Genomic DNA, 55510 nt, shown 5'->3' with positions numbered 1-55510 from the left:
CTACACCGTGATCCCGTTCGTCGCGATCGTGCTGGTGGCCGTCTGGGCGTTCAACCGCGAATCGGGCGAAGTCGATGCGCGCCAGTATGCGGCGCTGGTGGCGGCCTATCCGTCGTTCACGCCGAAGCTGAAGCACGAGGTGGCCGACGCGATGCGCGGCAGCGGCAGGCTCGGCAAGGCCGACTACGACGCGATCATGCGCGACGCGCTCGACGCCGGTTACGTGATGGACTGGCCGGCCGCGACGGACGACGTCGGCGGCGAGCGCGGCCGGCTGCTCGGCCTCGTGAACAGCGACCGGCCGGCGTCGCCGTAGCGCTCGGTCACGCCCGGCATCGCTCGGCCGCCGCCGATTGGCTCCAGCTCACTGACCGATGCCGGTGAGGCCGATCAGCGCGCCGGCCGCGAGCAGCCACAGCGGGTGGATGCGCGTGCGCCACGCGAGCACCGCGCATGCGGCGGTGATGCCCCACTGGATCGCGGTGCGGTTCGACGCCTCCGAGATCAGCACCGCGCTGGCCGCGACGAGCCCGGCCGTGACCGGCATCAGCCCCTGCTGCACGTAGCGGCGCCACGGCCGGTCGCGAAAGCGCTCCCACGCATGCAGCGCGAGCACCGTGACGATCGAGGACGGCCCGAACTTCGCGATCGACGCGACCAGCAGCCCGGCCCAGCCGGCCACGTGCCAGCCGACCAGCGACACGATCATCATGTTCGGCCCCGGAGCGGCCTGCGCGAGCGCGAACAGCGCGGTGAACTCGTGCGCGCTCATCCAGTGATGGACGTCGACCACCTGCCGCTGCATCTCCGGCAGGATCGTGTTGCCGCCGCCGAACGCGAGCAGCGACAGCTGGCTGAAGATCGTCGCGATCGCGATCAGCGTGTCGTTCACGACCGGCCTCCGTCGCGGGCGGCGGTGCGTTGCGATGCCGGCGTATCGCGCCGCCGCGACGCGAGCCAGATGCTGACGGGCGTCAGCACCAGCATCGTGGTGAGCAGCGGAAGGCGCAGCACCGCGATCGCGACGAACGCGAGCGCCGCGATGCCTGCCGCCGTGCGCGGCGCGTGCCGCAGCGGCTTCGCGACCTTCACGGCCATCGCAACGAGCAGGCCCGCGGCCGCGGCGGCGAGACCGCCGAACAGGTGCTGCACGCGCGGATCGCCCTGCGTCTTCGCATACAGCACGCCGAGCGCGACGACGACCAGCGTCGGGCCCGCGATCAGCCCGAGAATGCCGGCGAACGCGCCCGCGACACCGCGAAAGCGCATGCCGACGGCGACCGACAGGTTGATCACGTTGCCGCCCGGCAGGAACTGGCACAGGCCGAGCAGATCGGTGAATTCGTCGGCGGACAGCCACTTGCGCTCGTCGACGATCGTGCGCCGCGCGAACGGCAGCGCGCCGCCGAACGACATCAGGCCGAGCGACAGGAAGCCGGTGAACAGCTCGGCGAGGCCGACCCGGCGCGAGGGCGCGGCGGGCGGCGGGGAAACGGATTGCATGGGGCTCCTCATCAAACGGTGCCCCGAGATTACCGCCGTTCGGAATGCCGGCAAAACGATTTTATCGACACCCCCTTGTGATCTAGAATCACAAGCATGCCACGCGATCTCCCGCCCTTTTCCGCGCTTCGGGCCTTTGAAGCAGCGGCACGACACGAAAGCTTCAGCGCCGCGGGCGACGAGCTGCATGTGACTCACGGTGCCATCAGCCGGCAGATCGCCGGGTTCGAGGCGTGGCTCGGCAAGCCGGTGTTCCATCGCTACGGCAAGCGCGTGAGGCTCACCGACGAAGGCCGCCGCTATCTGGACACCGTGCGCGCCGCGTTCGACAGCATCGCGCTCGCCACCGAGCAGTTGCGCAACACCGGCGCCGCGCGCGTGCTGCGCATCAATGCGCTGCCGACCTTCGCGATGAAATGGCTGCTGCCGCGCCTGTCGCGATTCCAGCGCGACGTGCCGAACGTCGAGCTGAAGCTGTCCACGTCGAACGCACCGCTCGACGCGCTCGACGGCTTCGACGTCGCGATCCGCCGCGGCCCCGGCCACTGGCCGAACTGCACGAGCGGCCACTTCCTCGACGAAAGCGTGATTCCGGTCTGCAGCCCCGCGCTGCTCAAGCGCGCGCCGATCACCCGCGCGGACGATCTCGCACGGCACGTGCTGCTGCATTCGGATACGCGGCCGGAAGGCTGGCGCGACTGGTTCGCGGCGGCCGGCGTGACGCCGAAGGGGCGCAAGCGGCAGTCGTTCGACCACTTCTACCTCGCGCTGCAGGCGGCCGTCGACGGGCTGGGCGTCGCGCTCGGCCCGCTGCCGCTGATCGACGACGAACTCGCGAGCGGGCGCCTGGTGATGCCGCTCGACGGGCCGCGCATCGCGACGCGCAGCTACTGGTGGATCGCGCCGCGCGCGCCGGCCGACGATCCGCTCGTCGCGCAGTTCTGCGCGTGGCTGCAGGCGCAGTCGAACACCGGCGCGTAAGGCGCGGCGGCGGGCGGCATTGCACCGCCCGCGCCCGGCTCAGACCACCGGCCCCGGTTCCTTTTCCTTGCGCAGGATCGCGTACAGGATGATCGCGCCGAACGTCGCCGTGCCGATCCCGCCGAGCCCGAAGCCGCCGATCTTCAGCGAGAAGTCGCCGGCGCCGAGCACCAGCGTGACGGCCGCAACGATCAGGTTGCGGTTGTCGGAGAAGTCGACCTTGTTGACGACCCAGATCCGCGCACCCGTCACCGCGATCAGCCCGAACACGACGATCGATACGCCGCCGAGCACCGGGCCCGGAATCGTCTGGATCACCGCGCCGAACTTCGGCGAGAAACCCAGCCCGATCGCGATCAGCGCGGCGACCGCGAACACCAGCGTCGAATAGATCCGCGTGACGGCCATCACGCCGATGTTCTCCGCGTAGGTGGTCACGCCCGTGCCGCCGACACTGCCCGACACGATCGTCGCGAGCCCGTCGCCGATGAACGCGCGGCCGACGTAGCGGTCGAGGTTGTGGCCCGTCATCGCGCTGACGGCCTTGATGTGGCCGAGGTTCTCGGCGACGAGAATCACCGCGATCGGCGCGAGCATCAGCATCGCGTGCGGATCGAACACGGGCGCACGGAAAGCCGGCACGCCGAACCACGCGGCATGCGCGACGATCGAGAAATCGATCGGCTTGCCGAGGCCCATCGCGTTGGTCGCGATCGCGTACAGCGCGTATGCGATCGCGAGCCCGACCAGGATCAGCAGGCGCTGCATCATCCCGCGCGCGAACACCGCGACGCCGCCCACGCACAGCACCGTGACGAGCGCCATCACCGAGTCGAAGGTCGAAGCCGACACGCCCTTGACCGCGATCGGCGCGAGGTTCAGCCCGATCACCGCGACCACCGCGCCGGTGACGACGGGCGGCATCAGCGTCTCGATCCAGCGCGTGCCGATCGCCTGCACCAGCGCGCCGAGCGCGACGTATACGACGCCGCACGCGACGATCCCGCCGAGCGCGACCGCGATGTTCGGGTTCGGGCCGCTGCCGCCGTAGCCCGTCACCGCGATCACGAGGCCGATGAACGCGAAGCTCGAGCCGAGGTAGCTCGGCACGCGGCCGCCGACCAGCACGAAGAACAGCAGCGTGCCGATGCCCGACATGAAGATGCACAGGTTCGGGTCGAAGCCCATCAGCAGCGGCGCGAGCACGGTCGAGCCGAACATCGCGACGACGTGCTGCACGCCCATCGCGACCATCTGCGGCCATGCGAGGCGTTCGTCGGGGCCGACCACGCGCGACGCGCCGGTCGATTGCACGCGCCAGCGCGGGAAGTAGGAATCGGACATGGGGAAAAGGGGCTCCTGTCGAACGCCGGCTGCGGACGGTGCGCCGGTCTGGAATCTGGCGCGAGTTTACGGAGCGGAAATGGGGCTGGCAAGCGGGACTGGCAAGCGGGGCTGGCAAGCGCGAACCGCCGGTGCGACGGCCACGCCGGCAGAGGGCGGGCGCCGGAGCGGCGCGATCGCACGTTCAGTGCCCGGCGCGGCCGTGCCCGCGCAATGGCGCTCGGCCGGCGCCCGCCACGATGTAAGCGTGCGCTCACATCGCAGCAGACGCCGCGGACATCACGGATTGATGTACTGGAACAGCGACAGGTTCTGCAGTTGCACGTAGGCCTTCTGCGCGCCGGTCAGCGCGTTCTGCACCTGCAGGTACTGGCTGATCGTCGTCGTCATGTTGGTGCTGGTCAGGTCCGTCAGGTTGCTGGTGGTTTGCAGCGACGCGGTCTGGTTGACGGTCTGCATCGCCTTGACCTCCTGCTCGCGGCCGCCGACCGACGCCTGGATCGTCGTCACGTTGCGCATCGTGTTGCCGAGCTTGATCGAGCCCGTCATCATCGCGTTCGACAGCGCCGCGGCGGCGACGGGGTTGCCGGTCACGGGCGTCTTCAGCGCCGCGATCATCGAGTCGAGCGTCGAGAACACGTCCGCGCCGCCGCTCGCCTGCGGGCCGGGCGTCACGGCGAACGTGTCGCCGGCGGCCGGCGTACCCGACACCGCCACCGTCATCCCGCCGCCGAGCGCGATCGGCGCGCCCGCCGTGTACGCCTGCGCGGCCGTGGTGGTCGGCGGCGTGGCCGAGTTGTCGGTCACCGTGTAGGTCGGCGCGGCGGGCGTGCCGCCGAACGCGATCGCGAAGTGATGGCCGTTGGTCGCGGCCGACGGGCTCGTGACCGTCACCGCGGTGATCGTGCCGGTGCCCGTGTTGGCGCCGCCGGCCGACGGCACCGGTGCGCTGCCGAGCGACGCCACCGACATGAACACCGCCGAACCGGTGTCGCCCTGCGCCACGCTGCTCGAATCGCCGATCTGCACCTGGCGCGTGCCCGAGTCGCCGACGTAGCTGACGCTGCCGTTCGGGCTGCTGGTAAACGGCGCCGACGAATTGTTCAGGCCGGCGAACAGGTAGTTGCCGGCCCCGTCGTTCGAGTTCGCGAGCGTCATCAGCTGGTCGCGATAGCCTTGCAGCTGCGTCGCGAGCGCCGAGCGGTCGCCGTCGGCCAGCGAGCCGTCGCCGGCACGCACGACGAGCGTCTGCACGCCGGTCAGTACGCCGCTCACGCTCTGCAGCGCCTGGTCCTCGGCCTGCAGCGACGCGAGCGCCGCGGTTTGGTTGGTCGCGTACTGCGACAGCGTCGCCGACGTCATCGACAGCTGCACGGCCTGCGCCGCGCCGACCGGGTTGTCGGCCGGCGTCTGCAGGCTTACGCCGCTCGCGATCTGCTGGTACAGCTGCGCGAGCTGCGCCTGCTGATCGTTCATCTGGGAAACGTTCAGCTGAAAGAACTGGGCGCTGGAAATTCGCATCGCTTCTATTCCTCGAATCCGGTCAGTTGAACAGGCCGAGCACGGTCTGGAACAGCGTCGCCGCCGTCTGGATCACCTTCGCGTTCGCCTGGTAAAGCTGCTGGTACTGCATCAGGTTCGCCGCTTCCTCGTTCTGGTTCACGCCCGACACCGACTGCTGCGCGGTCGTGATCTGGCCGACCAGCGAGGTCTGCGCGGCGCTCGACGATTTCAGCTGGCTCGCCGTGTTGCCGATGGCGTTCACATAGTTCGCATATGCGCCGGTCAGCGTCGTTGTGCCGCCGCCGAGCGACTTCGCGGTGACGAGCTGCGACAGCGCGAGCGCGTTGGAGCCGTCGCTCGTGCCGCCCGCGTACGGTCCGATCGTGAACGCGTCGCCATCCGACGGCGCGCCGGACAGCGTGACGGTCACGCCGTTCATCACGCCCGCCGGCGCCGGCTGCGTGGTGCTCATGATCGTCAGCTTCGCGCCGGCCGTCGCGTTGTACGGCACGCTGTCGGTCGGGCTCGTGATCGTCACCGAGGTGGGCGGCGTGCCCGCGATCGTCACCGTGGTGCCGGCCTGGAAGCCCGACAGCGACTTCGACGCCGCGTCGTAGGTGAGCTTGGTCGGCGTCGTCGGGACCTGGTAGCCGGCGCTCACCGCGCCCTGCGTGATCTTGCCCGTGCCGAGGTTGGTGCTCGACGCCGCCGCGACCACCGGCGACGCGGCCGCGATCGCCGAACCGCTCGTCGTCGCGAGGCCGAAGCCGTTCAGCGCGCCGCGCGTCGGCAGTACGGTGAACTGGTCGCCGGCATTCATCGAGCCGGACGCGAATGAGAAGTTCAGCCCGCCGACCGACGCCGGCATCGACGTCGACTGGCCGACCACCGACCCGCTCGCGCGGTCGGTCAGCGTGTAGTTGGTGCCGTCGTACGACAGCGTGTAGTCGCTCGTCGTCGGCTGCGATGGGTTGGCGAACGAGACGGACAGCGACGCGTTGCCGGTATTGCCCTGGTTCGAATAGACGGCCGGGTTCGCGACCGTGAACAGGTTGCCGCCCGGCTTGCCCGACAGGTCGATGCCGAGCGCGTTCTGCCCGTTGACCTGCGCGGCGAAGCTGGTCGCGAGCGCGCCGAGCTGCGCCTGCGCGGGGTCGAGCGTCTGGCTGCGGAACGCGAGCAGGCCGCCGAGCGTGCCGCCCGACAGCGACGTATCCGGCAGCGCCTGGTTCGGGCCCGGCGGGTTCGCGCCGGCGATCCCCTGCGACACGACGGTCAGTTCGCTCGGATCGGACGGCGACGTGACCGTCGCGAGCTGGTAGCTCTTGTCGGCGACGACGAGCGGCTGGCCGCCCGCGAGGAACACGCTGTAGCCGCTGTCGTTGCGCACGACCTGCACGCCGGCGAGGCTCGACAGGTTCGACACCGCGAGGTCGCGCTGGTCCATCAGCTGGTTGGGCGGCTGCCCCTGGCTGCTCGCCGCCGTGATCTGCTGGTTCAGTTGCGCGATCTGCGCGGTGTACGTGTTGATCTGCGACACGGTGCTGGTGAGCTGCGTGTTGACGCTCTGGCGCAGCGCGTCGTACTGCTGGCCGGCCGCCTTGAGTTGATCGGCGAGCACCTGCGCGTTGCTGATGGCGGTCTGCCGCACCGACGGATCGGACGCATTGTTCGCGACGTTCTGCAGCCCGGTGAAATAGCCGGTGATCGCAGTCGAGATGCCGGCCGTCGGGCTGCCGACGTAGTTGTTCAGCTGCGCGACGAGCGAATACCACGTCGAGAGCGCGCCGCCCTGCGACTGCGCGCTGTTCAGCTGGTCGCTCAGGTACTGGCTGTACTGCCGCTGCACGGTGACGGTGTTCACGCCCTGCGGCATGTAGCCGCTCGACGTGTACTGGCCGCTCGCCTCGGCATAAACGGGGCGCTCGACCGAATAGCCGGGCGTCGCGGCGTTGCTGATGTTCTGACCGGTCGTCGTGAGGCCCCAGAGCGCGGCATTGAGGCCGCTGACGCCGAGGTTCATGAGTGTGTTGGACATGCGCGATCCTGATGAGCCGGCCGCGCTGCGGCCGCCGGGTTGCGTGACTCCCGGTATAACGGCCGCGGATCGGAAAAATTGAGGAAAAAATGCACGCGCGACGCACGCTCGCGCGTCGCCGGTCGAGGGCCGCGGCGGACGCTGCCGGCGCCGCTGCGAAGGCGGCCCCGAGCGGGGCCGCGAGGGGCTGCGAGGGGGTGCGTCAGGCCCGCGCGAGCGAGCGGCGCTTCATCTCGAGCTGGGTGATGAGGCGCTGCAGCGTGTTCTCCGCGCTGCCCGGCAGCGACATGAAGCGAAAGCCGAGCTGATAGCGCCGCGAACCGTTCGGCATCTGCGTCGAGCGCTGCGACACGAGGCGAAGTTCCAGCGACAGCTTGCCATGGCCGGTCAGCTCGAGCTCGACGTCCGGCAGCAGCGTGCCGACCTCGAGCGCCTCGACGCGCTCGTCGGCCGTGCGCAACCCGACGCCGCCGAGCGACAGGTTATGCACCTCGAACACGAAGCTCTCGCCGTCCGGCAGCTTGCCGCGGCAGAGGAACGGATCGACGATCGGCGCATCGACGCGGAAGTACTCGCGGCGCTGGATGCACATCAGCACGTCGGGGAAATCGGCGACGAACGCGGGCAGCCCCTCGTAGCGCGTCTCGCGCGGCGTGCTCGTGGTGAATTCGACCCGTACGCCCTCCGGCGCGGCCGAGAACGTACAGTGCGACGCGGCGAGGATGCCGGCGTTCTGCTCGGACAGCGCGCCCCAGTCGAACGTGAACGTGCGCGCGCCGACGTCGACCTCGAGCAGGCGCGTGACCAGCTGGCCGCCCGGGTACTGGACGGTCAGGAAGTCGCCGCGGTTCACGAGATTGCGCAGCTGCACGCCGATCTCCAGCGGATTGCGGCGGGCGTAGTCAGGCCCGGAATGGCCCGCATCCAGGCTCGGAGCGGTCGACGTTTCGATATTCATGGCTAGCCGGTTTTCTTGTCAGGGCGCCCGGACGACGGTGCGCAGTAAAACCGGGCCAGAACAGGGCCCGGTTGCAGGTCTCACACACTTAGCGGCAGTGCTCACCGAAAGTTTAGATCGAAATGCCGATATTTTTCGCGCAAACGTTGAAACCGCGCGCGGCGGGGTGCCGGGCGCGGTCCGAAAGGCGGCGGAATGGGGCTTGCCCGTCAGCCGATCTGCTGCATGATCGAGATCAGCTTCTTCGCGTAATTCGGGTCGGTCGCGTAACCGGCCTTCTGCATCCCGTGCGCGAAACCCTCGACGCTGCGGCTCGCGCTCAGCACGCCCGCGTAGCGCGGGTTGTTCTTCAGCAGGTTCGCATAGTCGGTCATCGCATGCTCGTACGAATCGTACGCGCGGAACTTCGCGACGACGCGCCGCGGCGTGCCGTTCACGTACTCGGTCGTCAGCGCCGACACCGTGCGGCCCGTCCAGCCCTTGTTCGCCTTGATGCCGAACACGTTGTAGCTCGTCGAGCCGTCGCTCGCGCGGATCTCGCGCTTGCCCCAGCCCGATTCGAGCGCGGCCTGGCCGACGATGAAGCGCGCCGGAATGCCGGTGCTCGCGCTGGCCGCCTGCGCCGGCGCGGCGAGCCGGTCGACGAACGCGTCGGCGTCCTGCACGCCGCTCGCGCCCTTCACGGGCGGCGTGAGCGCGCTGCCGGCCGAGTAGCCGCGCGCGCCGGCGAGCCCGCCGTTGTTCGCCGCGTTCGCATACGCGCGCGCCATCGCATTCATCGCGGCGAGGCTGCCTTCGTTGCCCGACGTGCCGGCGCCGGCTGCGCCCAGGCCCGCCGCGCCGAGCCCGGCCGCGCCGGCGTCGGCCGCCGTGCCGCCGCCCTGCCCCGCGTTGCGCATCAGCTGCTTCATCAGCGCGTCGGCGACGCCGATCCCGCGCTTCGACATCTGCTGCGCGAGCTGCTGGTCGAGCATCGACGTGTACATCTTCGACGTGTGCGAATCGAGCAGGCCGCCGTCGGGCGAGGCGTCGCGCATGCTCTTGAGCATCATCTGCGTGAACATCGCGTCGAACTGGCCGGCCACCGCCTTCGCGCCGGCCTGCGGCGACTGCTTCGCCTGCGCGCGCAGCGCGTCGAAACCCTGCACGTCGAGCGCGAAGCGCTGCGTGAGGTCGTTTGCGTTGGGGAGCGTGGCTGCCATTTAGATCACCTCCAGGTCGGCGCGCAGCGCGCCGGCCGCCTTCATCGCCTGCAGGATCGACATCAGGTCCGCCGGCGTCGCGCCGAGCGTGTTCAGCGCCTTCACGACGTCGGCGAGGTTCGCGCCGGCCGTCACCATCTTGAGCGCCCCGTTGTCCTGCTTCAACTGGATCTGCGACTGCTGCGCGACCACCGTCTGCCCGTTCGAGAACGGCCCGGGCTGCGACACCACCGGCTGCGTGTTGACGACCACCGACAGGTTGCCGTGCGCGACCGCGCAGCTTTGCAGCGTCACCATCTGGTTCATCACGATCGAGCCGGTGCGCGCGTTCAGGATGACCTTCGCGGCGGCCTTGTCCGGGCTCACGTCGAGGTTCTGCAGGCGCGCCATGAACGCGACCTGCTGCGCGGAATCCGCCGGCGCGGCGAGCTGGATCGTGCGGCCGTCGAGCGCCGTCGCGGTGCCCGGGCCGAAGCTCGAATTGACCGCGGACACGATCCGCTGCGCGGTGCCGTAGTCCATGTCGTTCAGTTGCAGCTGCAGCACGCCGTTCATCTGCGCGATCGCGTTCGGCACCGCGCGCTCGACGATCGCGCCGCCGACGATCCGGCCGGCCGCGAGCTGGTTCACCTGCACGCGGCTGCCGTTCGCGCTCGCGCCCGCGCCGCCGACCGCCATGTTGCCCTGCGCGAGCGCATACACCTGCCCGTCCGCGCCCTTCAGCGGCGTGAGCAGCAGCGTGCCGCCGCGCAGGCTCTTCGCGTTGCCGAGCGACGACACGGTCACGTCGAGCGCTTCGCCCGGCCGCGCGAACGGCGGCAGCGTGGCCGTCACCATCACGGCCGCGACGTTCTTCAGCTGCATGTTGCTCAGCGACGACGGGCCGCCGTTGGCCGACCCGTTGTTGATCGAGATGCCGAGGTTCGCGAGCATGTTCGCGAGCGTCTGCGTCGTGAACGGCGTCTGCATCGTCTGGTCGCCCGTGCCGTCGAGCCCGACGACGAGGCCATAGCCGATCAGCGGGTTGTCGCGCACGCCCTGGATCTGCGCGAGATCCTTCAGGCGTTCGGCATGTGCGGGCACGGTGCCGAGCACGCATGCGGTGGCCAAGGCCGCGAGCGCGGCGGCGATCCGCGCGACGGCATGCGCGCGGGACGACAGTCGATGGAAAAGAGGCTGCGGCATCGTCATCACCACGGTGCGAGGTTGAGGAAGAAGCGCTGCAGCCAGCCCATCGTCTCGGCTTCGTTGATGTAGCCCTTCGACGAGTATTCGATCTTCGCGTCGGCGACCTGCGTCGAATAGACGGAGTTCGCGCCCGAGATCGTGTTCGGGTTGACGACCCCCGAAAAACGCACGAATTCGTTGCCCTGGTTGATCAGCATCTGCTTCTCGCCGCTGACCACGAGGTTGCCGTTCGGCAGCACGCTGGTGACGGTCACGGTGATCGTGCCATTGAACGTGTTCGCCGCGCTCGCGCCGCCGGTGGCCGCGAACTTGTTGGCGCCGGCCGCCGACAGGTTCGCCTTCGCGAACAGCCCGCCGAGGAACGCGGCCGTCGGCACACTGAAGTCGGTGTTGCCCTGCCGGTTGGTGTTCGCGCCCGACGACTTGGTCGCGTTGATGTTCTCCGCGATCATGATCGTCAGGATGTCGCCGATATTGCGCGGCCGCTGATCCTCGAACAGCGGCCGGCCCGCGTAGCCCGGGTTGTAGATCGAGCCGGGCGCCTGCATCGACATCGGCATCGGCGGCTGCGCCGTCATCGGCTGCTGGATGATCGGATCGCGCGGAATCTGCGCGCAGCCGGCGAGCGCGGCCACCGCGAGCGCGCACACGGCGCGCACGGGGGCTGACGGGAGGAGGCGAACCTGCTTCATGGCGACGACTGGACTTTCCGGTTAGCTCTTCATCTGCGTGACGGTCTGCAGCATCTGGTCGGACGTCGTCACGGCCTTGCTGTTGATCTCGTACGCGCGCTGCGTCTGAATCATGTTGACGAGCTCCTGCACGACGTTCACGTTCGATGCCTCGACGTAACCCTGGTTGAGCACGCCCGCGCCGTTCAGGCCCGGTTGCGCCACGTTCGGCGCGCCCGACGAGGTGGTTTCGGCGAACAGGTTCTCGCCCTTCGCCTCGAGGCCGGCCGGGTTGATGAAGGTGGCGATCTGCAGCGAGCCGATCTGCACCGCGTTGCTCGAGCCCGGCTGCGTGACCGACACGACGCCGTCCTTGCCGATCGTCAGCGACTGCGCGTTCTGCGGCACCGTGATCGCCGGCAGGATCTGATAGCCGCTCGACGTGACGAGCTGGCCCTGCGCGTTGGTCTGGAATGAGCCGTCGCGCGTGTACGCATTCGTGCCGTCCGGCATCAGCACCTGGAAGAAGCCCGCGCCGTTGATCGCGACGTCCTTCGAGTTGCCCGTCTGCGTGAGGCCGCCCTGCGTGTACAGGCGCTCGGTCGCGACCTGCTGCACGCCGGTGCCGAGCTGCAGGCCCGACGGCAGTTCGGTCTGCTGCGTCGAGTTCGCGCCCGGCTGGCGGATGGTCTGGTACAGCAGATCCTCGAACACCGCGCGCGACGCCTTGAAGCCGTTGGTGCTGGTGTTCGCGAGGTTGTTCGAGATCACGTCCATCTGCGCCTGCTGCGCATTCATGCCGGTGGCGGCAATGTAGAGCGATCGGTTCATGTTGAATCTTCTCCTGGTAGCGAGGGCCGTGCCGCTCAGCTGAAGTTGAGCAGCTGGTTGGCCGACTGCTCGTTCTGGTCGGCCGTCTGGATCAGCTTCGACTGCAGCTGGAACGCCCGTGCGTTGTCGATCATCGCAACCATCGCGGTCACCGGATTCACGTTGCTGCCTTCGAGCGAATTCGGCGTGACGACCACGCTCGGGTCGCTGTCGGCCGGATTGCCGTCGGCGGTGCGGAACAGCCCGTCGTTGCCGCGCGCGAGCGTGGCCGGATCGGGGTTCACGAGCTTCATCTGGTCGACGATCGCGACCGCCGTCGGCGGATCGCCCGGCATCAGCGCGGACACCGTGCCGTCCTTGCCGATCGTCACTTCCGCGTTCGGCGGCACCGAGATCGGGCCGCCGTTGCCGATCACCGGCAGGTTGCTCGCGTTGACGAGCTGGCCGTTTTCATCGACGTGCAGGTTGCCGGCGCGCGTGTACGCCTCGCTGCCGTCGGCCGTTTGCACCGCCAGCCAGCCGGCGCCCTGCACGGCGACGTCGAGCGGGTTGCCGGTGCGCGTGATCGGACCCGGCGCGTAGTCCGCGCCGGGCGTCGACGCGAGCACGTAGGTGCGCGTCGTCGTCGGGTCGCTCGTGCTGCCGTCGCCGAAATTCATCGGCACCGCGCGATAGGTCGCGAGCTGCGCGCGAAAACCCGTCGTCGACGCGTTCGCGAGGTTGTTCGCGACCACCGCCTGCTGGTCGAGCGACTGCGACGCGCCCGTCATCGCCGTATAGATCAGTCGGTCCATGGCTGCCGGTTATCCGCGCGTTACAGGTTGATGAGCGTCTGGTCGACGGTCTGCTGCGTCTTGATCGTCTGCGCGTTCGCCTGGTAGTTGCGCTGCGCGGTGATCAGGTTGACGAGCTGCGACGTCAGGTCGACGTTCGAGTTCTCGAGCGCGCTGCCCTGCAGCGTGCCGTGGTTGGTGCTGCCCGGCGCCGAAATCTGCGGCACGCCCGACGCGGCCGTTTCCGCGTACTGGTTGCCGCCGAGGTTGACGAGGCCGTTCGGGTTGTTGAAGTTCGCGATCGCGATCTGGCCGAGCACCGCCGTCTGGCCGTTCGAGTAGTTGCCGGTCAGCTTGCCGTCCGAGCCGATCGAGAAGGTCGTCAGCGTGCCGCTCGCGTAGCCGTCCTGTGCGAGGTTGTTCACGCCGTCCTTGCCGCCGTACTGCGTGGTGCCGGTCAGGTCGAGCGTGAGCGGCTGCGGCGTCGTCGAGCCGTCGGTGGTCGGCACGGTGAACTGGAACTGGCCGACCGACGCGGTCGGCACGGCCGGCGTGCCCGTCGTCGTGGTCTTGATCGCGCCCGACGAATCGAACGTGACCGTGCCGAGGTCGGTCGTGGCGCCGCCCTGCACGCCCGCATACGCCTCCCACGTGCCCGCCGCCGATTTCACGAAGTACATGTTGACCGCCTGCGAGCCGCCGAGCGAGTCGTACACCTGCACCGACGTCGAATAGTTGTACGTCGAGGTGTCGGTCGCGTCGAACGGTGCCTTGGTCGGCACCTTGTCCTGCGAGTTCAGGTTGAACTGGCCGGTGATCTTGGTCGTCGCGGTCGGCGAGATGTTGGTCGTCGGCGCCTGCAGCGGCACGGTCTGCGCGGTGTTCACCACGCCGTTCTTGTCGGACAGATAGCCCATCAGGTTCAGGCCCTGCGCGTTGACGATGTAGCCGTTCTTGTCGCGCTGGAACGTGCCGTCGCGCGAGTACGTCGTCACGCCGTTGTTCGACATCTGGAAGAAGCCGTTGCCGTTGATCGCGACGTCGAGCGACGAGTTCGTCGTGTTGATCGTGCCCTGGCCGAACTGCTGCTGTACCGACGCGAGCGCCGTCCCGATCCCGATCTGCGTGTTGACCGACGTCGCGATCGAGTTCGCGTACATGTCGGAGAACTGCGCGGTGCTCGACTTGAAGCCGACCGTGTTCGCGTTCGCGATGTTGTTGCCGATCACGTCGAGCGCGTTCGATGCGCCGGCGAGGCCGCTCAAACCCTGTTGATAACCCATTTCGGTCTCCGTTTTCGAGAAAGCTGGATCAGTTGGTGGTGGTGGCGTCGGAGGACGACGACGATGCGGTGTTCGGGAAGATCGACGCGACCTGGGTGAGCCCCACCGTCGTGCCGTTCGACAGCACGAGCCCCGCCGTGCCGTCCGCCTGCTTGATCACGCTCTGTACCTGCGCGGCCGCGAGCACGGTCGGCGCATACGTCTTGCCGTCGCTGCCCGTGTACTGCGCGCTCACGGTGTACTTGCCGTCCGGCAGCGCGTTGCCCGCCGCATCGGTCGGCGTCCAGTTGAACGGCACCGTGCCGGCCGACTGCTTGCCCGCGTTGATCGTGTTGACGACGGCGCCCGAGCTGTTCTTCACGGTGATCGTCAGGTTCGACACGTCGTTCGCGAGCGATACGCCGAACGGCGACGCCGCGCCGCTCTTCACCGCGACGCCGTTGCCCGGCGCGAGCACGTTCGTGCCGATCAGCAGCGCGGCCTGCGTCTGCTGGCCCGCCGCAAGCTGCGTCGACAGCGACGTGAGCGACGTGTTCAGCTGCGCGATGCCGCTCACCGTGTTGATCTGCGCGAGCTGCGACGTCATCTGCGAACTGTCGACGGGGCTCGTCGGATCCTGGTTCTGCAGCTGCGTGACGAGCAGCTTCAGGAACGTCGCCTGCAGGTCGCTCGCCGACGTGCCGGTCGTCGACACTTTGTTGGTGTTCATCGTGTCGGTCGGCAGGGTCGACACGTTGGTGCCGTTGCTGCCGATCGTCGTGCTGGTGGATGTCATCCTGAATGGCCTTGTGTCGGAACTGTCGGGTCTGGGGTCTCGGTGTCGAAGCTCGCCCGGCGCGGCTTACGAGCCGATCGTCAGCGTCTTGAGCATCAGCGTCTTCGCGGTGTTCAGCGTCTCGACGTTGGCCTGGTACGAGCGCGACGCCGAGATCATGTTCACCATCTCCTGCACCGGATCGACGTTCGGCATCTGCACGTAGCCGTTCGCGTCGGCGGACGGGTTCGCCGGGTCGTAGGTCGACTTCATCGGCGACGGATCGTCCATCACCTTCGTCACGCGCACGCCGCCCACGCCCTGGCCGGACGCGGTGCGCGCGCCGCCCATCGGGTCGGTCGCGAACACGACCTGCTTGGCCTTGTACGGCTTGCCGTCGGGGCCGGTCGCGCTGTCGGCGTTCGCGAGGTTCGACGCGGTGACGTTCAGGCGCTGCGATTGCGCGGACAGCGCCGAACCGGCGACGCCGAAGATGTTCATCAACGAGGGCATGAGGGCTCCTTGTTCGGGTACGGAAGCGCCGCGCGCTTACGAGTTCGTCGAGATCGCGGCGATCATCGCCTTGATCTGCTGGGTCATCACGGTCATCCCGGTTTCGTAGTGCAGCGCGTTGTTCGCGAACTGCACGCGCTCGACGTCGAGATCGACCGTGTTGCCGTCGAGCGACGGCTGCAGCGGCATCCGGTACTGCGAACGACCGTAGTCGTCGGCCGGGCCGCCCGTCGGAATCAGCTTCGCCGCGCCGGCCATGTGGCCCGGCGCCGTCGACACCATCGTCATCCCGCTCGCCACGCCGGCTGGCTGCGCCATCGGCAGTTGCGCGGCGTTGCTCGGCGCGAGGCCGCCGTGGGTCTGCTTCAGCGAGCGCGCGAGGGTCGACGCGAAATCGACGTCGCGGGCCTGGTAGCCCGGCGTGTCGGCGTTCGCGATGTTCGACGACAGCAGTTCCTGCCGATAGGCGCGCACGTCGAGCGCCTGGCGGCCGAACGCGAATTCGGCATCGAGTTTGTCCAGCATGTGTGCGTCTCTCCGTATGAAGCGCTGCACGCCCGTTGCGCCGGATGGCGACCCAAGGGGCTTTTTTCCATGACAGCGATGGTAGGCGTCGCGCGCAACCGGCAATCGGGCGAATAACGCGGCAAAGGCCCCCTCTATTCATCGTTTGCGCGACGGCCCCGCTCCCTAGAATGCGAATCGGATCAACGGTTTCGAGGACACGGCGATGACAGGCAGCGCACTTCGCGGAAACGACGGACGCCGGACGCGCGTGCCGCGTGCGTTCGCGCTCGCCGCGGCGCTGTGGCTCGCGGTGCCGGTTGCGCACGCGGACGACGGGATGATCGTGATCCCCGGACGCGGCGAGACGGCCGAGACCGCGCTCGCGCATGCGAATGCGGCGAGCGGTGGGCAGTTGGGCGGGAATGCGGGAACGGCGTCGGGAGCGGGCATGGCGTCGGGAGCTGGCATGACGTCGGGCGCGGGCATGGCGTCGGTCGCGGGAACGGCGTCGGGCGCGGGGACGGCGCCGGGCACGGGCATGGCGTCGGGAGCTGGCATGACGTCGGGCGCGGGCATGGCGTCGGTCGCGGGAACAGCGTCGGTCGCGGGAACGGCGTCGGGCACGGGCATAGCGTCGGTCGCGGGAACGGCGTCGGGCACAAGCACGAGCATGGCGATGGCGGGCGGTGCCGGCGGCACTGCCGCGGCCGGCTACGCGGCGCAGCCGGCGGGCTCGATGGTCGTGACGAGCGTCCCGCCGCCGGCCGCCGTGCCGGCGCCCGCACCGCGCCCCGTCTACGCGGCCGCACGCATGAACACCATGAGCACCGGTTACGGCGCCCCGCGCGCCGCCGATCCGGGCGCCGTCGCGACCGTCGTCGCCGGTACGGCCGACCCCGCGTCGAATCCCGCGCGTGCGGCTGCCGCCCCGCGCGTCGCGGCAGCCCGCCCGCTGCCGGCCGCGCCGGCCCCGCGCGCGCCGACGGCAGCCACCGCGGCCCAGGCAGCCGCCGCGCCCCAGCCGGCGACGCCTCCGGGCCAGCAGGACCCCGACGCGATCCGGCGCACGGCCCTCGCTTTCCTGCAGCAGCAGGTCGCCGGCCTGCCGGGCAAGACCACCGCGACCGTCGCGGCCGCGTTTCCGCGCGGGCTCGCCGCGTGCACGACGCTCGAGCCGTTCCTGCCGACCGGTGCGCGCCTGTGGGGCCGCACGACGGTCGGCGTGCGCTGCGCGGGCGAACGGCCGTGGACGGTCTACCTGCAGGCGAAGGTTGCCGTGCAGGCCACCTATTACGTCGCCGCGCGGCAGATCGCGCCCGGCGAGCCGCTCACCGCGGCCGACCTCGTCGCGCGCGACGGCGACCTGACGGTGCTGCCGCTCGCGGTGATCACCGATCCCGCGCAGGCGGTCGGCGCGACCGCGCTGGCCCGGATCTCGGCGGGGCTGCCGCTGCGCCAGGACATGCTCAAGAGCGCCGCGTCGGTGTCGGCCGGCCAGACGGTGCGGGTCGTCGCGGCCGGGCCCGGCTTCACGATCTCGGCCGAGGGCAGCGCGCTCGCGAATGCGGCGCCGGGCCAGTCGATACGGGTCAGGATGGCCGCGGGGCAGATCGTCACGGCGATCGTCAAGGACGCCGGGACCGTGGAAATTCCGCTGTAGGGGCGGATCCCGCCGCAAGATTGCAAAGAATTGTTTATTCGGAGAATTTCAGGTTCACGATGCTAAAGTTCGGGCCGACCCGGCCGTTATCTGGGTCATACCGTACAGGAAACCCATCGTGAAGATCGATTCCACTCCGAAACCGAGCCCCCTCGCGTCGACCGGCAACGGCGCGACCCGCGCGCAATCCGGCGCGGCTTCGTCGTCGTCCGCGCAGGCTGCCGACGCAGGATCGACCGGCGGCGACACGACCGTGAACCTGTCGGGTCTGTCGGGCCAGCTGCGTTCGCCGTCGGCCTCGGGCAGCGCCGACATCGACACGGCCCTCGTCCAGTCGATCAAGGACGCGCTGAACGACGGCACGCTGACGATCGACGTGAACAAGATCGCCGACGGCGTATTGAATACCGCCCGCGACCTGCTGCAACAGCAGCGCTCGCAGGGCAACTGAGCCGGCCCGGGGCCCGTCACGCCCTGACCGGTCCCCTGGTTTGCCGGCATGCGCCACCGCGTGCCGGCGCGACGAGCATGACGCGATGAGAGAAGAGCTGCTGGCCACGGTCAACGACGAACACGCGACGGTCGAAGCGTTCGCGTCTCTGCTCGCCTACGAGGAAAAGGCGCTCACGACACCGGAGCCGCTCGACATGCTGCCCGGCATCGTCGAGAAGAAGAGCGTGCTGATCGACCGGCTCGCGCAGCTCGAGCGCACGCGCGACACGCAGTTGTCCGCGCTCGGCTTTCCGGCCGGCAAGAAAGGCATGGATCAGGCCGCCGAGCGCGATGCACGCCTCGCCGGCCGCTGGCAACTGCTGCTGCAGGCCGCCGAACGCGCGCGCCAGGCCAATGCGACCAACGGGATGCTGATCCGGATCCGGATGGACTACAACGAGCGCGCGCTCGCGGTGCTGCGCTCGGCCCCCGCGCCGGCCGGCGTCTACGGGCCCGACGGGCGCGTGTCGGCGCTGATGCGCTGAAGCGCCGACGTACCGATCACGCCGACGTACCGGTCACTGCGGCGCACCGACGTACCGACGTACCGATCACGCCGACGCTCCGACGTACCGATCCCGCCACCGCTCCGACGTACCGATCACGCCCGCGCTCCGACACACCGGCCGCGCGCGCCCTTCCCGCCTTACAGCAGCGGACACGCGGTGACCTGCGTGCCGCGTTCCACGCAAAGCCGTTCGTAGTCGCGCAGGTACGCGCGCTCGTCGTCGTCCAGCAGCTCGACGTCGATCAGGTCCCAGTCATAGCCGACGGTGACGATGTTCTCGAACGCGACGGTGTCCGATGCGTCGTCGTCCGCGCGCACGATCACGATATTCTCGATCCGCACGCCGCCCTTGCCCGGCACGTAGATGCCCGGCTCGACCGAAATCACCGCATTCGGCACCAGCCCGTACTTCGCGCCCGGCGCGAACCGCACGCCGCCCTCGTGGACGTGGATCCCCACGCCATGCCCGGTGCCGTGACCGAAATCGTAGCCGTGGTCGCGGCACACCTGCCGTACCGCCGCATCGACGTCGCCGCCCGTCGCCGTCTTCGGAAAGCGCGTGACGAGCCCCTTGATGCAGGCCTTCAGCGCGACCGTATAGATCTCGCGCTGCCACGGCTGCGCGACCGTTTCCGGCCGCGTGCGACGCAGCACGACCCGTGTGCAGTCCGTCGCGAAACCGGCGTCGTAATACGCGCCGCTGTCGAGCAGCACGAGTTCGCCCTCCGTCAGCTCGACCTCGGCGCTCGCCGCCGTGTAGTGCGCGAACGCGCTGTTCGCGCCGTTCGCCGCGATCGACGGGAACGTCAGCGCGACCGCCGAGCGGGCGCCGTACGCGTCGTTGATCGTGCGGGCCAGGTCGTATTCGGTATGGCGCCGCCCCGGCTCGCCGGCCTTCGCCCAGCGCATCGTTTCGGCGATCGCCGCCGAACTGCGCGCGAACGCGTCGCGGAACTGCTCGAGCACGGCCGGCGTCTTGCTGGCGCGCATCGCCTCGACCGGGTTGAAATCGGCGTGGCGCGCCTGCGGCCACACGCGGCGCACCGATTCGACCAGCGCACAGTTGACCGATTCGAAGCCGTAGCACACGTGGTCGACCGCGCATGATGCGAGGAAGCGCTCGAGTTCGGCGAAGTCGCGCCGGATCACGCGCAGCGCCGGATACGACGTCAGCTCGACCGGGCACCGGTCGCAGCCTTCCGGCAGGAACAGCGCGACCTGCGCGCCGACCGCGAACAGGAAGCCCAGGTGCGACGACACGTTCGGGATGTGATAGCCGCGGCTGTTCAGCAGGTACGCGAGATCGTCCGACGCACACGTGAAGAACGCGGTCTTGCCGGGCGCGGCGCCGGTGTGCGCGGCGAGCCGGCGGTTCAGCGCGTCGACGTTCTGCGCGACGCTCGCGCCGGTCATCGTGTCGGGCAGCTCGAAGATCGGCCGCTCGACCACCCAGCCCGGCAGCGCGATCGCGCGGTCGATCTCGCGCTCGACGAGACTCGTCCAGTCGAACGACGCGGGCTGCGTCTGCTCGATCAGCCGGTCGCGCTGCGCGACGCTGATCCGCAGCGCGTCGTAGCCGACCCGCGCGAGCCGGCTCGCGTGCGCGACCAGCCAGTCGGCCAGCGCCTGCCAGATGGTGACGTTCATGCCGAGCTTCTCGATCCGCACGTGCGCCGGGTCGCACTGCTGTTCGGCCTGCAGGTGATAGCGGCCGTCGACGAACAGCACGAACGGCGGCACGCCGAGCGCCTGCGCGGTCGCCGCGCTCAGGAAGATCCCGCAGCCGGCCGAGCCGTCGAAGCCCGACAGCGCGTAGCGCGGGTTGTTGCTGCGCGGCAGGTATTCGGTGATGTATTCGTCCTGCGACGTGACGACCACGGCGTCGAGCCGCAGCGCATCGAGCACGCGCGACAGGCCGCGCTGCGTGTCGGCGACGCATGCGTCATACGAGGGAAGGCCGGAGAAGCTGTATTTCAGTCGATCGATCATCGGATACCCGCTCTTGATTGTTGTCGGCGGCCGGCGGTGTCACGCGGCATCGCGCACGCCTGACGCGGCGCGCCGCCCGTGCGCGGACGGCGCGCGGCGCCACGGGCAGCCGGGCCGCTGCGCCGCTCCGGCGGCCGGTCTCGGGGAAAATTTTTGTCTCACTTAACTTTGTTTGATGCGTGCGACAGAATCTAGAGCACGCGGAAATTGAGGTCAAGCCAAAATTTTCGTAGGGCTAAAATTACCGGCACGGCGCGCGAGGGCGGCGCGGCCATGCGCGGCGTGGCGCCGTGCGGGCGCCACCGCGCGGTACAATGCGCCGGCATCGCCGTCCCGACGGCCGTGCTTCGTGCGCTTCGCGGAACGCAACGTCCCGGCGACTGCACCGCCCCTCCGCTCGCCTCCCGACTCGTTGTCACGAAAGAGATTCATGGATTCAGACCTCATGCGTATCGGCCAGCGCATCCGGCGCCTGCGCCGCGAAGCGAAGAAGACGCTGCTGGAAGTCGCGACCGAGGCGAACCTGTCGATCGGATTCCTGTCGCAGGTCGAGCGTCATCTCACCGGTATCTCGCTGTCGTCGCTCGTCAACGTCGCGAAGGCGCTGAACGTGCCGCTCGGCACGCTGATCGAGCAGCCGCGCCAGGCGCAGCCCGACTCGCGGGCCGGCCGCCGCGAACCGTATGCGGTCGACGCCGCGTCGCAATGGTACGAGCGGCTGTCGACCACCTTCGACGGCAGCCAGATCCACGCGCTCAAGGTCCGGATGATGGAGGGCTATCGCTCGGAATGGGTCGCGCATGGCGGCGACGAGTTCGTGTACGTGTTGACCGGCCGCGTCTGCTACACGATTGGCAAGAAGGATTACCCGCTGTCGCCCGGCGACTCGCTGCACTTCGACGCGCGCAAGCGCCATCGCGTCGCGAATGTCGGCGACGGGCCGGCCGAACTGATCGCGGTCGGCACGCTGCCGCTCTTCGACGACAGTTGCGCAGAATTCGGGTCCGCGGCGATGGGAATCAGGCCGCCGGCGCGCGATGCCGGCCCGACGCCCGGCGAGCCGCGCGTGAGCCGCCGCGAACCGGCGCGGAAACGCGAACAAGGGCATGACGCGAACGCGGCTCCGCCTGCCGACCTGCCGGCCCGCGTGCCGGCCAACCCGGCTGCCGGCAAGCCGCGCACGGCCGCAGGCAAACGTCCGGCCGCCGCCACCCCGGCCCGCCGCGCCACCGCCCGCACGAAGCAATGACGGCTGGCGGCCGGGCGACGCACCGCGCCGTCCGGTGCTTCCGCGCTATTCGCCGATCGCCAGCGCCTGCTTGACGGCCTCGACCCGTGCGCGATGCACGGCGTCCTTGATCTGCATCACATCGTCGCCGGCCCCGCGCGCGATCGCGCCCGCGTCGACGCTGCGCGCCGCCACCAGCGCCACGCGCAGCCGCTCGGCCTGCGGATACGGCTGCGTGTCGAGCCCCAGCCGGCCGCGGGCATCCGCTTCGCACGCCTGCAGCATCTCCGCGAAGCGCCCCGGCTTGCGCAGCGCATCGCTGCGCTCGAAGAACCGCACCAGCGCGGCCGCGCCCATTTCCATCACGCGATGCAGGTTGCCGTGCTCGCGCGCGACCACCAGCGCGAGATCGCGGCATTCGTTCGGCACGCGCAGCCGCTCGCACAACGGCTTGATGAGGTCGACGCCGCGGCCTTCGTGGCCGACGTGGCGCGGCAGCACGTCGGCGGGCGTCGTCGCCTTGCCGAGATCGTGCGTGAGCGCCGCGAAGCGCACCGGCAGCGAGTAGCCCTGTTTCGCCGCGTAGTCGACGACCATCATCACGTGCACGCCCGTGTCGACTTCCGGGTGGTAGTCGGCACGCTGCGGCACGCCCCACAGCGCGTCGACCTCGGGCAGGACACGCGCAAGCGCGCCGCATTCGCGCAGCACCGCGAACATCCGCGACGGCTTCGCCTCCATCAGCCCGCGCGCGATTTCCTGCCACACGCGTTCGGCCACCAGCGCGTCCGCTTCGCCGGCATCGACCATGCGCCGCATCAGCGCGAGCGTGTCGTCCGCGACCGTGAAATCCGCGAAGCGCGCGGCAAAACGCGCGATCCGCAGGATCCGCACCGGATCCTCGACGAACGCGTCGCCCACGTGCCGGAACACGCGTGCACGCAGGTCGGCCTGTCCGTCGAACGGATCGATCACCGGCCCGACCAGCGCGCCTTCCGGGCTCACTTCGCGCGCCATCGCGTTGATCGTCAGGTCGCGCCGCGCGAGATCCTCGTCGAGCGTCACGTCCGGCGCGAAGTAGAACTGGAAGCCGTGATAGCCGGCCGCCGTCTTGCGCTCGGTGCGCGCGAGCGCGTATTCCTCCTGCGTGTCCGGATGCAGGAACACCGGGAAATCCTTGCCGACCGGCCGGAAGCCCTGGGCAACCATCTGCTCGGGCGTCGCGCCCACCACCACGTAGTCGCGGTCCTGCACCGGCACGCCGAGCAATTCGTCGCGGATCGCTCCGCCTACTGCGTAGATGTTCATCGTGTCGGTTCGTATTCGGCAATCACGTTGGTTTCGCGGCGCGCGGCGTCGATCCAGCGCTGCACGGCCGGCAGCACGGTCACGCGCGCGGCATACCCGGCCGCCTCCGGCGACAGCGCCGGCGCATACGTGTTGAAGCGCATCACGACCGGCGCATACATCGCATCGGCAATCCCGAATTCACCGAACAGGAACGGCCCGCCCGATGCCTCGATGCACCCGCTCCACAGCGCGTCGATGCGCGCGACGTCGGCCAGCGCATCGGGCGTCGCACCGCGCCCCGGCATCGACGCGCGCACGTTCATTCCCATCTGCGTGCGCAGCGCGGCGAAGCCCGAGTGCATCTCGGCCGAGATGCAGCGTGCGTGGGCGCGCTGCAGCGGATCGGCCGGCCACATCGGAAATTGCGGATAGCGCTCGGCGAGCGTCTCGGCGATCGCGAGCGAATCCCAGATCGCGGTGCCGTGATCGTCGATCAGGCACGGCACCTTGCCGGTCGGCGAATATTCGCGGATGCGCGCGGCCGTGTCGTCGCGGCGCAGCTCGATCGCGATCTCGTCGAACGGGATCCCGAAATGCGCGAGCAGCAGCCACGGCCGCATCGACCACGACGAGTAATTCTTGTCTCCAATGACGAGTTTCATGGCGGTGTTCCGAAAGGCGCGAAAGTGAATGACGGAAAGCGGCGGCCCGCGACGCCTAGCGGCGCGAGCGGAACCAGTCGAAGCGGGAGCGCTGCGCGCCGTCGCCGAGATACGCGGGCGCGATGCTCTCGAGACTCGCGGGCGACAGCCCGAGTTCCGGCGCGAGCGGCCCTGACAGCACATTGGGCACCGACATCGACGCGAGATTGTCGCGCGTGATCACCGGCTCGCCGGGCAGGCATTCGAACACGCGCGCCTGCAACTGCGCGAGCGCGTCGGGCAGCCGCACGATGCGTGCCTGCCGGCCGACCAGCGTGCCGCAATAGCGCACCAGCTGCTCGAGCGTGTAGACGGTCGGACCGCCGAGCTCGTAGGTTTTGCCGTGCGCGGCCGTGAGATCGAGCGTGTTGACGAACGCGCTCACGACGTCGCCGACGAACACCGGCTGGAAGCGCGCGTCGGGCATCGCGAGCGGCAGCACGGGCAGCGTGCGCTGCAGGTTCGCGAATGTATTGAGGAATGAGTCGCCGGGGCCGAACACGACCGACGGGCGGAAGATCGTCAGCGCGAGCGAATCGGTCGCCGCGACCGCGTGCAGCGCGGCCTCGCCGTCGCCTTTCGAGCGCTGGTACATGCTCGCGCCGTGCGAATCGGCGCCGAGCGCGCTCATGTGCAGAACGCGCCGCACGCCGACTTCGACGCAGGCGGCGGCCAGCGCGGCCGGCAGCGCGACGTGCGCGCGCTCGAAGCCGGGCCCGTATGGCGTGCCGCGGCCGCCGTGCAGCACGCCGACGAGATTGATGGCCGCATGCGCGCCGGCGACGAACCGGGCCAGCGTGCGCGTGTCGAGCGCGTCGAGTTCGACGATCTCGACCGGCAGCATCTGCAGGTGGCGCGCGTGCTCGCGCCGCCGCGTGCCGATCCTCACCTGCTTGCCGGCGTCGATCAGCGCATTGACGAGCCGGCTGCCGATGAAGCCGGTGCCGCCCAGCAGCGCGACGGTCTGGCTATCCATGGTCGATCCTCCAACGGGCGGTTCACGCTCATGACGGGCTTGCAAACGCGCCGTGCCGGCTGCCCCGGCGGACGTCCTTCGGGCGCATGCAACAAGCAGCGCGCGCCGTCCGGCCGCGCTGACCAAGCGACGCGCGACGCCGCAATGCGGCCGGCAACGCTCGCTCCCTGACCAGGAGAATCATAGACGGGGCTGGCCCGTCGTGAGCGTGGACAGCCCCTGAGCATACTGCCGCGCCTTGCGCGGCAGTATGAAGATTCCGGATCAGGGCGAGATCATGCCCAGGCGTTTCTTCAACGATTGCGGTTTGCCCTCGAAGAGCGCCGCGTAGTAGACGGTGTTCGACAGCACGTTCTTCACGTAGTCGCGCGTCTCGTTGAACGGAATCGTCTCCGCGAAGATCGCGCCTTCGACCGGCTGCGTCAACACCTGGCGCCACTGGCGCGGCCGGCCCGGGCCCGCGTTGTAGCCGGCGGTCGCCAGCACCGGCGAGCTGTCGAAGTTGTTGTAGATGTCCGCCAGATACCAGGTGCCGAGCTGGATGTTGGTATTGATGTCGTGCATCTGCGCACGCGTGATCGACCCCATCCCGAGCTTCTTCGCGACGAGCTGCGCGGTGGCCGGCATCAGCTGCATCAGCCCGCCCGCGCCGACCGACGAACGCGCGTTCGTGATGAAGCGCGATTCCTGGCGGATCAGCCCGTATGCCCATTCGATGTCGAGGCCTGTCGACTGCGCGTAGCGCTCGACGATGTCGCGGTACGGCGACGGGTAGCGCAGCGTGAAGTCGTGCTCGGCCTTCGTGCGGTCGGCCGTGTTGACCGTGCGGTCGAGCAGGTCGACGCGCTTGCCGTATTCGGCGGCCGCGAGCAGTTGGCGATCGGTCATCCCGCGCAGCGGCCAGTTCCATTCGCGATTGCCTTCGAGGCGCAGGTTCAGCGCATAGAAGCGCTGCGCGAGCGCGAAGCCCGGGATCTTGCTCATCGCGCCGATCTCGGCGTCGCTCACCTTCGTGCGCGGCGGGACGCTCGTGCGCTGGCCGAGCTCTTCGCCGGCGAGCTGCCCGTAGAAGTTGTACTGACCAGCGACCTGCTCGAATTCCTGGTTCGCCTGCATCGTGTCGCCGCTCTGCTTGAGCGCGCGCGCATGCCAGTAGATCCAGGCCGGATCGTCGCGCAGCGACGGCGGCATCTGCTCGATCGACCAGCGCACCATCGGCCAGTTGCCGGCGAGCAGCGCGGCGCGCGTGCGCCATTCGTAGCCGGGGTTCGACAGCGGCGCGTTCGCGGATTTCGCATACCAGACCGACGCGAGCGGCGAGCGCTTGATCGCACCCTGGTAGCCGATCGCGCCCCACGCGATCGCCTGTTCCGGCTTCGTCAGCGAGCCGGCGACGGACGTCAGCATCCCCGCCGCCGCGTCCGGATCGTTGCGCGCCATGCGGCTGAGCGCGATCAGCGCGAGCTGGTGCGACGCCGCGTCGGGGCCGACGCCGCGCGCGAGATACAGCGGCGGCGCGCTGGTCGCCTGGTCGAAGCCGACCGGGCGCGGGCCGAGCGCGTCGACGATCTTGCCGCCGAGCGTCGTGTAGTTCTGCTCGTACGCGAGGCGCGCCTGCTGCCACACGTCGTCGCTCGTGAACTGCTGGTTGACCGTCAGCGCCGTAATCAGGTCGACACAGGCGTCGCCGTAGTATTTCGGCTCGACGAGCAGCGCGCGCGCCGCGTCGGCGACGTTCTCGCCGCGCGCCGCGCGCGATTCGAGCGCGTAGCACTTGACCTGCGTGTCGTCGTCGAGCACGAAGCGCTTGTACTGGTCGTCGAAGTTGCGCCAGTCGTGGCGCGCGCCGAGCACGAGCAGGTAGTCGTTGCGCATGCGGTCGGCGATCGCCTGTCCGTCGTAGCGCTGCAGGAACGACTGCACGGGTGCGTCGGGCGCGTCGACACGTGCGCGGCCCGTCGAATCGAACAGCTGCGGCTTGATCTGGAAATACTCGACGTAGGACGGGACCGGATAGTTCGGGATCATCGACGCGAGCTGCGCGGCCTTCGCGGCGTCGTTGCGGCGCGCGGCTTCGCGAAGCTGCACGAAGATCTGGTCATCCCCGGCGAGCGTGTCGTCGCCCGGTGCGGCGCACGCGGCCGTGCCCGCGACGAGCGCGGCGGCCGAAAGCGCGAGCGCGACCGCGCGATATACTCGGAAAAGGCTGTTCGACATCGTTATGAATGGAGCACGAATTGAGCGAAAGCATAGCATGCAACCCTGTGCCGAACCCGAAGGTTGCACTGCGCAAAACGCTGGCCGGCGCGCGTCGCGACGCCGCTTCGCAGCCCGCCGCGAACGCCGCGCTCGACGCGCGGCTTCGCGCCTTGCTCGAACGCCTCGCACCGCGCACGGTCGGCTTCTACTGGCCGCTGTCGGGCGAATTCGACGCGCGCGACGCGGTGCTCGCATGGTCCGCCGCCGGCACCGGCCGCCGTGCGGCGCTGCCGGTGATCGGCGAGCGCCACACGCCGCTCGCGTTCCATGCGTGGGATGCGCACACACCGATGCGCGAAGGGCATCACCGGATTCCCGAGCCCGCGTCGGGGGTCGTCGTCGTGCCCGACCTGTTGCTGATTCCGTGTGTGGGATTCGATCTGGAGCGCTACCGGCTCGGCTATGGCGGCGGCTACTACGACCGCACGCTCGCGGTGTGGCCGGGCGACACGCTGCCGGTGACGGTCGGCATCGCGTATGAAGCGTGCCGCGTGGATGCGCTGCCGGCCGAGGCGCACGATCTCGCGATGCGCTGGATCGTGACCGACGGCGCGCTTTACCCGGCCGCCGGATGACGCGGCGCGCGACACCGCGCCAGCGGCATGCCGCACGTCACCGCGTTCACCTTCCCGTTCGCAATCGTTTACAGCGAGGCCGCCGCACGCGCGGCCGTATCGTAGAGGCCCGATGCGTGGCGCAGCAGTTGCGCCGCGTCGCCGATCTGCTGGTTGGTGAGGCCGCTGTCCTTCAGCGTCTCGATCAGGCAATGCTCGCGCACCTCGCGATACTTCAGGCACAGCTCGCGGCCCGCGTCGGTCGCGAAGAAGAACACTTCCTTGCCGCTCTTCTCGCTCTTCACATAGCCGCGCGCGATCAGTTTTTTCAGCGCATAGGTCGCGACGTGCGTATCCTCGATATTGAGCACGAAGCAGATGTCGGCGAGCTTTTTCTTGCGTTCGCGATGGCTCACGTGATGCAGCAGCGACACCTCGACCGCCGTCATGTCCTTCGCGCCCGCGGCCGACATGCAGCGCACCATCCATCGGTTGAATGCGTTGCCGGCCATGATGAGGCCGTATTCGAGCTCCGACAGCTCCGCGCTCGACTCGGAAACGAGGTGTTCGGATGACACGATCTTGGTCGCAGGACGCTTCATGGAAAGGCGGCGCAAGCCGGATGACAGGGTGTGCCGAGTGTACGACAGAAGCCCCGGCATACGAGCTAGGCGAAAACGCTTATTGGGAAGTTGTCGATGTTTTGTCGACAATGTGCGCTAACATTGCCGTCCGAACCGTGCCAGTCCGATGACGCAACCCCGCATTTATCCGCTCGGCGATGCCGCCCTCGTCTGCGAGGTGCCGCCGCCCGCCACGCTAGATTGCCAGCGCCGCGTCTGGGCCGTCGCCGAGGTCGCGCGCGCGTGGCCCGACGTGATCGACGTCGTGCCGGGCATGAACAACCTGACGATCGTGTTCGACGCGCTCGCCGCAACGGCCGAGTCGCTCACGCCGGCGCTGCGCGACGCATGGGAAACCGCCGACGTCGAGCACGCACGGGGCCGCGAGATCGAGATTCCCGTTGAATACGGCGGCGCCGCCGGCCCCGACCTGCCGGCCGTCGCCGCGCATACGGGGCTGTCGGCCGACGAAGTCGTCGCGCGCCACGCGGCCGGCGAATACGTCGTGTTCTTCGTCGGTTTCCAGCCGGGCTTCGCGTATCTCGGCGGCCTCGATGCGTCGCTGCACACGCCGCGCCGCGCGGCGCCGCGCCTGGAAGTGCCGGCCGGTTCGGTCGGCATCGGCGGCGCGCAGACGGGCATCTATCCGGCCACGTCGCCCGGCGGCTGGCAACTGATCGGCCGCACGTCGCACGTGCTGTTCGACCCCACGCGGGCGCAGCCGACGTTGCTGCTGCCCGGCGACCGCGTGCGCTTCACCATTGCCGGAGTCGACGCGACATGAGCCAGAACACCGCACCGGGGACGATCGAGGTCGTCCGCGCCGGCCCGCTGTCGACCGTGCAGGATCTCGGCCGCCGCGGCACGCGCCATCTCGGCGTCGCGCAGGGCGGCGCACTCGACGGCCTCGCGCTCGAGGTCGGCAATCGGCTGGTGGGCAACCGCCCCGACGCGGCGGCCGTCGAAATCACGATCGGCCCCGCTACGTTCCGCTTCACGCGCGCGACACGCATCGCGATCACCGGCACCGAGTTCGGCGCGACGCTCGACGGCAAGCCCGTGTATTCATGGTGGAGCCTGCCGGTCGAGGCCGGGCAGACGCTCGTGCTGCCGGCCGCGAAGCGCGGGATGCGCGGCTACCTGTGCATCGCGGGCGGCATCGACGTGCTGCCGGTGCTCGGCTCGCGCAGCACCGATCTCGCGTCGCGCTTCGGCGGCCTCGGCGGCCGCGCGCTGCGCGACGGCGATCGGCTCCCGGTCGGCGTGCCGGCGGCCGGCGCCGGCTGCCTCGCGACCGATGCGCCCGAATTCGGCGTGAAGGCGCCCATGTGGTGCGCGTTCGTGCGGGTCGACGAACCGCCGCGCCGCCACCGTCCCGCGCATGCGCACGCGCCGTGGGCGATGCCCGTGCGCGTGCTGCCGGGCCCCGACTACGCGTCGTTCGCGGCCGATTCGCAGCAAGCGTTCTGGGATGAGGAATGGCTCGTCACCGCGAACAGCAACCGGATGGGCTATCGCCTCGCCGGCGCCGAGCTGGTACGCGAGCGGCCGGTCGAGCTGCTGTCGCACGCGGTGCTGCCCGGCACGATCCAGGTGCCGCCGAACGGCCAGCCGATCGTGCTGATGCACGATGCGCAGACCACCGGCGGCTATCCGAAGATCGGCACGGTGATCCGCGCGGATCTCTGGAAACTCGCCCAGGCGCGCCTGAACCTGCCGATCCGTTTCGTGCGCACGACACGCGACGCCGCGCGCGCCGCCCTGAGCGCGGAACGGGCATATCTGCGGCAGATCGACGTCGCGATCGAGATGCGCGAGGAAACGCGCCGCCGCGAGCAATCGCGCGCGGCGTGACAATGTCGGAAGCAACATGGAGGACGCGCCACGGCATCCGTGGGCGAGGAACATCATGGAAATCGATCTGAATGCCGATCTCGGCGAAGGATGCGGATCGGACGAGGCGCTGCTCGACCTCGTCACGTCGGCGAACATCGCGTGCGGCTGGCATGCAGGCGGCGCCAATGCGATGCGCGACTGCGTGCGCTGGGCCGTGCGCAAAGGCGTATCGATCGGCGCACACCCGAGTTTTCACGACCCGGAGAATTTCGGCCGCAAGGAAATGCAGCTGCCGGCCGGCGACATCTATGCGGGCGTGCTGTATCAGCTCGGCGCACTGTCGGCGATCGCGCAGGCCGAAGGCGGCCGCATCGCGCACGTGAAGCCGCACGGCGCGCTGTACAACCAGGCCGCGCGCGACCCGATGATCGCCGACGCGGTGGTGTCCGCGATCCACGACTTCGATCCGTCGCTCGCCGTGTTCGGGCTCGCCAACAGCGTGTTCGTCGCGGCCGCGCGCCACGCGGGGCTCGCCGCGGTGGAGGAAGTGTTCGCCGATCGCGGCTACCGCGCGGACGGCTCGCTCGTGCCGCGCAGCCAGCCCGGCGCGCTGGTCGACGATGAGGATGCCGTGCTCGCGCGCACGCTCGACATGGTGCGCGAGCGGAAGGTGCGCGCGGTAAGCGGCGAGTGGGTGCCGCTCAATGCGCAGACCGTCTGCCTGCACGGCGACGGCCCGCATGCACTCGCGTTCGCGCAGCGGATCCGCACGGCGCTCGAAGCCGCGGGTGTCGACGTCGTCGCGCCCGGCGCGCTGCAGGCCGACGAAGACGCCTGAGCCGCGCGCAAGCGCCGCTGCCGTCTGACCGAAACCGCCGCACCAAAAGAAAAAAGCGCCCTCGTGGCGCTCTTCTGTTGGCACAATCGCCGCGGCTTCGCCGTCTGTCGATTCGCCCCCCGAAACCGTCTGTCGACGGTGACCGGAAAAATGCTCCGGATTAAAAAACGTCCGCCGCCGCCCGATTACTGCTTCCCCCGGTCGGACGACGGAACGTCGCTTATCCGCAAGTCTGCCGCATGCATTTGTTGTACCGACGATGTTTGGCCCCGCCGTGCATGCAGACACTCCGCGGCCGGCACGCGCATCACGTGCCGGCTACGCTAACCCCGCGCTTTGTTTTCTGCTACCCCGTAGAACTTATCTATTCTTTTCATTTTTTCAACTTGTGGGATGAAGAATAGAGATTGGCAGAACGGGATGTCAATGGTTTTAAACGCTATTTCCTGAGGATTCGAGGGTTTTCCTTATCGGATCGCGCGGCCGCGCACGGGCTTCGCGCCGCGCGCGCGTCGTCGATCAAACAGGGGAGGATCGATGCGCGGCGCCCGGCGCGATCAGTTCGCGTCGACCCCGTATCCTTGCCGGCGCAACAATTCGAGCACGCCGCGCGGGCCACCCAAATGCAGCGCGCCGATCGCGACGAATACCGGGCGGTCCGGCGCGGCGATTGCCGTCATCCGTGCAACGAAGCGCCGGTTGCGCTCGTACAGGATCTTGTTGTCGATCGACGCCGACAGCGCCTTCGAACGGGCCAGCCGCTCGCTCTTCGCGACCGCCCACGCCGAGATCGCATCGGCGTCGCCAATTTGCCACAGCCGATGCAGCGCCTTGATGTCGTCGGCGTTCTGCGCCGGCGTCTGCACCATGTCCTGCGCGAGCATCTCGCGCTGCTCGGCGAGTGTCAGCCCGGTGAACGCACGCATCTGCTCGGCCAGCGTCTCGAGCCCGATCACGCGGCCGCCCTTCTTCTTCAGGAACACGTTCTGCAGCTGCGCCTCGGTGCCGTATTCGGTCTGCAGGCCGGCCGACAGCGAGTCGTAGGTCTCGACCACCAGCGCCGCGAGCCACGGCCGCATCCGGCGGATCTCCGCGAGCGCGGCCGGATTGCCGCGCAGGCGCGCGGCGAGCCGCTGCCACAGCGGCTCGGGCAGCAGGCGCTGCAGGCACGGGTAGCGGCACACGCCGTACTTCGACACGTCGTCCTGCGATTCGAGCAGATCGTCCGGCGACAGCTCGAGCGCGAGCGTCGGCGACGCGGCGAGCGCCGCGAGGATGCGCGGCCGGAACGGCTGCGCGCTCGGATAGTCGGATGGGTCGCCCGTATGCAGCGTGCCGAGTACATACAGCGTGACCCGGCCTCGGGTGGCGACATAGAACGGCATACGCGCGGGCTGCACGCGCACGGTGCCGCGCGCAACCGTGCCGTTCGACACGGACGGCGCGTGGAACCCCGGCAGGCTCAGGCCGGGCGGCGGAACCTGCGACGGATGGATCGGCGAACTCGTCGGCGTGCGCCCTTCGGCACGCGCGGCGTCGGTCGGGACCAGCACGCTGGCGGCCACGCACGCGCCGGCCAGCGCCGCGCCCGTCACCGTGCGCACGCTCCAGCGCCGTGCGTTGCGGCACGCGCGCATCACGCGCGCGCTGCCGGCCCCCCAACGGCGCACGCGTGGCGCGCGCGCCGCCAAACCATCAGGCATTCGCCTCCCCCACCTCCTCGGCGCGATGGCAGGCCACACGGCGTCCGTCGACGTCGCGCAACTGCGGTTCCTCGACGCGGCACCGCTCGATCGCGTACGGGCAGCGCTGGTGAAACGCGCAGCCCGACGGCGGATTGAGCGGCGACGGCAGCTCGCCCTGCAGCTTGATCTGCACGCGGCGGTCTTCCTCGAAGATCGCCGGCGTCGCCGACATCAGCGCGCGCGTGTACGGATGCCGCGGCCGCGCGTAGATCGTCGCCTTGTCGCCGAGCTCGGCGACGCTGCCGAAGTACATCACCATCACGTCGTCCGCGACGTGCTCGACCACCGACAGGTTGTGCGAGATGAACACGTAGCTGGTTTTGAACTGCTCCTGCAGATCCATGAACAGGTTCAGGATCTGCGCCTGGATCGACACGTCGAGCGCGGACACCGGCTCGTCGGCGACGACGATGCGCGGATCGAGGATCATCGCGCGCGCGATCGCGACGCGCTGGCGCTGGCCGCCCGAGAACATGTGCGGATAGCGCTTCGCGTGCTCGGGCCGCAGGCCGACCGTGCGCATGATCTGCGCGATGCGCGCCGCGCGTTCGGCGGCCGTCAGGTTCGCGTTGATCTCGAGCGGCTCGCCGAGCGTCTGCTCGACGGTCTTGCGCGGGTTCAGCGACGCGAACGGATTCTGGAACACCATCTGCACGCGCCGGCGCAGATCGGCGACCGTCTCGCGGTTCGCGCCCGCCACGTTCTTGCCGTCGATCACCAGGCTGCCCGCGGTGGGCGTCTCGATCATCGTGAGCTGACGCGCGAGCGTCGATTTCCCGCAGCCCGACTCGCCGACGACCGCGAGCGTCTTGCCGCGCCTGAGCGTGAACGACACGCCGTTCAGCGCCTTCACGGTGCCCTGGCCGAACATCCCGCGCTTCACCGAGTAGTGCTTCGCGAGGCCGTCCGCGATCAGCACCGCTTCCTCGTCGTGCGGCGCACGCGTTTCGTGGACTGCATTCATCGTGCGCCTCCCGTCAGGTCGAGGTTGGAAAGATTGAGCGGCTTGATGCAGCGCGCACGCATCGCATCGTTGCCGGGCACCAGCGTGTCGAGCGCCGGACGCGCCTTGCGACAATCGTCGACGACGTACTTGCAGCGCGGCGCGAACAGGCAGCCGGACGGGCGATCATCGCGGCCCGGCACCATGCCCGGCAATGCGGCAAGGCGACGCGCCCCCTTATTGTGCTCGGGAATCGCCGCGAGCAGCGCTTCGGTGTACGGATGATGCGGCGCACGGAAGATGTCCGGCACGCGATTGGTCTCGATGACCTCGCCTGCATACATCACCGCGACGCGCTGCGCGACCTCCGACACCACGGCCAGATCGTGCGAGATCAGCACGAGCGCCATCCCGCGCTCCTTCTGCAGCTTCACGAGCAGATCCATGATCTGCGCCTGGATCGTCACGTCGAGCGCGGTGGTCGGCTCGTCGGCGATCAGCAGCTTCGGGTTGCACGCCACCGCCATCGCGATCATCACGCGCTGGTTCATCCCGCCCGACATCTGGTGCGGGAACGCCGTGATGCGGTTCTTCGCATCGGGAATGCCGACCTGGTCGAGCAGCTCGAGCGCGCGCCGGTGCAGCGCGTCGCCGCGCAGTCCTTCGTGCAGCTTCAGCACCTCCTTGATCTGGTAGCCGACCGTGTAGCTCGGGTTCAGGCTCGACAGCGCGTCCTGGAACACCATCGCGATGTCCTTGCCGACGATCTTGCGGCGCGCTTTCGGCGACGCCTTCAGCAGGTCCACGCCGTTGAACGTGACCTCGTCGGCCGTCACCTTGCCCGGCGCGTCGACCAGGCCCATCAGCGCCATCATCGTCACGCTCTTGCCCGAGCCCGATTCGCCGACGACGCCCACCACCTCGCCCGGCGCGATCGACAGGTTGATCCGGTCGACAGCGGGCAGGCCGTTGAAGTTCACCGCGAGATTGCGGATGGTCAGAAGATTGTTGCTCATGTCATCCTCCGCCGGGCCGCCCCAAGGAGGATGACCGCCCCCTCGGGGGGCAACGAACGAAGAGAGTGTGGGGGTTGTTTCATGTCACGCCATCCGCTTCAGTTTGGGATCGAGCGCGTCGCGCAGCCCGTCGCCGAGCAGGTTGATCGCGAGCACCGAAATCAGGATCGACAGGCCGGGCATCGTCACGATCCACCATGCGTTGTCGATGTAGTCGCGCGCGGACGCGAGCATCGCGCCCCACTCGGCGGTCGGCGGCTGCACGCCGAGGCCGAGAAAGCCGAGCGCGGCCGCGTCGAGAATCGCCGACGAGAAGCCGAGCGTCGCCTGCACGATCAGCGGCGCCGTGCAGTTCGGCAGCACCTGCGAGAACATCAGGCGCACCGTGCCGGCCCCGGCCACGCGCGACGCCGTCACGTACTCCTTCTGCAGTTCGCCGAGCGCCGACGCGCGCGTGAGACGCACATAGGCCGGCAGCGCGACGATCGCGATCGCGAACATCGTGTTGGTGAGGCCCGGGCCGATGATCGCAACCACCGCGACCGCGAGCAGCAGCGACGGCAGCGCGAGCAGCACGTCCATGATGCGCATCACGGGCGTGTCGGCCCACTTCTGGAAGAACGCGGCGACCAGCCCGAGCACGATGCCGGGGATCAGCGCGAGCACGACCGACACGAAGCCGATCCAGAACGACATCCGCGCGCCGAACATCAGCCGCGAAAGAATGTCGCGGCCCGCTTCGTCGGTGCCGAGGATGAAGCGCCAGTTGCCGCCTTCGAGCCACGCGGGCGGGATCTTCACGTAGTCGCGGTATTGCTCGACCGGGCTGTGCGGCGCGAGCAGCGGTGCGAGCAGCGCGACCAGGATCAGCACCAGCACGACGATGCCGGCGCCGACCGCGCCGCGGTTGCGCGAGAAGTTGGCCCAGAACTCGCGCAGCGCGAGCGCACGGCCGCCGGCCGGCGCGGACTCGCTCGGCAGGGTGTTTTGCAGATTGCTCATGGAATTACCTCGTGTGGCGGATGCGCGGATTCAGCACGCCGTACAGCAGGTCGACGACCAGGTTCACGACGATCACGAGCGTCGCGATCAGCAGGATGCCGCCCTGGACGACCGGATAGTCGCGACGGCCGATCGCATCGATCAGCCACTTGCCGATGCCGGGCCACGAAAAGAGCGTCTCGGTCAGCACGGCGCCCGCGAGCAGCGTGCCGATCTGCAGGCCGATCACGGTGACGACCGGGATCAGCGCGTTGCGCAGTGCATGCACGACGACCACGCGCGCGGGCGACAACCCCTTCGCGCGGGCGGTGCGGATGTAGTCCTCGCGCAGCACTTCGAGCATCGACGAGCGCGTCATCCGCGCGATCACCGCGAGCGGGATCGTGCCGAGCACGATCGCGGGCAGGATCAGGTGGCTGACCGCCGACTTGAACGAACCTTCATCGGGCGCGAGCAGCGCGTCGATCAGCATGAAGCCCGTCGGGTGCGGGAAGTCGTATTCGACCGCGATGCGCCCCGACACGGGCGTCCAGCCGAGATACGACGAAAACACCATGATGAGGATCAGCCCCCACCAGAAGATCGGCATCGAATAGCCGGTGAGCGCGGTGCCCATCACGCCGTGATCGATGGCCGAGCCGCGTCGCAGCGCGGCGATCACGCCGGCCGGCAGGCCGACCACGAGCGCGAACACGAGCGCGCACAGCGACAGCTCGACCGTCGCCGGGAAGCGCGCGAAGAATTCGCCCGCGACGCTCGTGTTGGTGATGATCGACGTGCCGAGGTCGCCGTGCAGCGCACGGCCGATGTAGTGGATGTACTGCAGCGGCAGCGGCTGGTCGAGGCCGAGCCGCTTCATTGCCTCCGCATGCATCGCGGGATCGACGCCGCGCTCGCCCATCATCACTTCGATGGGGTCGCCCGGTATCAGGTGAATCAGCGCAAACGCCAGGATGGTGATGCCGATGAAGGTCGGGATCACCATGCCCACGCGGCGCAACACGAATGTGAACATGATGCGGCTCGTATTTTCTTGTGGGAAATGTGCGACCGGCGACGGGAAGCTTTTGGCCTCCCGCCGCCGGAAGAATAGTGCCTTCTCGATCGTTGCAGCAGCTTACACGGGCCGCATTACTTCACGCCGACACCGTCGAAGCGAGCATAGCCGAGCGGCTCGATGCGCATGTCGACCACGTTCTTGCGTACCGGCTGATAGACCGTCGAGTTGGCGATCGGCGAGAACGGCAGCTGCTGCGCGAAGATCTGCTGAGCCTGCGTGTAGATCTTCGTGCGCGCGTCCTGGCCCGTCGTCGTGCGGCCCTTCTGAACCAGCTCGTCGAACGGCTTGTAGCACCAGTGCGAGAAGTTGTTGCCCTTGATCGCCTCGCAGCCGAGCAGCGTGCCGAGCCAGTTGTCCGGATCGCCGTTGTCGCCCGTCCAGCCGATCAGCATCGTGTCCTGCTCGCCCGTGTGCGCGCGCTTGATGTACTCGCCCCACTCGTACGTGACGATCTTCGCCTTCACGCCGATCTTCGCCCAGTCGGCCTGGATCATCTCGGCCATCAGGCGGGCGTTCGGGTTGTACGCGCGCTGCACCGGCATTGCCCACAGCGTGATGTCGAAACCGTTCGGGAAGCCGGCCTTCGTGAGCAGCGCCTTCGCCTTCGCGGTGTCGTACGCGGGCATCTTCAGGTTCTTGTCGTACGACCATTGGGTCGGCGGCACCGGCGCGGTGGCGGCCTGGCCCGCGCCCTGATAGACGGATTCGAGGATCGCCTTCTTGTTGATCGCCATGTCGAGTGCCTGACGCACCTCGAGCTTGTCGACCGGCTTGTGCTCGACGTTGTACGCGAGATAGCCGAGGTTGAAGCCCGGCTGCGACGGCATGTCGATGCCCGAGTCGGCCTTCAGCGTCGCGATGTCGGCCGGACGCGGATAGCTCATCACCTGGCATTCGTTGCGCTTGATCTTCTGCACGCGCACGCCGGGGTCCGGCGTGATCGAGAAGATCAGCTTCGACAGCTTCACCGCGCCCTTCTTCCAGTAGTCAGGATTCCCGTCGAAACGGATCGTCGCGTCCTTCGTGTAGCTGCGGAAGATGAACGGGCCCGTGCCGACCGGCTTCTGGTTGATGTCGGCGGCCTTGCCGGCCTTCATCAGCTGGTCGCCGTACTCGGCCGACAGGATCGACGCGAATTCCATCGCCATGTTCTGGATGAACGGTGCGTTCGGTTCGGCCAGCGTGAACTTCACGGTGTACTGATCGACCTTCTCGATCTTCGTGATCAGCTTGTCGAGGCCCATGTCGGTGAAGTACGGGAACGACACCGGGTAGGCCTTGCGGAACGCCTGGTTCGGATCGAGCATGCGCTCGAACGAGAATACGACGTCGTCCGCGTTGAATTCGCGCGTCGGCTTGAAGAAGTCGGTCGTGTGGAACTTCACGCCATGACGCAGGTGGAACGTGTACACCTTGCCGTCGGACGAGACGTCCCACTTCTCCGCGAGGCCCGGCTCGACCTTCGTGCCGCCGCGCTCGAATTCGACGAGTCGGTTGTAGACGGTGAACGTGGCGGCCGTGAAATCGACGCCGGTCGTGAATTGCGCGGAATCAAAACCCGCCGGGCTGCCTTCTGAGCAGTAGACGAGTGTTTTGTTCGGGATCTGTGCGAATGCAGAACCCGCGACGCCGAGCGATGCCGCTGCCACGCCTGCAATGGCGGTAACACGCAGGGTGTGCAACAGACGGTTGTATTCCATGTTTCCTCCAGGTTTCCAGATCGGAACCGGTCCCCCAGGGGCCGGGTACGCGGATATTACTTGAGCTAGCGATTCTGCAACAAGCTGGAGAAAAAACTCTTCTAGACGCATTTCCGCGGGTTTTTGCGGATGTCTGGCACACGCGAAAAGTGCGTCTGCGCGCGCGAGCGTCCATTTCGCCGATCCGGCGTGTGTTTTCCTTCATCAACTAAACAATCCGTGCGCGCAAGCGACGGCATGTCACGTCGTTTTCGGGCCATGCCGCGCATCGTTGCAGCCTTCGAAACGATGCGGTGCGTGCGCTGCCATGCGCGCTCAGGCCGGCGCGTCGAGATCCGCGCTGCGCGCGGGCACGAATGCGACCGCGACGATCGACAGCGCGAGCCCCGCCATCACGTAGTAGGTGGGCGCGAGCGGCGTACCCGTCGCCTTGATCAGCCATGTGACGATGAATTGCCCGAACCCGCCGAACAACATCACCGCGACGTTGTACGCGATCGACAGCCCGGTCGAGCGCACGTTGGCCGGGAACAGCTCGGCGATCATCGCGCCGAACGGCCCGTAGTAGCCCGCGAGCGTCACCGACAGCACGGCCTGCACCGCGATCAGCCGCCCGATGCTCGGCGCGGCGTCGAGCCACGCGAACAGCGGGTACATCAGCGCGAGCGTCAGCACGAGCGACCACAGCGACAGCCCCTTGCGGCCGATGCGGTCCGACCACGCGCCCGCGATCGGCGACAGCACCATCAGCAGCAGATTGCCGATGATCACCGCGTAGAACGATTCCGCATACGGCAGCTTCAGCTGCTTCACCGCGAAGGTCGGCAGATAGCTGATCAGCACGTAGATCGTCACCGTCAGCGCGATCACCGAGCCGAGCCCGCACAGCACCTCGCGCGGATAGCGCGTGAACACTTCGCCGAGCGTCGCGCGGCGCGCGCTTTGCTGCGCATGCAGGAATGCTTCGGAATCGGCGAGATGACGGCGGATATAGAAGCCGATCGGACCGATCACGAGCCCGAGGATGAACGGCACGCGCCAGCCCCAGCTGCGCAGCGCGTCGTGCGACAGCCCGCGCGTGATCGCCGCGCCGACCAGCGCGCCGATCAGCAGCGCGGCCGCCTGGCTCGCCATCTGCCAGCTGCCGTAGAAACCGCGTTTCGAGAACGGCGCGGCTTCGATCAGCAGCGCGGTCGCGCTGCCGAATTCGCCGCCGGCCGAGAAACCCTGCAGCAGGCGGCCGAGCACGATCAGCAGCGGGCCGCCGATGCCGATCGCCGCATAGGGCGGGGCGATCGCGAGCAGGAAGATGCCGGCTGTCATCAGCAGGATCACGAGCGACAGCGCGGCCTTGCGGCCCGCGCGGTCCGCATAGAGGCCGAACACGATGCCGCCGATCGGGCGCATGAAGAATGCCACGCCGAATGTCGCGGTGGTCAGCAGCAGCGAAGAATATTCACTGGAAGTCGGGAAGAACAGTTCGGCGATCACGACCGTCATGAAGCCGAACACCGTGAAGTCGTACCACTCGAGCGCGTTGCCGATCACCGCCGCCACGACCGCGCGCCGGTTCAGCGCACGCTCGGGCCGGGCCGTTTTCGTTGAATTCGCAATCGTCGCCATGCGTGCCTCGTCCTCGTGAATTCGCCGTCTCGGGCGGTGTGGGGCGCGCGGAGGTACCGCGGCGCGCTGGTGTGCAGCGAGTGTAGAAAGCGACGGAACCGTTTTCAAGCATAAAAAACGCCCGCCATCTTCCGATGGCGGGCGTTTCGCGGTTTTCGCCACATTGCGGCACCGCACGATGCCGCTGCGCACGTCAACCCATCTTCGAGAATGCGCTGCACCAGCCCTTCGCCGACACCTGCTTGCCGGGGAACGCGCCGCACGGACCCGAAGCCGAGCCCTTCTTGCCCTGGTACAGCATGCAGGCCGCGCAATCCTGGCCCGCTGCGTATTTCGGATACTTCGTCTTGTCGACCTTCGTGGCATCGGCCTTGTAGCCGAGCGCCACGGCGGTCGGATCGGTTTCCGGCAGCATCGGCGCATCGGCCAGCGCCTCGCGCGACAGCGCCAGCGCGGACACGGCGCCAATGCTCGTGATCAGGAAACTCCGACGGGTTGTTTTCATGGGGGACTCGCTCCAACGTTATTGGTTTGAAAGCCGTTCTGGCGACGGCCGTTCGACAGAATACCCGCCAAGCGCACAAATGTGCGCGCCGAAATGCTGGAGATAAGGGATTTCACACGGGGGGCTCGGCACGGTCGACCCGGACCGGCGCCGACCGTGCGCGTCACGCGTTCGACGTCATGTCGCCCACGCGCTGCGCGAGCGCGAGCGACGCGGTCAGCCCCGGCGACTCGATGCCGAACAGGTTCACGAGCCCGCGCACGCCGTGCTGCGCGGCGCCCTGCACGATGAAATCGGCCGGCGGCTCGCCCGGCCCCGCGAGCTTCGGCCGGATCCCGGAGTAGGCCGGCTGCAGCGCGTCGTCGGGCAGTTCGGGCCAGTATGCGCGGATCGACGCGTAGAACGCGTGCGCGCGCGCCGGATCGACTTCGTAGCGCAGCGCATCGACCCATTCGACGTCCGGGCCGAAGCGCGCCTGCCCGGCCAGGTCGAGCGTCAGGTGGATGCCGAGCCCGCCCCGCTCGGGCATCGGATACACGAGGTGCGAGAACGGCGCGCGCCCGGACAGGCTGAAGTAGTTGCCGCGCGCGAGATAGAGCGGCGGCACCCAGTGCGGGTCGAGGCCGCGCGTGCGGCGCGCGAGCGCCTGCGCGCCGAGGCCCGCGCTGTTGATCACGCACGCCGCCTCGATTTCGGCCGGCGCGTCGCCACCGGTGCGCACGACGAAGCGGCCGCCGCGCAGCACGTCGATCGACTCGACCGGGGATTTCAGCGCGCACGTCGCACCGTTGCGCTGCGCGTCGCCGAGCAGCGCGAGCATCAACTGGTGGCTGTCGACGATGCCGGTGGACGGCGAGAACACCGCCTCCACGCAGTCGAGCGCGGGCTCGAGCGTCTGCGCCTCGGCGCGCGTGAGCGGCAGCAGGTCGAGCACGCCGTTTTCCGCCGCGCGCGCGGCGAGCGCCTTCAACTGCTTCACCTGCGCGACGCTCGTCGCGACGATCAGCTTGCCGATGCGCCGGTGCGGCACATGATGCGTTTCGCAGAATTCGTACAGCAGTTCGCGCCCGCGCACGCACGACATCGCCTTCAGCGTGCCGCGCGGGTAGTAGAGCCCCGCGTGAATCACCTCGCTGTTGCGCGAGCTCGTGCCCGTGCCGATCGCATCGGCCGCCTCGAGCACGATCGTTTCGCGCCCGCGCGCGGCCAGCTCACGCGCAATCGCAAGACCGACGACACCTGCGCCGATCACCACACAATCCGTCTGCTCCATGGCGTTTCGCGTCGCTCACGCGTCGAGGGGAGAGAAAGGAATTGTACGTCCCGGTTCGCCCGCTTGCCGAACCCATGTGTATCGACATGTACGCGCGCGCCGCGATGCCGCGGGCCGCGGCGAACCGCGCGCCGCCGCCTCAGAATCCGATCGGCCGGCGCTTCGCTGCCCCCTCGTCGGCGCGGATGTCGGACGGTGCGATCACGTCGCGGCCGTCGAGCCGCGCGGCGCCGAACGCATGCAGCAGCGCGCGGCGCATCGTGCGCGGCGGCGTCGCCGCGAGCACGTCGAGCGCGTCGTCGTCGAGCGTGTCGGGGAAGCGCTGCCCCCACGCGTGCGACGTGCGGATCTCGTCGTAGATCGTCTGCGCGATCCGTCGCGCGCCGGCTGCATCGGGCGGTGCGATCTCGTACACGTTCATCCGGTTCAGCAGCGGCTCCGGAATCGCCTGCGCTTCGTTCGCGGTCGCGATCCAGATCACGTTGCCCGCATCGATCGGCACTTCGGCGAATTCGTCGACGAACGCACGCGCCGTGTCGTGCTCGAGCAACGCGTACAGCGCGCCGAGCGGATCGTATTGCGCGTCGCTGCCGGCCTTGTCGATCTCGTCGACCGCGATCACCGGGTTCGCGTAGCTGCCGTTGACGAGCGCCTCGAACACCTTGCCGGGCTTCGCGTTCTTCCATTGCGACGACGCGCCCGACAGGATCCAGCCGGCCGTCAGCGAACTCATCGGCACGTAGTGGTACGCGGTGCCGAGCAGCTTCGCGAGCGCCTTCGCGAAATGCGTCTTGCCGATGCCGGGCGGCCCGAGCAGCAGGATCGGCATCAGTTCGAGCCGGTCGTCGGTCTCGAGGCACAGCGCGACCTGCTTGCGCACGTCGTCGAGCGGCTCGGTGAAATTGGGCAGCGCGTCGCCGAGTTCGTCGAACGACGGCATCCGGTTCGGCTTCACGCAAAAGCGCAGATTGCCCGTCTTGAGCATCCGCTCGTAGGTGGCGCGCAGTGCGTCGCTCGCGCTCTCGTTCAAGTCGTTGAGCGCGGTCTCGACCTGTTCGAGGTCGTACACCGTGCTGAAGGATGCCACCGCCAGTTCCTGTTTCACCATCGCCGTCGTCATACCTACCTCGCTTCTGCTGCCGTCACACGACCATCAGACCCTTACGATTTCAGTGTAGCGATCCCGCATCGGCGTGCAAGCAAGCAGCCGTCCGAGTCTGCTGCTAACACCGCGCGCACACTGCAGCGCCGCGCCGCGCGGCGTATCATCGAGTGTTCACCGGCCGTCGCGCCGGCCTCGCTACGATCCGGACGCGCTCGAAAACCCGCCTTGTCACGGAGCGCGCGCGTCGCCGGGTTCACGCGCTTTTTCGCTTGAAAACGCGTGACGCGCACCTACCTTTCGATCAGGAGCGGATCGTGCTGCGAACCTGCGGCGACGCGTCCTGTCACATCACCGTCCAAATCGATCGGGCGTAAGATGTGCGTCCATTCCCCGCTACCCCGCGTTTCCGGAGAAGTTTCATGCTGAAACACGGCCTGGCCGTCCTGCTCGCGAGCGTCGCGCTCGCGGCCCATGCGCAGAGCCCCGCACCGGCCGCCGTCGCATGGGAGATCCAGGTGGTGCGCGACGGTCAGACGATCGACACGTTCCAGCAGCGCACCACCGTCGGTCAAACCCGCACCGATACCCATCGCTATCCGTCCGCCGTGCCCGTCGGCTGCGGCAATGCCGCACGCGTCGTGCCGACCGAGCGCTCGCGCTCGGTGACGGTCGCGCCGCTCGCCGTCGACGACGCTGCGCACACGGTGTCGCTCGCGCTCGACGTGCAGGAAACCCTCGACGACGAAAATGCGACGCGCAGCGATCCGTGCGTGCCCGCGTCGCCGCGGCAGATCGTCGCGAGCCATCCGGGGCTGTCGGTCGGCGGCGAGGCCTGGACCGACTGGACGCTCGTCGAGCAGCATCCGCAGCTCGTCTATCGCGTGCGTGCGCGCGTCGCGAAGGACTGAGCGCCATGTCCGCCGACGCCCTGTCCCTGCCGTTCGCCGAACCGCACGCCGCGCCCGACGAAATCACCGCGGTCAGCTGGAACCTGCACAAGGGCCGCTCGCCGCTCGGCTTCACCGCGTGGAATGCGATGCGCAACTGGATGCAATCGACGCACGCCGACGTGTATTTTCTGCAGGAAGCGATGGCGCGCCGCATGCCGCGCCCGATGCTTGCAACCGGCTTCGGCGCACCGATCGACGACGCGGTCGACGACGTGTGGCACTGCCAGGCCACCGAGATCGCGCAGGCGCTCGACTGGCAGATCGCACTCGGGCCGAACGTGTTCAAGCCGTCGTGGCGGCACGGCAACGCGATTCTGTCGCCGCATCCGCTCGACCTCGGCGGCCGCTGGGACATCTCCGCGCACCGCTTCGAGCGGCGCGGGCTGCTGGTCGCGCGCGCGACGCTCGCCGGTTCGCGGCCCGTCACGCTGCTGTGCGCGCACCTCGCGCTCACGCGCGCCGCGCGGCTGCGCCAGATGCACTGGATCGCGCACTGGATCGTGCGCAACGCGGGCGACGATCCGCTCGTGCTCGCCGGCGACTTCAACGACTGGCGCAACGATTCGGTCGCGTTGTTCGGCGAGATCGGGCTGTCCGAGGTCGCGACGCTGCTCGGCCAGTCGGGCCGCACGTTCCCCGCGTTCTCGCCGGCGCTCGCGCTCGACAAGATGTTCGTGCGCGGGCTGACGCCGCTCGAATGGCAGGCACCGTCCGGCGAAACCGCGTGGTTGTCGGACCACCTGCCGTATATCGCGCGGCTGCGCCTCGATCCGCGCTGACGCACTGACGCCCTTGCGCGACGCCGCGCTCGTCGGTCTCGGCGCGAAGCTCGCGGCCGATCGTTGAAAGCTCGCTGAAATGATTCGTTGCGCCAAATCCGCGCAGCCGGGCAGGTCAAGCCCGCATCTGCCCCAAGCAGGGTAAAATACCGAGTTCCTCAAACGTCTGTCATCGAGAAGGCGCGTGTCCGACGCGCCGGCCGGCCGATCCGCGATCGGGCCGACGCACTCGGTTTTTTGCCCGTTTTTGGGCCCGTTACACGCGTTCGCTACGCGCGTCCGTTTTCAAAGCCATGAGCAAATACGACACCGCCACCGTCCAATCCGTCCATCACTGGACCGACACGCTGTTCAGCTTCACCTGCACCCGTGAGCCGAGCCTGCGCTTCAACAACGGCGAATTCACGATGGTCGGCCTCGAAGTCGACGGCAAGCCGCTCGCGCGCGCCTACTCGATCGTCAGCCCGAACTACGAAGAGCACCTCGAATTCTTCAGCATCAAGGTCCAGAACGGCCCGCTGACGTCGCGCCTGCAGCACCTGAAGGTGGGCGACCCGGTGCTGATCGGCAAGAAGCCGACCGGCACGCTCGTCGCCGACAACCTGCTGCCCGGCAAGACGCTGTGGATGCTGTCGACCGGCACGGGCCTCGCGCCGTTCATGTCGATCATCCGCGATCCGGACATCTACGATCGCTTCGACAAGGTCATCCTGACGCACACCTGCCGCCTGAAGGGCGAGCTGGCGTACATGGACTACATCAAGCACGACCTGCCGGGCCACGAGTACCTCGGCGACATCATCAAGGAAAAGCTCGTCTACTACCCGACGGTCACGCGCGAAGCGTTCGACAACGAGGGCCGGATCACCGACCTGATCGCGACGGGCAAGCTGTTCACGGATCTCGGCGTGCCGGCGTTCTCGCCGGAAAACGACCGCGTGATGCTGTGCGGCAGCACCGCGATGCTGAAGGACACGACCGATCTGCTGAAGCAGGCGGGCCTGGTCGAAGGCAAGAACAGCGCGCCGGGTCACTACGTGATCGAGCGCGCATTCGTGGACTGATCGACCCCCGAATTTGTGCCGCATCAAGAAACCGGAGCAAAAGCTCCGGTTTTTTTTCGTCCCCCCTTGGCGAATTCGTAACAAACTGGGACGATCTCATCTCAAATAGTTACATTTTGATACGGGCGGCCACGGCGCTTTCGTGTCGGTGTTTTTCCTACAACAGGTTCGTTCCGATTATTCACATTTACCCTTAAATGTCCGCCCGACATGACTTTTTCAGTTTTTTTGAGATATTATTCGGCCCGCGCGGTCGCTGTTCGGAAGGCCATCGAAGGGTCGGATTCAAACGTTACAAGATGTAACTTTTGTTACCTAGACATGGGGCGACTCTCTGGCGGCGGCCGCGATCGAAACGGCAGCCAATCCACGCAGCCAGCCGGTGTGTGAATCGCTTTCTGACAGCAGGGAGAGTCATGGATACGTCGCTCAACGCGCCCCCCGGCGCCCACGCCCCGTTCCCGTCGCGGCCGCTCGCGCACAGCCGCGCCGCGGCCGCACCCGTTGCCGAAGCCCTGCCCAAGCGCGACGCCTCCGCCACCCGGATCGCGACGCTGTCCACCCAACTGATGGTCGCCGACGAAGCCGCCCGCCGCCATCTGGCCGGCGAGTTGCATGACGGGCTCGGCGCCGAACTCACCGCTGCCCGTTTCGCGCTCGCAAACGTTCAAACGTGGCTGCCGGCCGATGCGCCTGAAGGCTGCCTGCGCGCGCTCGAACTCGCGCAGCGGGCGCTCGACGCCGCGACCGATGCCAACCGCCGCCTGATCGACGAGCGCGACACGCCGGCGCTCGACGGCGGGCTCGTCGGCGCACTGTCGGCGTGGGTCGACAGCCACGCGGCCCGCACCGGCCTGCGCACGAGTTTCGTCTGCGCGGCCGACGCACGGCTCACGCAGCTCGCCGGCGCGAGCGCGCTCGCGATCTTCCGCGTCGCGCAGGAAGCGCTGTCGAACGTCGCGAAGCATGCGCGCGCGGCGTCCGTCGACGTGCGGATCGACACGGACGGCTCGCATCTGTCCCTGATCGTTACCGACGATGGCACCGGTTTCTCCCGCCGCCGGCGTGTCGGCTACGGCCTCGCCGGCATGCGCGCACGCTGCGACGCGTTCGGCGGCAGCTTCGACACGAGCGCGCCGGAATCGGGCCGCGGCACGCGCGTCACCGCGCGCTTCGCGTGGAACTCGCTGTTCGCGGTGCCGGCCGCCGCGCGCCGCGCGTCGCTTTCGTGAGGTCGCGATGAGCCTGAACATCCTGCTCGTGGACGATCACGCGATCGTCCGGCAAGGGGTCCGCCACCTGCTGATCGACCGCGGCGTCGCGCGCGAAGTGACCGAAGCCGAAACCGGCAGCGATGCGGTAGCCGCCGTCGACCGCCAGACCTTCGACGTGATCCTGCTCGACATCTCGCTGCCGGACACCAACGGCATCGAGTTGCTCAAGCGCATCAAGCGCAAGCTGCCGGGCACGCCGGTGCTGATGTTCTCGATGTACCGCGAGGATCAGTACGCGGTGCGCGCGCTGAAGGCCGGCGCGTCCGGCTATCTGTCGAAGACGGTGAATGCCGCGCAGATGATCGGCGCGATCCAGCAGGTCGCGGCCGGCCGCAAGTACGTGAGCCCGGCGATGGCCGAGGCGCTCGCCGAATACGTGTCGTTCGAGAACGAAGCGCTGCCGCACGAGAAGCTGTCCGATCGCGAATACCAGACGCTCTGCATGCTGGCGTCGGGCAAGCGCCTCACCGACATCGCGAACACGTTGTCGCTGTCGGTGAAGACGGTCAGCGTGTACCGGTCGCGGCTGCTCGAGAAGATGCGGCTGTCGAACAACGCGGAACTGACGTTCTACGTGATGAGCAACCGGCTCGTCGACATGGCGCCCGCGTCGGGCGCCTGATCCATCCCGTCCACCGGAATCGCCCGAGGCGCGCCGTCCCGGCCGGCCGCGTGCCGTCGCCGGTCGCCGCACGCTGCGTGCAAGCGCTTGTTTTATCGGACGATTCCGCTGCGCGCCGCTGCATTGCAGCGGGTCTTGCGCGCCAAATCGGCTAAAATTGCGGGTTTTCTTTCTCTCACTCGGCGCCGCCGCGTTCGCGCGCGCTGGAGACTCATCCGCAATGTCCCTCTTCCGCAAGAAAAACGTCGATCGCATGATCGCCGGCGCGCATGGCGCCGGGCTCAAGAAAGCGCTCGGCGCAATCGACCTCACCTTCCTCGGCATCGGCGCGATCATCGGCACCGGGATCTTCGTGCTGACCGGCACGGGCGCCGTTCAGGCCGGCCCCGCGCTGATGCTGTCGTTCGTGATCGCGGCGATCGCGTGCGGCCTTGCGGCGCTGTCGTACGCCGAATTCGCATCGACGATTCCAGTCGCGGGCTCGATCTACACGTACTCGTACGCGACGCTCGGCGAGCTCGTCGCATGGATCATCGGCTGGGACCTGATGCTCGAATACGGCCTCGCGGCGTCGGCCGTGTCGGTCGGCTGGTCGGGCTACCTGCAGTCGCTGCTGCAGGGCTTCGGGCTCGCGCTGCCGACCGTGCTGACGGCCGCGCCCGGCGCGCTCCCCGGCGTCGTCACGTGGTTCAACCTGCCCGCGTTCCTCGTGATGCTGGTGATCACGACGCTGCTGTCGATCGGCATCCGCGAGTCGACCCGCATCAACAACATCATGGTGTTCATCAAGGTGTCGGTGGTGCTGCTCGTGATCGCGGTCGGCCTGTTCCACGTGACGCCCGCGAACTGGAAGCCGTTCATGCCGCACGGCTGGAACGGCGTGTTCGGCGCGGCGGCCGTGATGTTCTTCGCGTTCATCGGCTTCGACGCGGTGTCGTCGGCGGCCGAGGAAGTGAAGAATCCGAAGCGCGACCTGCCGATCGGCATCATCGCGTCGCTCGCCGTGTGCGCGGTGCTGTACGTGACGGTCGCGGCGGTCGCGACCGGCATCGTGCCGGCGGCCCAGTACGCGAACGTGTCGCACCCGATCTCGTATGCGCTGCAGATCGCCGGCGAGAAGTGGGTCGCGGGCTTCATCGATCTCGGCGCGGTGCTCGGCATGCTGACCGTGATCCTCGTGATGAGCTACGGCCAGACGCGGATCATCTTCGCGATGTCGCGCGACGGCTTGCTGCCGGCGATGCTGTCGCGCGTGCATCCGCGCTTCGCGACGCCGTTCCTGACGACCTGGCTCGTCGGCCTGTTCTTCGGGCTGATCGCCGCGCTCGTGCCGCTGAACGTGCTTGCCGAGCTGATCAACATCGGCACGCTCGCCGCGTTCTCGATGGTGTCGATCGCGGTGCTGGTGCTGCGCCGCACGCACCCGGAGCTGCCGCGCGCGTTCCGCTGCCCGGGCGTGCCGGTGGTGCCGATCCTCGCGGTCGGCGCGTGCCTGTTCCTGATGCTGAACCTGCAGCCCGTCACGTGGGCCGCGTTCGGCATCTGGCTCGTGATCGGCCTCGTGATCTACTTCCTGTATTCGCGGCACCACTCGAAGCTCGCCCGCGGCCACGCGGACTGACCTCCGGCTGCGACGCACCGCGTCGCTCCGCTGCAACGGCGCACCCGCCTCGCGGGCGCGCCGTTTTTATTTGTGGCGCAACGGGCAGCGCGTGCAGCAGCCTGAGCGGGTGATCCGAGCCGGCCGCCCGAGCCGGTCGCCCGAAGCGGTCGCCCGAAGCGGTCCTCCTGATTCCCGCCACCGTTCGGCCCGGCGCCGGCGCACCGCAAGCAAGGCTGCGGCGGGCGCGTCATAATGCGCCCAATCAATGAGGTAACGACGATGGAAAGTGTGGATCTCGACGTGCTGAAGTCGAGCGCGCGCTGGCTCGACGAAGGGCGCCGCGTGCTGCTCGTGACGGTCGTGAAGACGTGGGGCTCGTCGCCCCGCCCCGAAGGCGCGATGCTCGCCGTGCGGGAGGACGGGCTCGTGGTCGGCTCCGTGTCCGGCGGGTGCATCGAGGACGACCTGATCGCCCGCGTGCATGCGAGCGGCATCGCGGCCGATGCGCGCCCGGAAGCGGTCAAGTACGGCGTGACGGCCGAGGAAGCGCACCGCTTCGGGCTGCCCTGCGGCGGCACGATCCAGCTCGTGCTGGAGCCGCTCACGCGCGACAGCGGGGTCTCCGCGTTGTGCGCCGAGGTGGAAGCCGGCCGTCTCGTTACGCGCACGATGACGCTTGCGACCGGCCGCGCGTCGCTGTCGCCCGCGCAGGCGACCGACGGGCTCGCGTTCGACGGCGAACGGCTCGTGACGATCCACGGGCCGCGCTACCGGATGCTCGTGATCGGGGCGGGACAGTTGTCGCGCTATCTGTGCCAGATCGCGGTCGGGCTCGACTACCAGGTGACGGTCTGCGATCCGCGCGAGGAGTACACGGATGCGTGGGACGTGCCGGGCACGCGCGTCGTGCACACGATGCCCGACGACACCGTGCTCGACATGAAGCTCGACGCGCGTTCGGCCGTGATCGCGCTCACGCACGACCCGAAGCTCGACGATCTCGCGCTGATGGAGGCGCTGAAGACGCCCGCGTTCTACGTGGGCGCGCTCGGCTCGCGGCGCAACAACGCGGCGCGGCGCGAGCGGCTGCTCGAATTCGACCTGAACGACGCGCAGCTGGCGCGGCTGCACGGGCCGGCCGGCATCTACATCGGCAGCCGCACGCCGCCGGAAATCGCGATCTCGATCCTCGCCGAGGTCACGGCCGCGAAGAACAACGTGTCGCTGCCGACGATCCTGCAGGTCGAGGGTGCGAAGGCCGCCCGCGAGATCGCGGCCAACAACGGCGCGACCTGCGGCCTTTGAGGCCGGCCGGCGCGGGCGCAGCGTCGTCGCGCCGGATGCGCGCACCACGCGCCGGCACCGAGCCGGCGCGTTTCAGCCGTTGCGTCAGGTGGGTTGCGTTAGATAGGTTGCGTCAGGCGAGGCCCGCGGCGAGCGCCGCGGCGACCGAGCCTGCCACCAGCACGACACCGACCGTGCGGCGCTTGTTCAGCTCCGTCCACAGCAGCACGCCCGTCAGCGACAACAGGATCAGCGAACCCGCGATCGTGTCCATCAGCAGCACCCAGCCGAGATTCATGCCGACGCCGCGATGCAGGTTGTTCAGCGTCGTCAGGAACGTGTTGCCGGTGCGCTTCACCGACACGTAGCCGTTGCCGACCCAGTATTCGGCCTGCAGGTTCTGGTGCGGCCCGAACAGGCCCATCTGCCAGTGCTCGGGCTGCATCACGCGCTTGTCGCCCCACGCGACCGGCTGCGCGGGCTCCTTGCGCACGCGGCCCGGCCGGCCGTCGAAGTGCAGTTCGTGCTGCAGCCACTTCGTCATCGCCGCGGGCGACTTCGGCGCCGGGTCCGGCAACGCGATCTGCATCTGCTCGACCTGCGGTTCGCCGGTCGAGATCTTCAGCGGCGGCGCACGGTGGTTGAGCAGCACGCCCGTCACGCCGAACAGCAGCCCGAGCACCGCGCCCCATAGTCCGACCCAGCCGTGCACCTTGCGCAGCCATTTGATGAAGGTTGCGCGGCGCGAACGCTGGCGGCGCGCCGCCAGTTCGGCGTCGCTCAGCGCACGTGCGGCCGGATGCGGCACGGTGACGTCCGCGGGAGGCATGCCCGCCTGCGGCGGGGCGATCGTTTCGGGCGCGTTCACGCGAGAATGTCCATCCGTTCAAAGCAACGGGCGACGCACGGAAAAGCGCGCGCCGCCCGGATAACATGAAAATGAGAATGGATATCATTACACAAATGACGCGGCCGCTCAATCGCTCCGCGCCTGGCGGGTGAGCGACGAACTCCGGCGATAGCCGATAAAGCAAGCGGATTGCGCACCGATCGCTGGCAATAGAAGAAAAATACCGACGAAACGATTGCGAAAGACCGCGACAGCCGTTCGCAAGAAACCGGGCCGCCGAGTCCTTCAGCGGCGCAGCGGCGGCAGCGGAAAGCGCGGCGCGGCGTCGCCCGGCTCGGGCTCGGCGCGATCGAGCGAATACAGCCATGCAAGCAAATCCGCCACGGCCTGGTATAGCTGCGGCGGAATGCGGTCGTCGAGGTCGACCTGCATCAGCAGCGACACCATCTCCGGCGCGGTATGCACGTACAGCCCCGCATCGCGTGCACGGGCGACGATCATCTCGGCGAGCAGGCCGTATCCCTTCGCGACCACGCGCGGCGCGGCATCGCCGCCTTTCGGATCGTAGACGAGCGCGGCCGCGCGCTTGCGGGACGTCATGCTCATCGCGGCGTCTCGTCGTCGGCGCCCGGCGTGCCGCCAGGCGCGCTGCGCGCGTACGCGGCGGCGGCCGCCTGCGCGACGAGCGGGTCGAAGCCGTCCGGTTCGTCGCCGACCGCGCGGATCGACAGTCCGCCGAGCCGCAGCCCCGAACCCTCGAACCGCTGCCGCAGCGCGGCCTCGTTGCGCGTGAGCCGGTCGGCGCCCGCCGAATTCGCGCGCAGCCGCGCGACGAGTTGCGCGCCGTTCAACACCAGTTCCGCGTCAACCGTGCCGAGCGACGGCAGCGTCAGCGTCAGCCGCGTGCGCCACGCGATTCCGTCCCCCGCGTCGTCGCCGCCGCGCGACGCGTGGCCGCCCGGATCGTCGGGCTCGATCGTCCAGTCGAGACGCGCGCCGGGCCATGCCTCGCCGGCCCAGCGGAACTGGTCGGTCGCCAGCGCGTCGAGCTGCTGCCGCACGATCGGCACGGCGGCCGGATGCACGGGCGCAGCCGATGCCTGCGCCTGCGGATCGGCCGACGCGGCGGCCAGTTCGGCGCGCGCGGGCGTCCAGCGCGCGTCGGGATGGTCGCCGAGCGGGTCGGTCGTCCCGGCCGTGCTCGACGCCATGCCCGGCCGGACGGCCGCCGGCGCGTTCTGCGCGGCCGCGTGCGGAGCCGCACCGCCCGGCGCGGGTGCGCCCGGCTGCACGGCGGTTCGCGCGGCCGCCGGCAGCGGCAGACGCTGCGCGAGCAGTTCGTCGAGCACATCGGGCGCGTCTTGCTGCGCGGCATCCGCGGCCGGCGGCACCGGCGCGGCCGTGAGGCGCGCCTGCGGTTCGCGCAGCAGCGCGGCGAGCGGGCGCTGGCCGGCCAGCCACTGCGCGAGATGGGATTCGTAAAAGAGGCCGCTTTCGCTCACGGCCTGCGCGAGCGCCGCGCGCAGCGCGGCGACGGGCGGCGCGTCCGACGCGGCGCGCGCGGCCCCGACGTCGGATGCGGGCAATGCAGCGGAAGAAGCGGCAACCGGCGCAGCCGGGCCGGCTGCCGGCTGCCCGAGCGGCGGCATGGCCGCCACGCTCAGCAGCACGGACGGATCGGCCAGCAGCGGCGTGCGCCCGGCGATCACGGGCGTCGCGACCCCACCCGAGCGCGAGATCGCGTCGAGCACGAGCGCGACGTCGGACAATGCGGTCTGCGCGGAGGCCGGCGGCGCGACGGGCGAGCCGCCCGCCGGCGCCGCGGACGATGCGCCGGCGCCGGGCGTGCCGACCTGCGCGGCCGCGCCGCCGCCGGCCGACGGCGACACGGTGCCGCTCAGCAGGCTGTCGAGGCGGCTCGCCAGCAGGGCGGCCGCAACGGAGTCGATACCGGTCATGATCGGAGCCTGCTCACCTCAGCCACATCGTTGCGAAGCCGGGCACGCGGCAACCGCCGCCCCGGGCAAACGGGCACTAGCCGCGAGCGCGGTAGAGATCGGTCAATACCTTGGTCGAGCGCCGCGCCTCGAACAGCGCGGACAGCCGCGCGACGTCCGGGCTCGCGAGATCGCGGATCGCGGCGTCGTCGGCGAGGATGCGGCGGATCAGCCCGAGCTTGCGGCCGAGGTCCGATTGGTCGAGCGCGACGCCCGGATCGGCCTCCTTCAGCCCGTCGACGAGCCGCAGGAATTCGGCCTGCAACTCCGGCAGCGCGCTCCAGTCGGCACCGCGTGCCGCGCTCAGCATGCGGCCCGACACGGCCGCGAGCGCCTCGTAGCGGGCGAAGTACTCGGCCTTGAGATTCATCGCGCCGCATCCACCGCCTGTTGCGCGGCCATCCGCGCGACTTCGGGGGCGATGCCCGTCCACGCATCCTCGAGCGTGGCGAGCAGGCCGTCGACCTCGACCAGCATTGCGTCGCTCGCGTGCATGTTGGCTTCCAGCAAGCGCCGGACGATATAGGCGTACAGCGCGTCCAGGCGTCCGGCGATCTCGCCGCCCGCGTCACGGTTCAGCGCCGCCTGCAGGCCGCTCTCGACGATCCCGATCGCCTTGCCGATCGCTTCGCCGCGTGCGGGCACGTTGCCCTGCTGCAGGTGCATGCGCGCGAGCGCGATGGCCTGCCGCGCGCCCTGGTACAGCATCGCGATCAGCCGGTGCGGGGAGGCGCCCATCACCCCCGTCTCGACGCCGACACGCGCGTACGCACTGGCTCCAGCGTGTCCTGGGGAAAACATGCGCTACTTCTCCTTGTGATGCGTTGGCTATGCGGAGGCCGCCGCCCTGCGTTGGACGACGCGGCCTTGTACCGGAGTTATCGGAAGGGAATTGAAAAGCTTTAGGCGCGCGGGCCGCCGGCCCGGCCGCGCCCGGCGTGACCGCCTCGTCACACCGACATCTGCATGATGTCGTTGTACGCGCTCACGAGCTTGTTGCGGACCTGGAGCCCGAACTGGAAGCCGATGTTGGCCTTCTGCATGTCGACCATCACGTCGTTCAGCGACACGTTCGCCGCGCCGACCTCGAACGCCTGCGCCTCGCCGAGCGCGTGCTGCTGGTCGCCGCTGATCTTGTCGAGCGACGCCTTCATTGCGCTCGCGAACGTGCCGGCCGTCGCGGCGCCCGAGCCGGCGAGCGCCGCCGTCGGGCTCGCGACGCCGCCGCCCGCCTGCGCGGCCATCGCCTGCATCTGTTGCAACACCGAACCGATTCCGCTGACGTTGGCAGTCATGCTGTCCCCAGACATAAGAGAAGAGACCCGGACCCGCCGGGCGTTTGCGCCGGCGCCGCACCACGCGCACCATGCCGGATCGCGAAAAAGGATAGCAGCGCGGCGCACGCCAAAGCCGCGAAAGTACGGGGGAAACCCCGCTCTTTTCGGTCGATCGGAGTCGCGCCCGGATCCCGATAATCGCACCGTGTCATTGTCCGTCCGCTCGTCCGAGCGGCTCAGTCGTCCCGCTCCGGAGAAACTCCACGCATGGATTCGCAGGCCAACTCGCTGATCAACCCCGACGCCCGCACGGGCCTCGCCAGCCCGGTGCCAGGCGCCACCGCGGCCGCCGCGTTGCCGGGAGCAGGCGGCGCCGGCGCGGACTTCGGGTTCGGCGGTTTCGCGGAACGCATCCCCGGCATCTCGCGGATGAAGGGCAATCCGAAGCTGCCGTTCCTGATCGCCGTCGCGTTCGCGATCGCCGCGATCACCGCGCTCGTGCTGTGGAGCCGCGCGCCCGACTATCGCGTGCTGTACAGCAACCTGTCGGACCGCGACGGCGGCGCGATCATCGCCGCGCTCCAGCAGGCCAACGTTCCGTACAAGTTCGCCGACGCCGGCGGCGCGATCCTCGTACCGTCGAACCAGGTGCATGAAACGCGCCTGAAGCTCGCCGCGCTGGGCCTGCCGAAGGGCGGCTCGGTCGGCTTCGAGCTGATGGACAACCAGAAATTCGGCATCAGCCAGTTCGCCGAGCAGGTGAACTACCAGCGCGCGCTCGAAGGCGAGCTGCAGCGCACGATCGAATCGATCAACGCGGTGCGCGGCGCGCGCG

General features: G+C 68.8%; 55 protein-coding genes (2 of these 55 only partly in view). 18 read left to right on the top strand and 37 right to left on the bottom strand.

Going from position 1 to position 55510, the window contains the following annotated elements:
- Window positions 1-316, top strand: the 3' portion of a protein-coding gene (locus SB786_RS00815) for a hypothetical protein (RefSeq protein ID WP_410725747.1). 26 nt of this gene lie to the left of the window's left edge; 316 of the gene's 342 nt are visible here — the last part of the coding sequence; its start codon lies beyond the left edge, outside the window; its stop codon occupies window positions 314-316.
- Window positions 317-364: 48 nt separating this feature from the next.
- Here SB786_RS00815 and SB786_RS00810 read toward each other — a convergent pair whose 3' ends face one another.
- Together SB786_RS00810 and SB786_RS00805 are read right to left on the bottom strand one after the other, a co-directional pair.
- Complete coding sequence (locus SB786_RS00810; protein WP_006760173.1) at window positions 365-892, bottom strand: chromate transporter; 528 nt, start codon at window positions 890-892, stop codon at window positions 365-367.
- The gene (locus SB786_RS00805) at window positions 889-1503 is read right to left on the bottom strand and encodes a chromate transporter (RefSeq protein ID WP_410725746.1); all 615 of its coding nucleotides are present in this window, start codon (window positions 1501-1503) and stop codon (window positions 889-891) included. Before SB786_RS00805 ends, SB786_RS00810 begins: the two co-directional genes overlap by 4 nt.
- 96 nt (window positions 1504-1599) lie before the next feature.
- Between SB786_RS00805 and SB786_RS00800 the strand changes: the two genes are divergently transcribed.
- A complete protein-coding gene (locus SB786_RS00800; RefSeq protein WP_410725745.1) occupies window positions 1600-2484 on the top strand; it encodes a transcriptional regulator GcvA in 885 nt (294 codons plus the stop codon).
- Window positions 2485-2523: 39 nt separating this feature from the next.
- Here SB786_RS00800 and SB786_RS00795 read toward each other — a convergent pair whose 3' ends face one another.
- The 13 genes from SB786_RS00795 to flgB form a co-directional block, all read right to left on the bottom strand.
- The gene (locus SB786_RS00795; RefSeq protein ID WP_006760170.1) at window positions 2524-3828 is read right to left on the bottom strand and encodes a solute carrier family 23 protein; all 1305 of its coding nucleotides are present in this window, start codon (window positions 3826-3828) and stop codon (window positions 2524-2526) included.
- Between the two features lie 279 nt (window positions 3829-4107).
- A complete protein-coding gene (gene flgL / locus SB786_RS00790) occupies window positions 4108-5349 on the bottom strand; it encodes a flagellar hook-associated protein FlgL (RefSeq protein ID WP_410725744.1) in 1242 nt (413 codons plus the stop codon).
- A 22-nt stretch (window positions 5350-5371) separates the two neighbouring features.
- Window positions 5372-7369, bottom strand: coding sequence for a flagellar hook-associated protein FlgK (flgK, locus tag SB786_RS00785; protein ID WP_410725743.1), 1998 nt, complete (start codon window positions 7367-7369; stop codon window positions 5372-5374).
- A gap of 202 nt (window positions 7370-7571) precedes the next feature.
- Window positions 7572-8327, bottom strand: coding sequence for a flagellar brake protein (locus SB786_RS00780; protein ID WP_410725742.1), 756 nt, complete (start codon window positions 8325-8327; stop codon window positions 7572-7574).
- Between the two features lie 209 nt (window positions 8328-8536).
- Window positions 8537-9529, bottom strand: coding sequence for a flagellar assembly peptidoglycan hydrolase FlgJ (flgJ, locus tag SB786_RS00775; protein WP_410725741.1), 993 nt, complete (start codon window positions 9527-9529; stop codon window positions 8537-8539).
- On the bottom strand, window positions 9530-10714 hold the full coding sequence (locus SB786_RS00770) for a flagellar basal body P-ring protein FlgI (protein WP_410725740.1): 1185 nt from the start codon (window positions 10712-10714) through the stop codon (window positions 9530-9532).
- A 5-nt stretch (window positions 10715-10719) separates the two neighbouring features.
- A complete protein-coding gene (gene flgH / locus SB786_RS00765) occupies window positions 10720-11409 on the bottom strand; it encodes a flagellar basal body L-ring protein FlgH (RefSeq protein ID WP_410725739.1) in 690 nt (229 codons plus the stop codon).
- A gap of 21 nt (window positions 11410-11430) precedes the next feature.
- Window positions 11431-12219: a flagellar basal-body rod protein FlgG gene (gene flgG / locus SB786_RS00760; RefSeq protein ID WP_006755141.1), complete on the bottom strand. Its 789-nt coding sequence runs from the start codon at window positions 12217-12219 to the stop codon at window positions 11431-11433.
- 35 nt (window positions 12220-12254) lie between these two features.
- On the bottom strand, window positions 12255-13013 hold the full coding sequence (gene flgF / locus SB786_RS00755) for a flagellar basal-body rod protein FlgF (RefSeq protein ID WP_006761836.1): 759 nt from the start codon (window positions 13011-13013) through the stop codon (window positions 12255-12257).
- Window positions 13014-13033: 20 nt separating this feature from the next.
- Window positions 13034-14275 carry a flagellar hook protein FlgE gene (flgE, locus tag SB786_RS00750; protein WP_410725738.1) on the bottom strand — a complete coding sequence of 414 codons (1242 nt, stop codon included), beginning with the start codon at window positions 14273-14275 and terminating at the stop codon, window positions 13034-13036.
- Between the two features lie 28 nt (window positions 14276-14303).
- Window positions 14304-15050, bottom strand: coding sequence for a flagellar hook assembly protein FlgD (locus tag SB786_RS00745; RefSeq protein WP_006761834.1), 747 nt, complete (start codon window positions 15048-15050; stop codon window positions 14304-14306).
- A gap of 66 nt (window positions 15051-15116) precedes the next feature.
- The gene (gene flgC, locus SB786_RS00740; protein ID WP_006755137.1) at window positions 15117-15542 is read right to left on the bottom strand and encodes a flagellar basal body rod protein FlgC; all 426 of its coding nucleotides are present in this window, start codon (window positions 15540-15542) and stop codon (window positions 15117-15119) included.
- Window positions 15543-15578: 36 nt separating this feature from the next.
- Entirely contained in the window at window positions 15579-16067 is a 489-nt protein-coding gene (gene flgB, locus SB786_RS00735) for a flagellar basal body rod protein FlgB (protein WP_006755136.1), read from the bottom strand.
- 205 nt (window positions 16068-16272) lie between these two features.
- Between flgB and flgA the strand changes: the two genes are divergently transcribed.
- From flgA to SB786_RS00720, 3 genes are all read left to right on the top strand, one after another.
- The gene (gene flgA / locus SB786_RS00730) at window positions 16273-17709 is read left to right on the top strand and encodes a flagellar basal body P-ring formation chaperone FlgA (protein WP_410725737.1); all 1437 of its coding nucleotides are present in this window, start codon (window positions 16273-16275) and stop codon (window positions 17707-17709) included.
- Between the two features lie 118 nt (window positions 17710-17827).
- The gene (flgM, locus tag SB786_RS00725; protein WP_410725736.1) at window positions 17828-18160 is read left to right on the top strand and encodes a flagellar biosynthesis anti-sigma factor FlgM; all 333 of its coding nucleotides are present in this window, start codon (window positions 17828-17830) and stop codon (window positions 18158-18160) included.
- 85 nt (window positions 18161-18245) lie between these two features.
- Entirely contained in the window at window positions 18246-18686 is a 441-nt protein-coding gene (locus SB786_RS00720; RefSeq protein ID WP_006755733.1) for a flagella synthesis protein FlgN, read from the top strand.
- A 161-nt stretch (window positions 18687-18847) separates the two neighbouring features.
- On the opposite strand, the gene SB786_RS00715 is transcribed toward SB786_RS00720, so the two are convergent.
- Entirely contained in the window at window positions 18848-20698 is a 1851-nt protein-coding gene (locus tag SB786_RS00715; protein WP_410725735.1) for a M24 family metallopeptidase, read from the bottom strand.
- 430 nt (window positions 20699-21128) lie between these two features.
- Between SB786_RS00715 and SB786_RS00710 the strand changes: the two genes are divergently transcribed.
- Entirely contained in the window at window positions 21129-21947 is an 819-nt protein-coding gene (locus SB786_RS00710; RefSeq protein WP_410725734.1) for a helix-turn-helix domain-containing protein, read from the top strand.
- 45 nt (window positions 21948-21992) lie between these two features.
- Here the strand turns inward: SB786_RS00710 and SB786_RS00705 are convergent, their stop codons facing one another.
- From SB786_RS00705 to SB786_RS00690, 4 genes are all read right to left on the bottom strand, one after another.
- A complete protein-coding gene (locus SB786_RS00705; RefSeq protein WP_410725733.1) occupies window positions 21993-23234 on the bottom strand; it encodes a multifunctional CCA addition/repair protein in 1242 nt (413 codons plus the stop codon).
- Window positions 23231-23878: a glutathione S-transferase family protein gene (locus SB786_RS00700; RefSeq protein ID WP_410725732.1), complete on the bottom strand. Its 648-nt coding sequence runs from the start codon at window positions 23876-23878 to the stop codon at window positions 23231-23233. Before SB786_RS00700 ends, SB786_RS00705 begins: the two co-directional genes overlap by 4 nt.
- A 55-nt stretch (window positions 23879-23933) precedes the next feature.
- The gene (locus SB786_RS00695) at window positions 23934-24893 is read right to left on the bottom strand and encodes a complex I NDUFA9 subunit family protein (RefSeq protein ID WP_410725731.1); all 960 of its coding nucleotides are present in this window, start codon (window positions 24891-24893) and stop codon (window positions 23934-23936) included.
- Between the two features lie 264 nt (window positions 24894-25157).
- Window positions 25158-27110, bottom strand: coding sequence for a transglycosylase SLT domain-containing protein (locus tag SB786_RS00690; RefSeq protein WP_410725730.1), 1953 nt, complete (start codon window positions 27108-27110; stop codon window positions 25158-25160).
- 8 nt (window positions 27111-27118) lie between these two features.
- On the opposite strand from SB786_RS00690, the gene SB786_RS00685 reads away from it, so the two are divergent.
- On the top strand, window positions 27119-27727 hold the full coding sequence (locus tag SB786_RS00685; protein ID WP_410725729.1) for a 5-formyltetrahydrofolate cyclo-ligase: 609 nt from the start codon (window positions 27119-27121) through the stop codon (window positions 27725-27727).
- 68 nt (window positions 27728-27795) lie between these two features.
- On the opposite strand, the gene SB786_RS00680 is transcribed toward SB786_RS00685, so the two are convergent.
- The gene (locus tag SB786_RS00680; RefSeq protein ID WP_410725728.1) at window positions 27796-28308 is read right to left on the bottom strand and encodes a winged helix DNA-binding protein; all 513 of its coding nucleotides are present in this window, start codon (window positions 28306-28308) and stop codon (window positions 27796-27798) included.
- A gap of 148 nt (window positions 28309-28456) precedes the next feature.
- Here SB786_RS00680 and pxpB point away from each other — a divergent pair, with 148 nt between their 5' ends.
- The 3 genes from pxpB to pxpA are packed head-to-tail and all read left to right on the top strand — an operon-like array spanning window position 28457 to window position 31003.
- Window positions 28457-29113 carry a 5-oxoprolinase subunit PxpB gene (pxpB, locus tag SB786_RS00675; protein ID WP_410725727.1) on the top strand — a complete coding sequence of 219 codons (657 nt, stop codon included), beginning with the start codon at window positions 28457-28459 and terminating at the stop codon, window positions 29111-29113.
- Window positions 29110-30183: a biotin-dependent carboxyltransferase family protein gene (locus tag SB786_RS00670; protein ID WP_410725726.1), complete on the top strand. Its 1074-nt coding sequence runs from the start codon at window positions 29110-29112 to the stop codon at window positions 30181-30183. The genes pxpB and SB786_RS00670 overlap by 4 nt, the downstream gene beginning before the upstream one ends.
- A 55-nt stretch (window positions 30184-30238) precedes the next feature.
- A complete protein-coding gene (gene pxpA / locus SB786_RS00665) occupies window positions 30239-31003 on the top strand; it encodes a 5-oxoprolinase subunit PxpA (protein ID WP_410725725.1) in 765 nt (254 codons plus the stop codon).
- A gap of 557 nt (window positions 31004-31560) precedes the next feature.
- Here the strand turns inward: pxpA and SB786_RS00660 are convergent.
- The 10 genes from SB786_RS00660 to SB786_RS00615 all read right to left on the bottom strand — a co-directional run bounded on the left by SB786_RS00660 (window position 31561) and on the right by SB786_RS00615 (window position 42990).
- Window positions 31561-32706, bottom strand: coding sequence for a TraB/GumN family protein (locus SB786_RS00660; protein WP_410725724.1), 1146 nt, complete (start codon window positions 32704-32706; stop codon window positions 31561-31563).
- The gene (locus SB786_RS00655; protein ID WP_410725723.1) at window positions 32699-33712 is read right to left on the bottom strand and encodes a peptide ABC transporter ATP-binding protein; all 1014 of its coding nucleotides are present in this window, start codon (window positions 33710-33712) and stop codon (window positions 32699-32701) included. The genes SB786_RS00660 and SB786_RS00655 overlap by 8 nt, the downstream gene beginning before the upstream one ends.
- Window positions 33709-34707: an ABC transporter ATP-binding protein gene (locus SB786_RS00650; RefSeq protein WP_410725722.1), complete on the bottom strand. Its 999-nt coding sequence runs from the start codon at window positions 34705-34707 to the stop codon at window positions 33709-33711. The genes SB786_RS00655 and SB786_RS00650 overlap by 4 nt, the downstream gene beginning before the upstream one ends.
- Window positions 34708-34791: 84 nt before the next feature.
- Window positions 34792-35709 (bottom strand): ABC transporter permease subunit, encoded by a 918-nt coding sequence (locus SB786_RS00645; protein WP_410725721.1) that lies wholly within the window; start codon window positions 35707-35709, stop codon window positions 34792-34794.
- A gap of 4 nt (window positions 35710-35713) precedes the next feature.
- Complete coding sequence (locus SB786_RS00640) at window positions 35714-36724, bottom strand: ABC transporter permease subunit (protein WP_410725720.1); 1011 nt, start codon at window positions 36722-36724, stop codon at window positions 35714-35716.
- A gap of 116 nt (window positions 36725-36840) precedes the next feature.
- Complete coding sequence (locus SB786_RS00635) at window positions 36841-38469, bottom strand: ABC transporter substrate-binding protein (protein WP_410725719.1); 1629 nt, start codon at window positions 38467-38469, stop codon at window positions 36841-36843.
- A gap of 315 nt (window positions 38470-38784) precedes the next feature.
- Window positions 38785-40092, bottom strand: a complete 1308-nt coding sequence (locus tag SB786_RS00630; protein WP_410725718.1) for an MFS transporter — start codon at window positions 40090-40092, stop codon at window positions 38785-38787.
- 193 nt (window positions 40093-40285) lie between these two features.
- Complete coding sequence (locus SB786_RS00625; protein ID WP_006757813.1) at window positions 40286-40597, bottom strand: high-potential iron-sulfur protein; 312 nt, start codon at window positions 40595-40597, stop codon at window positions 40286-40288.
- A gap of 163 nt (window positions 40598-40760) precedes the next feature.
- On the bottom strand, window positions 40761-41870 hold the full coding sequence (locus SB786_RS00620) for an NAD(P)/FAD-dependent oxidoreductase (protein ID WP_410725717.1): 1110 nt from the start codon (window positions 41868-41870) through the stop codon (window positions 40761-40763).
- A gap of 139 nt (window positions 41871-42009) precedes the next feature.
- Window positions 42010-42990 carry an AAA family ATPase gene (locus tag SB786_RS00615; protein WP_105831977.1) on the bottom strand — a complete coding sequence of 327 codons (981 nt, stop codon included), beginning with the start codon at window positions 42988-42990 and terminating at the stop codon, window positions 42010-42012.
- Between the two features lie 404 nt (window positions 42991-43394).
- On the opposite strand from SB786_RS00615, the gene SB786_RS00610 reads away from it, so the two are divergent.
- The 7 genes from SB786_RS00610 (at window position 43395) to SB786_RS00580 (ending at window position 50572) form a co-directional block, all read left to right on the top strand.
- Window positions 43395-43883, top strand: coding sequence for a hypothetical protein (locus SB786_RS00610; protein WP_410725716.1), 489 nt, complete (start codon window positions 43395-43397; stop codon window positions 43881-43883).
- Window positions 43884-43888: 5 nt separating this feature from the next.
- Window positions 43889-44704, top strand: a complete 816-nt coding sequence (locus tag SB786_RS00605) for an endonuclease/exonuclease/phosphatase family protein (protein ID WP_410725715.1) — start codon at window positions 43889-43891, stop codon at window positions 44702-44704.
- Between the two features lie 293 nt (window positions 44705-44997).
- Window positions 44998-45768, top strand: coding sequence for a ferredoxin--NADP reductase (locus SB786_RS00600; protein WP_006757819.1), 771 nt, complete (start codon window positions 44998-45000; stop codon window positions 45766-45768).
- A 416-nt stretch (window positions 45769-46184) separates the two neighbouring features.
- A complete protein-coding gene (gene rqpS, locus SB786_RS00595; protein WP_410725714.1) occupies window positions 46185-47000 on the top strand; it encodes a quorum system sensor histidine kinase RqpS in 816 nt (271 codons plus the stop codon).
- Between the two features lie 7 nt (window positions 47001-47007).
- Window positions 47008-47664: a response regulator transcription factor RqpR gene (gene rqpR, locus SB786_RS00590; protein ID WP_175699644.1), complete on the top strand. Its 657-nt coding sequence runs from the start codon at window positions 47008-47010 to the stop codon at window positions 47662-47664.
- A gap of 220 nt (window positions 47665-47884) precedes the next feature.
- Window positions 47885-49285 (top strand): amino acid permease, encoded by a 1401-nt coding sequence (locus SB786_RS00585; protein ID WP_410725713.1) that lies wholly within the window; start codon window positions 47885-47887, stop codon window positions 49283-49285.
- Between the two features lie 261 nt (window positions 49286-49546).
- Entirely contained in the window at window positions 49547-50572 is a 1026-nt protein-coding gene (locus SB786_RS00580; protein ID WP_410725712.1) for an XdhC family protein, read from the top strand.
- A gap of 112 nt (window positions 50573-50684) precedes the next feature.
- On the opposite strand, the gene SB786_RS00575 is transcribed toward SB786_RS00580, so the two are convergent.
- From SB786_RS00575 to fliE, 6 genes are all read right to left on the bottom strand, one after another.
- A complete protein-coding gene (locus SB786_RS00575) occupies window positions 50685-51419 on the bottom strand; it encodes a PepSY-associated TM helix domain-containing protein (RefSeq protein WP_410725711.1) in 735 nt (244 codons plus the stop codon).
- Between the two features lie 267 nt (window positions 51420-51686).
- A complete protein-coding gene (locus tag SB786_RS00570) occupies window positions 51687-52007 on the bottom strand; it encodes an EscU/YscU/HrcU family type III secretion system export apparatus switch protein (protein ID WP_410725710.1) in 321 nt (106 codons plus the stop codon).
- Complete coding sequence (locus SB786_RS00565; RefSeq protein WP_410725709.1) at window positions 52004-53359, bottom strand: flagellar hook-length control protein FliK; 1356 nt, start codon at window positions 53357-53359, stop codon at window positions 52004-52006. Before SB786_RS00565 ends, SB786_RS00570 begins: the two co-directional genes overlap by 4 nt.
- Window positions 53360-53435: 76 nt before the next feature.
- Window positions 53436-53768, bottom strand: coding sequence for a flagellar protein FliT (locus SB786_RS00560; RefSeq protein WP_006761722.1), 333 nt, complete (start codon window positions 53766-53768; stop codon window positions 53436-53438).
- A complete protein-coding gene (gene fliS / locus SB786_RS00555; RefSeq protein ID WP_410725708.1) occupies window positions 53765-54199 on the bottom strand; it encodes a flagellar export chaperone FliS in 435 nt (144 codons plus the stop codon). The genes SB786_RS00560 and fliS overlap by 4 nt, the downstream gene beginning before the upstream one ends.
- Window positions 54200-54348: 149 nt before the next feature.
- The gene (gene fliE / locus SB786_RS00550; protein ID WP_006761724.1) at window positions 54349-54693 is read right to left on the bottom strand and encodes a flagellar hook-basal body complex protein FliE; all 345 of its coding nucleotides are present in this window, start codon (window positions 54691-54693) and stop codon (window positions 54349-54351) included.
- A gap of 249 nt (window positions 54694-54942) precedes the next feature.
- Between fliE and fliF the strand changes: the two genes are divergently transcribed.
- A protein-coding gene (gene fliF, locus SB786_RS00545) for a flagellar basal-body MS-ring/collar protein FliF (protein ID WP_410725707.1) crosses the window boundary here: on the top strand, window positions 54943-55510 show its 5' end (the start). It continues 1196 nt past the right edge of the window; only the first 568 of its 1764 coding nucleotides appear in the window; it begins with the start codon at window positions 54943-54945; the stop codon falls past the right edge of the window.

It is taken from the genome of Burkholderia sp. SIMBA_062, from assembly GCF_046534765.1.
In the GTDB taxonomy this organism is placed as follows: Bacteria; Pseudomonadota; Gammaproteobacteria; order Burkholderiales; family Burkholderiaceae; genus Burkholderia; species Burkholderia ambifaria.
This window is presented reverse-complemented; position numbering and strand designations above follow the sequence as displayed.

Excerpts from the sequence above, each read along its gene's own strand:
- SB786_RS00585 (WP_410725713.1), top strand. The coding sequence starts at position 47,885 with ATGTCCCTCTTCCGCAAGAAAAACGTCGATCGCATGATCGCCGGCGCG.
- flgA (WP_410725737.1), top strand. The coding sequence starts at position 16,273 with ATGACAGGCAGCGCACTTCGCGGAAACGACGGACGCCGGACGCGCGTG.
- SB786_RS00715 (WP_410725735.1), bottom strand. The coding sequence starts at position 20,698 with ATGATCGATCGACTGAAATACAGCTTCTCCGGCCTTCCCTCGTATGAC.
- flgG (WP_006755141.1), bottom strand. The coding sequence starts at position 12,219 with ATGAACCGATCGCTCTACATTGCCGCCACCGGCATGAATGCGCAGCAG.
- SB786_RS00800 (WP_410725745.1), top strand. The coding sequence starts at position 1,600 with ATGCCACGCGATCTCCCGCCCTTTTCCGCGCTTCGGGCCTTTGAAGCA.
- flgF (WP_006761836.1), bottom strand. The coding sequence starts at position 13,013 with ATGGACCGACTGATCTATACGGCGATGACGGGCGCGTCGCAGTCGCTC.
- fliS (WP_410725708.1), bottom strand. The coding sequence starts at position 54,199 with ATGTTTTCCCCAGGACACGCTGGAGCCAGTGCGTACGCGCGTGTCGGC.
- SB786_RS00600 (WP_006757819.1), top strand. The coding sequence starts at position 44,998 with ATGAGCAAATACGACACCGCCACCGTCCAATCCGTCCATCACTGGACC.
- SB786_RS00570 (WP_410725710.1), bottom strand. The coding sequence starts at position 52,007 with ATGAGCATGACGTCCCGCAAGCGCGCGGCCGCGCTCGTCTACGATCCG.
- rqpR (WP_175699644.1), top strand. The coding sequence starts at position 47,008 with ATGAGCCTGAACATCCTGCTCGTGGACGATCACGCGATCGTCCGGCAA.
- SB786_RS00705 (WP_410725733.1), bottom strand. The coding sequence starts at position 23,234 with ATGAACATCTACGCAGTAGGCGGAGCGATCCGCGACGAATTGCTCGGC.
- SB786_RS00795 (WP_006760170.1), bottom strand. The coding sequence starts at position 3,828 with ATGTCCGATTCCTACTTCCCGCGCTGGCGCGTGCAATCGACCGGCGCG.
- SB786_RS00580 (WP_410725712.1), top strand. The coding sequence starts at position 49,547 with ATGGAAAGTGTGGATCTCGACGTGCTGAAGTCGAGCGCGCGCTGGCTC.
- SB786_RS00640 (WP_410725720.1), bottom strand. The coding sequence starts at position 36,724 with ATGTTCACATTCGTGTTGCGCCGCGTGGGCATGGTGATCCCGACCTTC.
- flgC (WP_006755137.1), bottom strand. The coding sequence starts at position 15,542 with ATGCCCTCGTTGATGAACATCTTCGGCGTCGCCGGTTCGGCGCTGTCC.
- SB786_RS00660 (WP_410725724.1), bottom strand. The coding sequence starts at position 32,706 with ATGCCTGATGGTTTGGCGGCGCGCGCGCCACGCGTGCGCCGTTGGGGG.
- SB786_RS00630 (WP_410725718.1), bottom strand. The coding sequence starts at position 40,092 with ATGGCGACGATTGCGAATTCAACGAAAACGGCCCGGCCCGAGCGTGCG.
- flgJ (WP_410725741.1), bottom strand. The coding sequence starts at position 9,529 with ATGGCAGCCACGCTCCCCAACGCAAACGACCTCACGCAGCGCTTCGCG.
- SB786_RS00770 (WP_410725740.1), bottom strand. The coding sequence starts at position 10,714 with ATGCCGCAGCCTCTTTTCCATCGACTGTCGTCCCGCGCGCATGCCGTC.
- SB786_RS00560 (WP_006761722.1), bottom strand. The coding sequence starts at position 53,768 with ATGAATCTCAAGGCCGAGTACTTCGCCCGCTACGAGGCGCTCGCGGCC.
- SB786_RS00710 (WP_410725734.1), top strand. The coding sequence starts at position 21,129 with ATGGATTCAGACCTCATGCGTATCGGCCAGCGCATCCGGCGCCTGCGC.
- flgE (WP_410725738.1), bottom strand. The coding sequence starts at position 14,275 with ATGGGTTATCAACAGGGTTTGAGCGGCCTCGCCGGCGCATCGAACGCG.
- SB786_RS00805 (WP_410725746.1), bottom strand. The coding sequence starts at position 1,503 with ATGCAATCCGTTTCCCCGCCGCCCGCCGCGCCCTCGCGCCGGGTCGGC.
- SB786_RS00700 (WP_410725732.1), bottom strand. The coding sequence starts at position 23,878 with ATGAAACTCGTCATTGGAGACAAGAATTACTCGTCGTGGTCGATGCGG.
- flgH (WP_410725739.1), bottom strand. The coding sequence starts at position 11,409 with ATGAAGCAGGTTCGCCTCCTCCCGTCAGCCCCCGTGCGCGCCGTGTGC.
- SB786_RS00655 (WP_410725723.1), bottom strand. The coding sequence starts at position 33,712 with ATGAATGCAGTCCACGAAACGCGTGCGCCGCACGACGAGGAAGCGGTG.
- SB786_RS00780 (WP_410725742.1), bottom strand. The coding sequence starts at position 8,327 with ATGAATATCGAAACGTCGACCGCTCCGAGCCTGGATGCGGGCCATTCC.
- flgK (WP_410725743.1), bottom strand. The coding sequence starts at position 7,369 with ATGTCCAACACACTCATGAACCTCGGCGTCAGCGGCCTCAATGCCGCG.
- flgL (WP_410725744.1), bottom strand. The coding sequence starts at position 5,349 with ATGCGAATTTCCAGCGCCCAGTTCTTTCAGCTGAACGTTTCCCAGATG.
- SB786_RS00690 (WP_410725730.1), bottom strand. The coding sequence starts at position 27,110 with ATGTCGAACAGCCTTTTCCGAGTATATCGCGCGGTCGCGCTCGCGCTT.
- pxpA (WP_410725725.1), top strand. The coding sequence starts at position 30,239 with ATGGAAATCGATCTGAATGCCGATCTCGGCGAAGGATGCGGATCGGAC.
- pxpB (WP_410725727.1), top strand. The coding sequence starts at position 28,457 with ATGACGCAACCCCGCATTTATCCGCTCGGCGATGCCGCCCTCGTCTGC.
- SB786_RS00650 (WP_410725722.1), bottom strand. The coding sequence starts at position 34,707 with ATGAGCAACAATCTTCTGACCATCCGCAATCTCGCGGTGAACTTCAAC.
- SB786_RS00615 (WP_105831977.1), bottom strand. The coding sequence starts at position 42,990 with ATGACGACGGCGATGGTGAAACAGGAACTGGCGGTGGCATCCTTCAGC.
- SB786_RS00635 (WP_410725719.1), bottom strand. The coding sequence starts at position 38,469 with ATGGAATACAACCGTCTGTTGCACACCCTGCGTGTTACCGCCATTGCA.
- SB786_RS00625 (WP_006757813.1), bottom strand. The coding sequence starts at position 40,597 with ATGAAAACAACCCGTCGGAGTTTCCTGATCACGAGCATTGGCGCCGTG.
- flgB (WP_006755136.1), bottom strand. The coding sequence starts at position 16,067 with ATGCTGGACAAACTCGATGCCGAATTCGCGTTCGGCCGCCAGGCGCTC.
- SB786_RS00745 (WP_006761834.1), bottom strand. The coding sequence starts at position 15,050 with ATGACATCCACCAGCACGACGATCGGCAGCAACGGCACCAACGTGTCG.
- SB786_RS00565 (WP_410725709.1), bottom strand. The coding sequence starts at position 53,359 with ATGACCGGTATCGACTCCGTTGCGGCCGCCCTGCTGGCGAGCCGCCTC.
- SB786_RS00610 (WP_410725716.1), top strand. The coding sequence starts at position 43,395 with ATGCTGAAACACGGCCTGGCCGTCCTGCTCGCGAGCGTCGCGCTCGCG.
- SB786_RS00620 (WP_410725717.1), bottom strand. The coding sequence starts at position 41,870 with ATGGAGCAGACGGATTGTGTGGTGATCGGCGCAGGTGTCGTCGGTCTT.
- SB786_RS00670 (WP_410725726.1), top strand. The coding sequence starts at position 29,110 with ATGAGCCAGAACACCGCACCGGGGACGATCGAGGTCGTCCGCGCCGGC.
- SB786_RS00680 (WP_410725728.1), bottom strand. The coding sequence starts at position 28,308 with ATGAAGCGTCCTGCGACCAAGATCGTGTCATCCGAACACCTCGTTTCC.
- SB786_RS00685 (WP_410725729.1), top strand. The coding sequence starts at position 27,119 with ATGGAGCACGAATTGAGCGAAAGCATAGCATGCAACCCTGTGCCGAAC.
- SB786_RS00720 (WP_006755733.1), top strand. The coding sequence starts at position 18,246 with ATGAGAGAAGAGCTGCTGGCCACGGTCAACGACGAACACGCGACGGTC.
- SB786_RS00645 (WP_410725721.1), bottom strand. The coding sequence starts at position 35,709 with ATGAGCAATCTGCAAAACACCCTGCCGAGCGAGTCCGCGCCGGCCGGC.
- SB786_RS00605 (WP_410725715.1), top strand. The coding sequence starts at position 43,889 with ATGTCCGCCGACGCCCTGTCCCTGCCGTTCGCCGAACCGCACGCCGCG.
- fliE (WP_006761724.1), bottom strand. The coding sequence starts at position 54,693 with ATGACTGCCAACGTCAGCGGAATCGGTTCGGTGTTGCAACAGATGCAG.
- SB786_RS00695 (WP_410725731.1), bottom strand. The coding sequence starts at position 24,893 with ATGGATAGCCAGACCGTCGCGCTGCTGGGCGGCACCGGCTTCATCGGC.
- rqpS (WP_410725714.1), top strand. The coding sequence starts at position 46,185 with ATGGATACGTCGCTCAACGCGCCCCCCGGCGCCCACGCCCCGTTCCCG.